Origin of the sequence: Streptomyces sp. NPDC059866 (genome assembly GCF_042731325.1) — a bacterium.
GTDB classification, from domain to species: domain Bacteria; phylum Actinomycetota; class Actinomycetes; order Streptomycetales; family Streptomycetaceae; genus Streptomyces; species Streptomyces flavusporus.
In genome coordinates, this window is record NZ_JBHWJT010000024.1 from 1 (window position 1) to 57,671 (window position 57,671).

Annotated in this window: 44 protein-coding genes, 1 rRNA gene, 1 other RNA gene and 1 pseudogene (1 of these 47 running past the window's edge); 26 read left to right on the top strand and 21 right to left on the bottom strand. The window is 70.6% G+C overall.

Going from position 1 to position 57,671, the window contains the following annotated elements; translation table 11 throughout:
* Positions 1–91, top strand: a 5S ribosomal RNA gene (gene rrf / locus ACFV7R_RS32075); the annotation flags it as partial.
* A 57-nt stretch (positions 92–148) separates the two neighbouring features.
* Here rrf and ACFV7R_RS32080 read toward each other — a convergent pair.
* Genes ACFV7R_RS32080 through ACFV7R_RS32100 form a run of 5 tightly spaced genes read right to left on the bottom strand, consistent with a single transcriptional unit; the run spans position 149 to position 5,798 of the window.
* Positions 149–1,459 carry a DUF58 domain-containing protein gene (locus ACFV7R_RS32080; protein WP_385269719.1) on the bottom strand — a complete coding sequence of 437 codons (1,311 nt, stop codon included), beginning with the start codon at positions 1,457–1,459 and terminating at the stop codon, positions 149–151.
* Positions 1,459–2,448 carry an AAA family ATPase gene (locus ACFV7R_RS32085; RefSeq protein ID WP_385269970.1) on the bottom strand — a complete coding sequence of 330 codons (990 nt, stop codon included), beginning with the start codon at positions 2,446–2,448 and terminating at the stop codon, positions 1,459–1,461. Before ACFV7R_RS32085 ends, ACFV7R_RS32080 begins: the two co-directional genes overlap by 1 nt.
* Entirely contained in the window at positions 2,448–3,644 is a 1,197-nt protein-coding gene (locus tag ACFV7R_RS32090) for a DUF4350 domain-containing protein (protein ID WP_385269721.1), read from the bottom strand. The genes ACFV7R_RS32085 and ACFV7R_RS32090 overlap by 1 nt, the downstream gene beginning before the upstream one ends.
* Positions 3,641–4,459, bottom strand: coding sequence for a DUF4129 domain-containing protein (locus ACFV7R_RS32095; RefSeq protein WP_385269723.1), 819 nt, complete (start codon positions 4,457–4,459; stop codon positions 3,641–3,643). The genes ACFV7R_RS32090 and ACFV7R_RS32095 overlap by 4 nt, the downstream gene beginning before the upstream one ends.
* Positions 4,460–4,463: 4 nt before the next feature.
* Entirely contained in the window at positions 4,464–5,798 is a 1,335-nt protein-coding gene (locus ACFV7R_RS32100; RefSeq protein WP_385269725.1) for a hypothetical protein, read from the bottom strand.
* Positions 5,799–5,938: 140 nt separating this feature from the next.
* On the opposite strand from ACFV7R_RS32100, the gene mtnA reads away from it, so the two are divergent.
* The 7 genes from mtnA to ACFV7R_RS32135 all read left to right on the top strand — a co-directional run bounded on the left by mtnA (position 5,939) and on the right by ACFV7R_RS32135 (position 15,039).
* Complete coding sequence (gene mtnA, locus ACFV7R_RS32105; protein WP_385269727.1) at positions 5,939–7,081, top strand: S-methyl-5-thioribose-1-phosphate isomerase; 1,143 nt, start codon at positions 5,939–5,941, stop codon at positions 7,079–7,081.
* A 188-nt stretch (positions 7,082–7,269) separates the two neighbouring features.
* Positions 7,270–7,959 carry a two-component system response regulator MtrA gene (gene mtrA / locus ACFV7R_RS32110; RefSeq protein ID WP_187283109.1) on the top strand — a complete coding sequence of 230 codons (690 nt, stop codon included), beginning with the start codon at positions 7,270–7,272 and terminating at the stop codon, positions 7,957–7,959.
* Position 7,960: 1 nt separating this feature from the next.
* Positions 7,961–10,036, top strand: coding sequence for an MtrAB system histidine kinase MtrB (gene mtrB / locus ACFV7R_RS32115; RefSeq protein ID WP_385269729.1), 2,076 nt, complete (start codon positions 7,961–7,963; stop codon positions 10,034–10,036).
* Complete coding sequence (locus tag ACFV7R_RS32120; protein WP_385269731.1) at positions 10,026–11,876, top strand: LpqB family beta-propeller domain-containing protein; 1,851 nt, start codon at positions 10,026–10,028, stop codon at positions 11,874–11,876. The genes mtrB and ACFV7R_RS32120 overlap by 11 nt, the downstream gene beginning before the upstream one ends.
* Positions 11,877–12,141: 265 nt before the next feature.
* On the top strand, positions 12,142–13,077 hold the full coding sequence (locus tag ACFV7R_RS32125; RefSeq protein WP_385269733.1) for a ComF family protein: 936 nt from the start codon (positions 12,142–12,144) through the stop codon (positions 13,075–13,077).
* Positions 13,078–13,393: 316 nt separating this feature from the next.
* On the top strand, positions 13,394–14,086 hold the full coding sequence (gene hpf / locus ACFV7R_RS32130; RefSeq protein WP_385269735.1) for a ribosome hibernation-promoting factor, HPF/YfiA family: 693 nt from the start codon (positions 13,394–13,396) through the stop codon (positions 14,084–14,086).
* Between the two features lie 206 nt (positions 14,087–14,292).
* Positions 14,293–15,039: a response regulator gene (locus ACFV7R_RS32135; RefSeq protein ID WP_385269737.1), complete on the top strand. Its 747-nt coding sequence runs from the start codon at positions 14,293–14,295 to the stop codon at positions 15,037–15,039.
* 12 nt (positions 15,040–15,051) lie between these two features.
* On the opposite strand, the gene ACFV7R_RS32140 is transcribed toward ACFV7R_RS32135, so the two are convergent.
* Both ACFV7R_RS32140 and ACFV7R_RS32145 read right to left on the bottom strand, forming a co-directional pair.
* A complete protein-coding gene (locus tag ACFV7R_RS32140) occupies positions 15,052–16,248 on the bottom strand; it encodes a winged helix-turn-helix domain-containing protein (RefSeq protein ID WP_385269739.1) in 1,197 nt (398 codons plus the stop codon).
* 176 nt (positions 16,249–16,424) lie between these two features.
* Complete coding sequence (locus tag ACFV7R_RS32145) at positions 16,425–16,994, bottom strand: GNAT family N-acetyltransferase (protein WP_385269741.1); 570 nt, start codon at positions 16,992–16,994, stop codon at positions 16,425–16,427.
* Positions 16,995–17,298: 304 nt separating this feature from the next.
* Between ACFV7R_RS32145 and secA the strand changes: the two genes are divergently transcribed.
* On the top strand, positions 17,299–20,106 hold the full coding sequence (secA, locus tag ACFV7R_RS32150) for a preprotein translocase subunit SecA (RefSeq protein ID WP_385269743.1): 2,808 nt from the start codon (positions 17,299–17,301) through the stop codon (positions 20,104–20,106).
* 84 nt (positions 20,107–20,190) lie between these two features.
* Here the strand turns inward: secA and ACFV7R_RS32155 are convergent, their stop codons facing one another.
* Positions 20,191–20,895, bottom strand: coding sequence for an Rv3235 family protein (locus tag ACFV7R_RS32155; protein WP_385269745.1), 705 nt, complete (start codon positions 20,893–20,895; stop codon positions 20,191–20,193).
* A 313-nt stretch (positions 20,896–21,208) separates the two neighbouring features.
* Between ACFV7R_RS32155 and ACFV7R_RS32160 the strand changes: the two genes are divergently transcribed.
* Positions 21,209–21,724, top strand: a complete 516-nt coding sequence (locus ACFV7R_RS32160; protein WP_385269747.1) for a DUF6912 family protein — start codon at positions 21,209–21,211, stop codon at positions 21,722–21,724.
* A 93-nt stretch (positions 21,725–21,817) separates the two neighbouring features.
* Positions 21,818–22,483: an HAD family hydrolase gene (locus ACFV7R_RS32165; protein ID WP_129799806.1), complete on the top strand. Its 666-nt coding sequence runs from the start codon at positions 21,818–21,820 to the stop codon at positions 22,481–22,483.
* A 191-nt stretch (positions 22,484–22,674) separates the two neighbouring features.
* Here ACFV7R_RS32165 and ACFV7R_RS32170 read toward each other — a convergent pair whose 3' ends face one another.
* Entirely contained in the window at positions 22,675–23,241 is a 567-nt protein-coding gene (locus ACFV7R_RS32170) for a DJ-1/PfpI family protein (protein WP_385269749.1), read from the bottom strand.
* Positions 23,242–23,823: 582 nt separating this feature from the next.
* Here ACFV7R_RS32170 and ACFV7R_RS32175 point away from each other — a divergent pair.
* Positions 23,824–28,749 carry an NAD-glutamate dehydrogenase gene (locus tag ACFV7R_RS32175; protein WP_385269751.1) on the top strand — a complete coding sequence of 1,642 codons (4,926 nt, stop codon included), beginning with the start codon at positions 23,824–23,826 and terminating at the stop codon, positions 28,747–28,749.
* A 111-nt stretch (positions 28,750–28,860) separates the two neighbouring features.
* Here ACFV7R_RS32175 and ACFV7R_RS32180 read toward each other — a convergent pair whose 3' ends face one another.
* The gene (locus tag ACFV7R_RS32180; RefSeq protein WP_385269753.1) at positions 28,861–29,736 is read right to left on the bottom strand and encodes an ABC transporter ATP-binding protein; all 876 of its coding nucleotides are present in this window, start codon (positions 29,734–29,736) and stop codon (positions 28,861–28,863) included.
* Positions 29,729–30,661, bottom strand: coding sequence for an ABC transporter permease (locus ACFV7R_RS32185; RefSeq protein WP_385269755.1), 933 nt, complete (start codon positions 30,659–30,661; stop codon positions 29,729–29,731). Before ACFV7R_RS32185 ends, ACFV7R_RS32180 begins: the two co-directional genes overlap by 8 nt.
* Positions 30,662–30,832: 171 nt before the next feature.
* On the opposite strand from ACFV7R_RS32185, the gene ACFV7R_RS32190 reads away from it, so the two are divergent.
* Positions 30,833–31,471, top strand: coding sequence for a TetR/AcrR family transcriptional regulator (locus ACFV7R_RS32190; RefSeq protein WP_129799801.1), 639 nt, complete (start codon positions 30,833–30,835; stop codon positions 31,469–31,471).
* 12 nt (positions 31,472–31,483) lie between these two features.
* Here the strand turns inward: ACFV7R_RS32190 and galE are convergent, their stop codons facing one another.
* A complete protein-coding gene (galE, locus tag ACFV7R_RS32195; protein WP_385269757.1) occupies positions 31,484–32,464 on the bottom strand; it encodes a UDP-glucose 4-epimerase GalE in 981 nt (326 codons plus the stop codon).
* Positions 32,465–32,564: 100 nt separating this feature from the next.
* Entirely contained in the window at positions 32,565–33,038 is a 474-nt protein-coding gene (locus tag ACFV7R_RS32200; protein WP_385269759.1) for a MarR family winged helix-turn-helix transcriptional regulator, read from the bottom strand.
* A 119-nt stretch (positions 33,039–33,157) separates the two neighbouring features.
* Here ACFV7R_RS32200 and ACFV7R_RS32205 point away from each other — a divergent pair, with 119 nt between their 5' ends.
* The gene (locus ACFV7R_RS32205) at positions 33,158–33,571 is read left to right on the top strand and encodes an organic hydroperoxide resistance protein (RefSeq protein WP_385269761.1); all 414 of its coding nucleotides are present in this window, start codon (positions 33,158–33,160) and stop codon (positions 33,569–33,571) included.
* A gap of 49 nt (positions 33,572–33,620) precedes the next feature.
* On the opposite strand, the pseudogene ACFV7R_RS32210 reads toward ACFV7R_RS32205, so the two are convergent.
* From ACFV7R_RS32210 to ACFV7R_RS32230, 5 genes and pseudogenes are all read right to left on the bottom strand, one after another.
* Positions 33,621–34,619, bottom strand: a pseudogene (locus ACFV7R_RS32210) (glycosyltransferase family 2 protein); the annotation flags it as partial.
* 200 nt (positions 34,620–34,819) lie between these two features.
* On the bottom strand, positions 34,820–35,710 hold the full coding sequence (locus ACFV7R_RS32215; protein ID WP_129799796.1) for a carbohydrate ABC transporter permease: 891 nt from the start codon (positions 35,708–35,710) through the stop codon (positions 34,820–34,822).
* Positions 35,707–36,990, bottom strand: coding sequence for a carbohydrate ABC transporter permease (locus ACFV7R_RS32220; protein ID WP_385269763.1), 1,284 nt, complete (start codon positions 36,988–36,990; stop codon positions 35,707–35,709). The genes ACFV7R_RS32215 and ACFV7R_RS32220 overlap by 4 nt, the downstream gene beginning before the upstream one ends.
* An 82-nt stretch (positions 36,991–37,072) precedes the next feature.
* Positions 37,073–38,461 carry an ABC transporter substrate-binding protein gene (locus ACFV7R_RS32225; RefSeq protein WP_385269765.1) on the bottom strand — a complete coding sequence of 463 codons (1,389 nt, stop codon included), beginning with the start codon at positions 38,459–38,461 and terminating at the stop codon, positions 37,073–37,075.
* Positions 38,462–38,614: 153 nt separating this feature from the next.
* Entirely contained in the window at positions 38,615–42,199 is a 3,585-nt protein-coding gene (locus tag ACFV7R_RS32230) for an FHA domain-containing protein (RefSeq protein ID WP_385269972.1), read from the bottom strand.
* Positions 42,200–42,693: 494 nt separating this feature from the next.
* Here ACFV7R_RS32230 and ACFV7R_RS32235 point away from each other — a divergent pair, with 494 nt between their 5' ends.
* The 4 genes from ACFV7R_RS32235 (at position 42,694) to ACFV7R_RS32250 (ending at position 48,002) form a co-directional block, all read left to right on the top strand.
* A complete protein-coding gene (locus ACFV7R_RS32235) occupies positions 42,694–44,415 on the top strand; it encodes a serine/threonine-protein kinase (protein WP_385269767.1) in 1,722 nt (573 codons plus the stop codon).
* A gap of 150 nt (positions 44,416–44,565) precedes the next feature.
* Positions 44,566–45,807 carry a serine/threonine-protein kinase gene (locus ACFV7R_RS32240; protein WP_385269769.1) on the top strand — a complete coding sequence of 414 codons (1,242 nt, stop codon included), beginning with the start codon at positions 44,566–44,568 and terminating at the stop codon, positions 45,805–45,807.
* Between the two features lie 177 nt (positions 45,808–45,984).
* Complete coding sequence (prfB, locus tag ACFV7R_RS32245) at positions 45,985–47,091, top strand: peptide chain release factor 2 (protein WP_129799792.1); 1,107 nt, start codon at positions 45,985–45,987, stop codon at positions 47,089–47,091.
* A 296-nt stretch (positions 47,092–47,387) separates the two neighbouring features.
* The gene (locus ACFV7R_RS32250) at positions 47,388–48,002 is read left to right on the top strand and encodes a hypothetical protein (RefSeq protein WP_385269771.1); all 615 of its coding nucleotides are present in this window, start codon (positions 47,388–47,390) and stop codon (positions 48,000–48,002) included.
* A gap of 131 nt (positions 48,003–48,133) precedes the next feature.
* Here the strand turns inward: ACFV7R_RS32250 and ACFV7R_RS32255 are convergent, their stop codons facing one another.
* Positions 48,134–48,325: a hypothetical protein gene (locus ACFV7R_RS32255; RefSeq protein ID WP_129799790.1), complete on the bottom strand. Its 192-nt coding sequence runs from the start codon at positions 48,323–48,325 to the stop codon at positions 48,134–48,136.
* 311 nt (positions 48,326–48,636) lie between these two features.
* On the opposite strand from ACFV7R_RS32255, the gene ftsE reads away from it, so the two are divergent.
* From ftsE to ACFV7R_RS32295, 8 genes are all read left to right on the top strand, one after another.
* Entirely contained in the window at positions 48,637–49,326 is a 690-nt protein-coding gene (ftsE, locus tag ACFV7R_RS32260; protein ID WP_129799789.1) for a cell division ATP-binding protein FtsE, read from the top strand.
* Between the two features lie 55 nt (positions 49,327–49,381).
* Positions 49,382–50,299 (top strand): permease-like cell division protein FtsX, encoded by a 918-nt coding sequence (ftsX, locus tag ACFV7R_RS32265; protein WP_129799788.1) that lies wholly within the window; start codon positions 49,382–49,384, stop codon positions 50,297–50,299.
* A gap of 67 nt (positions 50,300–50,366) precedes the next feature.
* A complete protein-coding gene (locus ACFV7R_RS32270) occupies positions 50,367–51,530 on the top strand; it encodes a S41 family peptidase (RefSeq protein WP_385269774.1) in 1,164 nt (387 codons plus the stop codon).
* Between the two features lie 74 nt (positions 51,531–51,604).
* Positions 51,605–52,150, top strand: a complete 546-nt coding sequence (smpB, locus tag ACFV7R_RS32275) for an SsrA-binding protein SmpB (RefSeq protein WP_385269974.1) — start codon at positions 51,605–51,607, stop codon at positions 52,148–52,150.
* Positions 52,151–52,241: 91 nt separating this feature from the next.
* Positions 52,242–52,610: a transfer-messenger RNA gene (ssrA, locus tag ACFV7R_RS32280) on the top strand.
* A 173-nt stretch (positions 52,611–52,783) separates the two neighbouring features.
* Entirely contained in the window at positions 52,784–53,860 is a 1,077-nt protein-coding gene (locus ACFV7R_RS32285; RefSeq protein ID WP_385269776.1) for a DUF4232 domain-containing protein, read from the top strand.
* Positions 53,861–53,971: 111 nt separating this feature from the next.
* Complete coding sequence (locus tag ACFV7R_RS32290; RefSeq protein ID WP_385269778.1) at positions 53,972–54,301, top strand: hypothetical protein; 330 nt, start codon at positions 53,972–53,974, stop codon at positions 54,299–54,301.
* 77 nt (positions 54,302–54,378) lie between these two features.
* Positions 54,379–55,362: an alpha/beta hydrolase family esterase gene (locus tag ACFV7R_RS32295; RefSeq protein ID WP_385269780.1), complete on the top strand. Its 984-nt coding sequence runs from the start codon at positions 54,379–54,381 to the stop codon at positions 55,360–55,362.
* A gap of 63 nt (positions 55,363–55,425) precedes the next feature.
* Here ACFV7R_RS32295 and ACFV7R_RS32300 read toward each other — a convergent pair whose 3' ends face one another.
* Together ACFV7R_RS32300 and ACFV7R_RS32305 are read right to left on the bottom strand one after the other, a co-directional pair.
* Positions 55,426–56,436: a LacI family DNA-binding transcriptional regulator gene (locus tag ACFV7R_RS32300; RefSeq protein ID WP_385269782.1), complete on the bottom strand. Its 1,011-nt coding sequence runs from the start codon at positions 56,434–56,436 to the stop codon at positions 55,426–55,428.
* A gap of 70 nt (positions 56,437–56,506) precedes the next feature.
* Positions 56,507–57,671: the 3' portion of an MFS transporter gene (locus tag ACFV7R_RS32305; protein WP_385269784.1), read on the bottom strand. 203 nt of this gene lie beyond the right edge of the window; only the last 1,165 of its 1,368 coding nucleotides appear in the window; the start codon falls outside the window, past its right edge — the gene reads right to left on this strand; the stop codon is at positions 56,507–56,509.

Here is a 57,671-nt window from a genome sequence, read left to right on the forward strand (position 1 = left end):
GCCCGGTTACATTCCGAACCCGGAAGCTAAGCCTTACAGCGCCGATGGTACTGCAGGGGGGACCCTGTGGGAGAGTAGGACACCGCCGAACAATCATTGAGAAAACCCCCGGCCGGGGATACCGGTTCGGGGGTTTTCTGCGTTTCCCTCACAGTCGGCCCGCCGTCTTCAGAGACAGATACGCATCGGCCAGGGCCGGGGCCAATTCGTCAGGGGTCGCGTCGACGACCGTAACGCCATGTCGGCGGAGTTGTTCGGCGGTGCGATGGCGTTCGGATTGGGCCTGGGCAGCGGCTGCGGCATCGTAGACGGATTCGGCGTCGCCGCGAGACGTTGCCATGCGGGCGATATGGGGATCTGCCACTGATGCCACCAGGACTGTGTGGCGCTGGGTGAGCCGAGGGAGGACGGGCAGCAGGCCTTCCTCGACGGGGGCCGCGTCGAGGGTGGTGAGCAGCACGATCAGGGAGCGGCGAGGGGCTGCCCGGAGTGCTGTGGCCGTGAGGCCCCGGGCGTCCGTTTCGATCAGCTCGGGCTCGAGGGTCGCCATGGCGTTGACCAGGGAAGGGAGGACGTCGCCTGCTGTGCGGCCCTGGACGAGGGCGCGCACTCGGCGGTCGTATGCGAGCAGGTCGACGCGGTCGCCGGCACGGGACGCGAGGGCCGCCAGGAGCAGGGCCGAGTCCATCGAGGCGTCGAGCCGTGGGGCGTCGCCCACGCGGCCGGCGGAGGTGCGGCCGGTGTCGAGGACGAGGAGGATGTGGCGGTCGCGCTCGGGGCGCCAGGTGCGTACGGCGACCGTGGACTGGCGGGCTGTGGCGCGCCAGTCGATCGAGCGGGTGTCATCGCCGGGGACGTATTCGCGAAGGCTGTCGAATTCCGTGCCCTCACCGCGCTGCAGCACGCTCGTGCGGCCGTCGAGTTCGCGTAGGCGGGCAAGTTTGGAGGGGAGGTGCTTGCGGCTGGTGAAGGGGGGCAGGACGCGTACCGTCCAGGGGACGATGTGAATGCCCTGGCGGGTGAACAGGCGCAGGGGGCCGTATGAGCGGATGGTCACGCGGTCGGCTTGGCGGTCGCCGCGGCGGGTGGGGCGTAGGCGGGTCGTGATGCGACGGCGTTCACCGGCGGGGACCGTGAGGTGGTGGCGGGAGGCAGCCACCTCGGAGCCGGAGGGCCAGCTGCTGGGGGGCCAGGCGTCGCGGAGGTCGGCGCGGAGTGGTCGGCGGGACGGGTTGCTGACCGTGAGAGTGACGTCGACTGTTTCGCCCAGGCGTACCGAGGTGTCGCCGGAGCGGTTCAGGCGCAGGCGTCGTACGGGTGCTGCGAGGGCGAAGTCGCAGGCGCAAGCGATCGCCAAGGGCGCGTTCACGGCGAGGATGCCCGTCCAGCTGGGTTCCCACAGGCCGACGGGGAGGGAGCCGAGGGCCGCGAGGAGGGCGGCGCGTCCGGTGAGTGCCATCAGCGGGGTACGGGGACGTGGGCGAGGACGGCGTTGATGACGGAGTCGGCTGTCACGCCTTCCATCTCGGCCTCCGGGCGGAGTTGGACGCGATGACGGAGCGTGGGAAGGGCCAGGGCTTTCACATCGTCCGGGATGACGTAGTCGCGGCCGGTCAGCCAGGCCCACGCGCGGGAGGTGGCGAGCAGGGCGGTGGCTCCGCGGGGGGAGACGCCGAGAGTGAGTGACGGCGATTCGCGGGTGGCTCGGCAGATGTCGACCACATAGGCCGTGACCTCCGGGGACACCGTGGTCTTGGCGACTGCTGCGCGGGCGGCCTCCAGGACGGCTGGGCCCGCTACGGGGCGTACGCCGGCTGCGCGCAGGTCGCGAGGGTTGAAGCCCTCGGCGTGGCGGGTGAGGACGTGGATCTCGTCCTGGCGGGAGGGGAGGGGGATGGTGAGCTTGAGGAGGAAGCGGTCCAGCTGGGCTTCGGGGAGTGGATACGTGCCCTCGTACTCGACGGGGTTCTGGGTCGCGGCGACCAGGAACGGCTCGGGGAGGGGACGTGGGATGCCGTCGACCGTGACCTGGCGTTCCTCCATGGCTTCGAGGAGGGACGACTGGGTCTTGGGCGGGGTGCGGTTGATCTCGTCGGCGAGGAGGAGGTTGGTGAAGACCGGGCCGGGCTGGAAGGAGAACTCGGCGGTGCGGGTGTCGTAGATCAGGGAGCCGGTCACGTCGCTGGGCATGAGGTCGGGGGTGAACTGGACTCGCTTGGTGTCGAGTTCGAGTGCCGAGGCGAGGGCGCGGACGAGCAACGTTTTGGCGACCCCGGGGACTCCTTCCAGGAGAACGTGTCCACGGCAGAGGAGTGCGACGACGAGGCCGGTCACGGCGGGGTCCTGGCCGACCACAGCCTTGGCGATCTCGGCGCGCAGGGCCTCCAGGGCGGCTCGGGCGTTGCCCGGGTCCCCGGTCTGCCCGGCGTTGTCAGTGGTCGGGTCCATCATGGACGGCGTACCTCTCTTTCGAGGGCGTCGAGTTGGTCGGCGAGAGCGATGAGGGCCGCGTCGTCGCTGGGCGGTGGGCCGAAGAGGAGGGTGTGCAGGGACTGTCGGTCACCGTGGAGGTGGGCGGACAGGGCGGGGAGCAGGGCTTCGGGCGCGTGCGCCTGGGCTACGGGGACGCCTACGAGGGGAGCGAGGCGAGTGCGAGTGGTGGAGCGGAGAGCCGCGGCCGCGCGGTCGTGGGCGTTGGCCTTGCGGTAGAGGCGGGCGCGGCCTTCGACGGTTTCGGAGGCGCGGATCGCCACGGGGAGTTTTTCGGGCACCAGAGGGCCGAGTCGGCGTGCTCGCCACAGGGCGGCGAGGGCTGCGGCGACGAAGAGCTGCAGGGTGCCCCAGAGCCAGCCCGAGGGGAGCAGTTCGAAGAGGGTCTGCTCGTCGTCCTGGTCGGCGGCCGAGGCGTCGGAGAGCGAGGGGAGGTACCAGACCAGATGGGGGCGCGAGCCGAGGAGTTGGAGGGCGAGCGAGGCGTTGCCCTGCTCGTCGAGGCGGTCGTTGAAGAGAATGTCGGGCGCACCGAGGACGACGGTGTCTCCGTCCCCGGATGCATCCGGGACGCGGATCAGGGTGGCCAGGCGTTCGCTGGGGTAGCACTGGTCGGCGTCGAGGTGGGTGGTGGTGTAGCGCAGGCCGCCCGTGTCGGCGGTGCCGGCGCGCTGCGCGGCGGGGAAGTCACAGTTGGGGACGAGTGTCGACTCGAGGCTGGTGGCGGGGTCCGCGGTGACGCCAGGGGCGAGCTGCTCGACGGAGGAGCTGCCGGCGGCAACGAGGACGGTACGTCCGCCGGATTCGGCGATCGTGGAACGCAGCACGGTTTTTTGACGGTCCGTCAGCAAGTCTGGGACCGCGACCAGGAGGGTGGTGTCCGGGGCGGCTGCGGCGCGTGCCGCGTCCAGGGTGGTGACCACGCGGGTGGACACGCCGCGTTCGGCGAGGAGTTCGGCGACGGCGCGGCTGCCCTGGGGGTCTGCGGAGCGCGGGTCGAGGCTGCCGCGGTGGGTGTCGGAGCGGAGCAGGGCGATCGCGACGGCGGCCGCCAGGAGGAGGGCGAGGGCGAGTGCGACGCCTCGCGTGCGGGTCCACACCTGGCGGGGGGTGGGCGAGGTCGAGGTGGACGGGAGCGTGGCCTCGGCGGTCATCCGGCGGCTCCCTGGCGGGTGGTGTGGTCGGCGCTGTGGGCGCTGGTGCTGGTGAGCTGTGGTTTGGTGCGTTCCAGGTCGCGGTCGAGTTCGGCGATGCGGCGGTACGACTGCTCGGTCGCCGCGCGTCCGCCGTATGTCACGTCGTCGAAGTCCCGGGCGGCGGCGCGCAGTCGGGCCGTGTGGGCGGGCAAGGCGCGGCCTGCTTCCGCGGCCGCCTCGTCGGCGGTGCGGCCGGGGCGGGCGTCGAGGAGGGCGCGTTCCTCCAGAGAGCGGACGATGGCCCGCATGCGTTCCTGGAGGGCTCGGTTCCAGTGGTGCTGGGCGGCGTGGGCCTCGGCGGCCGCGCGGTGTTCGGCTGCACTGCGGGGGCGGTCGTCGAACAGGGTGGCGGAAGAGGCCGGTTGGCGGCGCGGGGTGCCCAGGCGCCACCACAGGGCGGCCAGGACGGTGACGACGGCGATGATGACGACGACGAGGCCGAGTGCGCCTCCGGGTGTGGCAGCGGACGCGGCGCCCAACAGGTCGTCGACCCAGCCCCAGAAGGCGTCGAGGGCCCGTTGGAAGAGGCCGGGGTCGTCCTCGTGGTACAGCCGCTTGGACAGCTCGCGCCGGGCCGCCTCCCGCGCCGGGTCCCGCGGGATCGTCAGCGGCGGCTCGTCGCTCGAGCCGGCGAGGGCCGACACAGTCGTGCCGCCGCCGTGGTGCGACGGGCGCACGGCATGGTCGCCGACGCGGAGCCAGGCACGTACGGCCGTGTCGGCGGCGCGCGGCAGGGCCGGCGCGGCTGTGAGGACGTCCCCGGCCAGGCTCACCGCATCAGCTCCCGGGCGTGGAGCCGACAGGGCCGGAGCCGTAGCTCTGGACACCGGCGGCGCGGGCGAGTTCGAGGTCGAGGGCCTCGCGGCGGATGCGCTGGTCGATGTAGAGGAGCACGGTCACGCCTGCCGTGATCGGGAACGTGATCATGGAACCGATCACCGAGCCGATCCCGCTGATGATCAGGAACGTCCAGCCGAAGTCGCCGGTGCCCTCCAGGAAGCCGCTGACGCCGTCACCGCTGAGCGCTGCGGCGAGGAACCCGAAGGGGATGACGACGATCGCAGCGACGATGTTCGCGATGATCGTGGCGAGCAGTTGGATGCCGAAGACCCGCCACCAGGAGCCGCGCACGAGCTTCGCGGAGCGGCTCATCGCCTTCATGATGCCCTGCTTCTCCAGCATCAGTGCCGCGGAGGCCAGGGAGAAGCGGATCATCAGCCACAGGGCGACGACACCGGTGCACAGGCTGCCCAGGACGATGAGTCCCGCGCCGGCGGCGCCCCCTCCCGCCAGTGCCACGAGGATGCCGGGGACGGCACCCACGAAGGCGACTCCAACGGCGATGAGGAGCAACAGGAAGATCAGGCCGAACAGTTTCACCACCCGCGGACGGGCGTCGCCCCAGGCCTCGGCTGTGGTCACGGGCTTGCCGAGGACCGCACGGCTGGTCACGGTGGTGAGCAGCGCGGTCGCCGCGACGGTGCCGATCAGGGAGATCAGGAAGACGACTCCGGAACTGAGCAGCGCGTCGCTCAGGGCGCGGGTCAGTTCGCCGAGGGTGGCGCTCGGGTCGTTGAGGGCCTCCGTGCTGGTCCTGTCGTTCAGGACGAGGCCCTGGAGCAGGATGACGACGATCTCCGTGACGACCGCGACCGTCAGCGAGATGCCGAGCACGGTGCGCCAGTAGGTGCGCATCGTGGAGACGGCGCCGTCGAGGATCTCGCCGACGCCGAGCGGACGCAGGGGGATCACGCCAGGCTTGGCCGCGGGTGGGGGACCGCCCCACTGGCCGCCCCAGCCGCCGTGTCCTGCGGGGCCTTGCCAGTTGCCGTGGCCGCCGCCGTACCCGCCGGGGGGCCGGCTGCCCCAGCCGGGGCCGGGCGGTGGGGGCGGCGGTGCCTGGCCCGGGGAGCCGCCGGGGGCAGACCACTGGGCGGGTGGCGGCTGCTCCTTGGACCACTTCGAGCCGGGATTCTGCGGCTGCGGGCCCGGCTGGTCCGCGGGCTGTGCGGGGGTCGGCTGGTCGGGCTGTTCGGCGGGGCCGGACGTGCCGGGTTCCTGCCCGTCGGACGGGGCGGATCCGGGCGAGGCCCAGCCCGGCGTGTCTTTCATCGTCGCTCCTTCACGGTGCCCGTCCGCTGTCGCGGCGGCAGGTTGGCAGACATCGTGCCATGGGGTGGTGACCCAGGGACCGGCCGCGGTATGGGCTGCACACCTTCAATTGTCCGCCGTACTACGGGCAGACTGACCGCATGGCTGATCAGTACGCGCAATCCGGCGAGGAAAAACCGCCGACCGGGATACCGGCGATCCGGTGGGAAGAGCCCCCCGAGGGTCCGGTCGTGGTCCTGCTCGACCAGACAAGGCTGCCGGCCGAAGAGGTCGAGCTGGTCTGTACGGACGCACCCGCGCTGGTGGAGGCGATCCGCTCGCTCGCCGTGCGCGGGGCGCCATTGCTCGGCATCGCGGGCGCGTACGGCGTCGCGCTCGCCGCCGCGCGCGGGTTCGACGTGGACGAGGCCGCAAACGCGCTGGCGGGCGCCCGGCCCACCGCGGTGAACCTCTCCGTCGGCGTGCGCCGGGCCCGGTCCGCATACTTGGCGGCGCTCGCCCGGGGCGGGAGTGCCGGGTCGGCCGCCGAGGCGGCGCTGGCGGCGGCGCGGCAGCTGCACCAGGAGGACACGGAGGCCAGCGCCCGGATGGCTGTGCACGGGCTGGCGCTGCTGGACGAGCTGCTGCCCGGCGGCGGTCACCGGATCCTCACGCACTGCAACACCGGGTCACTGGTGTCGGGCGGCTCGGGGACGGCGTTCGCGGTGGCGCTCGCCGCACATCGGCAGGGACAGCTCAGGCGGCTGTGGGTGGACGAAACGCGTCCCTTGCTGCAGGGGGCCCGCCTGACGGCGTACGAGGCGGCGCGCAGCGGCATGGCCTACACCCTGCTCACCGACAACGCGGCGGGTTCGTTGTTCGCGGCCAGGGAGGTGGACGCCGTGCTGATCGGGGCGGATCGCATCGCGGCCGACGGTTCGGTGGCGAACAAGGTCGGGAGCTATCCCCTCGCGGTGCTCGCGCGGTACCACCATGTGCCGTTCATCGTGGTGGCGCCGGTGACGACGGTGGATCCGGACACGCCGGACGGGGCGTCCATCGAGGTCGAGCAGCGGCCGGGATACGAGGTGACCGAGGTCGCGGCCCCCAACGTGCCGGTGACGGGAGCGGGCGGCGGAGTGCCGGTGGCGCCGCTGGGGACGCAGGCGTACAACCCGGCGTTCGACGTCACACCACCCGAGCTGGTGACAGCGATCGTGACCGAGGAGGGAGCCGTGTCGCCGGTGACCGCTGAGGCCCTGGCCGAGATGTGTGCCAGGTCGCGCCAGGCCGTGATCGGCTGACGAGCACCGTCCTTGTGGCCCCTGAGCGGGAGGGCGGGGCCGATTGCTGTGCGCACGAGGCGCGGCCCGGCATCCCCCGCTGAGATCAACGGCGACGGGCGAGGGCAGACAGTAGCGACCTCGTACGACTATCGTCACGGGCCAGTGACCTCCCTCACCAGCGGCCCGGTCACCGTTACGAGAATGGGATGATGTCGTTTATGAAGGGACGAGTCCTTGTCGTCGACGACGACACCGCACTGGCCGAGATGCTCGGCATCGTGCTGCGTGGTGAAGGTTTTGAGCCGTCTTTTGTAGCCGACGGCGACAAGGCGCTGGCCGCTTTCCGGGAGGCCAAACCCGATCTGGTACTGCTCGACCTGATGCTGCCCGGCCGGGACGGCATCGAGGTGTGCCGCCTGATCCGGGCAGAGTCCGGGGTGCCGATCGTGATGCTCACGGCCAAGAGCGACACCGTCGACGTGGTGGTGGGTCTGGAGTCGGGCGCCGACGACTACATCGTGAAGCCGTTCAAGCCGAAGGAGCTCGTCGCCCGGATCCGGGCGCGGCTCAGGAGGTCCGAGGAGCCCGCTCCCGAGCAGCTCGCCATCGGTGACCTGGTCATCGATGTGGCCGGGCACTCCGTGAAGCGGGACGGGCAGTCCATTGCGCTGACGCCGCTGGAGTTCGATCTGCTGGTCGCGCTGGCCCGTAAGCCGTGGCAGGTGTTCACGCGCGAGGTGCTCCTGGAGCAGGTGTGGGGCTACCGGCACGCGGCGGACACGCGGCTGGTCAACGTCCATGTGCAGCGGCTGCGCTCCAAGGTCGAGAAGGACCCGGAGCGGCCGGAAATCGTGGTGACCGTGCGTGGTGTCGGTTACAAGGCGGGGCCGAGCTGACATGTCCGGGGACAGTGCCGCTTCGGCGCCCGGCAGGTCCGGGGGCGGTGCGGGGCGGCCTGTCGGCCGGAAGGCGGCGGGCTCCCGCTGGGGACGTTTTCTCGAGAGCGGGCTGCTGCAGGGCGGGGTCCAGGGCAGCCCGGTCCTGCGTCTGTTCATGCGCTGGGTGCGTCGGCCGTTGCTGCCCGTCATGCGGTTGTGGCGGCGCAACATCCAGCTCAAGGTCGTCGTCACGACGCTGCTGATGTCGCTGGGTGTCGTCCTGCTGCTCGGCTTCGTCGTCATCGGGCAGGTGCGCAACGGACTGCTGGACGCCAAGGTGAAGGCGTCGCAGAGCCAGGCCACGGGCGGATTCGCGGTGGCCAAGCAGAAGGCCGACGAGGCGGCGAGCGGAACCGGTGACGGGGCGGCCCAGGTCGACGGCCGCCCCTCCCAGAACGTGATCCAGTGGATGAGTGATCTCGTCTCCTCGCTCTCCAGCGGTGGTCAGGGCGCCTTCGACGTGGTGACGCTTCCGGCCGGAGACGACAGCGGCGGTGGGCGTGGCCCGCGTGCCTCCGGCGGTGTGGATCCCAACGAGAGCGTGCCGGAGGCCCTGCGCGCGCGGGTCACCAGCAGTACGGCGGCCGCCCAGAGCTACACCCGCATCGTCTACAGCGGTGAGAAGGAATCCCAGCCGGCGCTGGTCATCGGCAAGGAGGTCGACGATCCGAACGGCGACCCGTACCAGCTCTACTACCTCTTCCCGCTCACGCAGGAGGAGAAGTCACTGAGCCTGGTCAAGGGGACGCTCGCGACGGCCGGCGTCTTTGTCGTCGTACTCCTCGGGGCGATCGCCTGGCTCGTGGTGCGCCAGGTCGTCACGCCGGTGCGGATGGCGGCTGGTATCGCCGAGCGGCTGTCCGCGGGTCGGCTGCAGGAGCGGATGAAGGTCACCGGCGAGGACGACATCGCACGTCTCGGCGAGGCCTTCAACAAGATGGCGCAGAACCTGCAGCTGAAGATCCAGCAGCTGGAGGACCTGTCACGGATGCAGCGACGGTTCGTGTCGGACGTGTCCCATGAGCTGCGAACGCCGCTGACGACAGTGCGGATGGCTGCCGATGTCATCCACGAGGCGCGGGAAGACTTCGACCCGGTGACCGCGCGGTCGGCGGAGCTGCTCGCCGACCAGCTGGACCGGTTCGAGTCGCTTCTGTCGGACCTGCTGGAGATCAGCCGCTTCGACGCGGGCGCAGCGGCGCTGGAGGCCGATGCGATAGACCTCAGGGAGGTCGTACGGCGGGTCGTCAGCGGTGCCGAGCCGCTCGCCGAGCGCAAGGGCACGCGGATCCGGATCGTGGGCGATCAGCAGCCCGTCGTCGCCGAGGCCGACGCCCGGCGAGTGGAGCGGGTGCTGCGCAACCTCGTCGTGAATGCCGTGGAGCACGGCGAGGGCAAGGACGTCGTCGTCAAGCTCGCCGCGGCGGGCGGGGCGGTGGCGGTCGCGGTGCGCGACTACGGCGTCGGGCTCAAGCCCGGCGAGGCGACCCGGGTCTTCAACCGCTTCTGGCGTGCCGACCCGGCACGCGCGCGTACGACGGGCGGTACGGGTCTGGGTCTGTCGATCGCCCTGGAGGATGCGCGGCTGCACGGCGGCTGGCTGCAGGCATGGGGTGAGCCGGGCGGTGGATCGCAGTTCCGCCTGACGCTGCCGCGGACCGCGGACGAGCCGCTGCGGGGCTCGCCGATACCGCTGGAGCCCAAGGACTCGCGCCGAAATCGTGGACTCAATGACGCGGGTCTGCCGCGCGGCGGCGGGACGAAGACCGCCACGGTGCCCGCACAGACGACGGGCAGCGGACCGCTGGCGCCGCGGGATCCGATCACGCCCAGGCTGGCCGCCGTTGCCCCCACGGCCGATCCGACGGCGCTGCCCGGCAACGGCGCGCGGGTGGTGCCGCGGCCCGCGGGGGGCACACGACGGCAGGACGACCAGCCCGCCGTGGAGGCGGCACGCAGCGCGGCCCTGAACCGTTCGGCGGAGGCAGGGCCGGACGAGGCGAACGATCAAGGGGAGGCATTTCGTGGGCGCTGACCGCGAGGGGGGCGCCCGGCGGACGTCGGCGCGCGCGGTGGCGTACATCGCCTGTGGTGCCGTACTTCTGACGGGGTGTGCCTCGATGCCGGACAACGGGGACCTGCGGGGCGTCGAGTCGACCCCGCGCCAGGACACCCAGGTGCGGGTCTTCGCCATGCCGCCCCGGGAGGACGCCCCGCCCTCCGAGATCGTGCAGGGCTTCCTCGAGGCGCTGACCAGTGACGATCCGCACTATGCGACGGCGAAGCAGTATCTGACCGCGCAGGCGGCGAAGACCTGGCGGCCGGAGCTGTCCACGATGGTGCTTGCGGACGGGCCGGCCACCGAGGCCGGTCCTGCGGGAGGCCGGGAGGACGGCGACAACGTCTCCTTCACGCTCACCGGCACCAAGGTCGCTCTGGTGGACGTGGAGCAGTCGTATGCGCCGGCCGAGGGTGCCTACAGCAGGCAGGTGTACCTCACGCGCGACAAGAAGAACGAACAGTGGCGCATCGACGGGCTGCCGCCGGGCGTCGTCATGGGGCAGTCGGACTTCCAGCGCAACTACATGTCCGTCAACAAGTACTACTTCGCCTCGAACTCAGCGGTCGGGGCGGCCTCACAGCCGGCCGCCGTCGCCGATCCCGTGTACGTGCGCCGGCGCGTGGATCCGATGACGCACATGGTGCGCTCGCTCCTCAACGGGCCCACGGCCTGGCTGGGGCCCGTGGTCCGGTCGAGCTTCCCGACCGGTACGGCCCTGGAGAAGGGCGCCGGCTCGCTGACGCCCGACGATCAGAACAAGCTGACGGTGCCTCTGAACGGGAAGGCCACCCGCGTGGGGCTGGCCAAGTGCAACGAGATGGCAGCCCAGTTGCTGTTCACGCTGCAGAGCCTCACTCCCGCGGTGGACGAGGTCGAAGTGCAGGCCGACGGAGCGCAGTTGTGCGCGCTCGACGAGGACGGGGCAGCGACCGTCGCCGCGCGCGGTTCGGCCGAGAGCCCCGAGTACCTGTACTTCATCGACGGTGAGCACCGCCTGGTACGGATTTCGGGCAGCAGCAGGGGATCGAACGCCGAACCGGTGCCGGGCGAACTGGGCGAGGGTGCACAGGCGTTGCGGTCGGTGGCGGTGTCGCGTGACGAGGACACCGCGGCCGGGGTCGCCATCGACGGCAAGGAGCTGTACGTCGGCTCGCTCGTGTCGGGCGGTTCGCTCGGGGAGCCGGTGGTGAGCAGTACGGGCAGGACGGAGGAGGACCGGCTGACCGCGCCCAGTTGGGACGCGCGGGGCGACCTGTGGGTGGCCGACCGCAACCCCGAGAAGCCGCGCTTGCTCATGCTCCAGGAAGGCAAGGGCGAACCGGTGGAGGTGGAAGTCCCGGGGCTGGACGGGCGGATCAAGTCCGTGCGAGTGGCGGCCGACGGGGTGCGGATCGCGCTGGTCGTGGAGAACGACGGTAAGCAGTCCCTGCTGGTCGGGCGGATCGAGCGGGCGGCGAAGGACGAGGCGCACGAGAAGGACGGCGAACAGCCCGGAGTCTCTGTTTTCGAACTGCGGCCCGCCGCACCGGCGTTGGAGGAGGTCACCACCATGTCGTGGGCCGGTGACGGCCGGCTCGTGGTGGTCGGACGCGAGGAGGGTGGCGTGCAGCAGATGCAGTACGTCCAGGTCGACGGCTCCACGCCGGAGGGGCCGGCGCCCGACGCTCTGACCGGGGTGAAGGCGATTGCCGCCGCCGAGGACGACCAGCTGCCGCTGGTGGCGTACTCGGAGGACGGGATCGTACGGCTGCCGGACGGGGCGCAGTGGCAGACGGTGGTCAAGGACGGCTCTGCGCCGGTTTATCCGGGGTGACTCCTGTCCGGGTGAGGCTTTGGCGCGGCGCTGAGCCGGCGTCAGGGTGGTGGATCGGCGCCCGGCGCGGTGCGGTTGTTGCGCCGTGCTTGTGGTGGTTCCGGTCAGGGATTGTGTTGTGACGCATTGAAGGGCGGCCGTCTTCGTCGAGGAGAGACTCGGCGGAGACGGCCGTTTCTGCTGGTGGCGGGGCGACGGGGAGTTATCCACAGGCAGTTGTCCACAGGGGTGGCCGCTCGGCGCGGGCGTTGGCACAGTGGTGGGCATGCGGGGGTGGTGGCAGGACCTCAGCGACCTGGTGCTGCCGGCCGAGTGCGGAGGCTGCGGAAGGCCTCGTACGGTGCTCTGCCCGGAGTGCCGTGCCGCCCTGAGTGGGGCCGCACCGCGCCGGGTGCGACCGGCGCCGGAGCCGCCCGGGCTGCCGGTGGTGTACGCGGCCGCGCGGTACGCGGACGAGGTACGGGCGGTGTTGTTGGCCCACAAGGAGCGGGGCGCACTGACCCTCGCCGGACCGCTCGGCGTCGCTCTGGCCGGGGCGGTGCGGACGGGGCTTCGGGACGCGCGGGAGGGCTGGACGGTGGTGGGCGGTGCGGCGGGCTCGGCCGGGATGCGGCGCGGTGCTGTCGATGGGACGGTGTTGCTCGTTCCCGTACCGTCCGGCCGTGGGGCCGTGCGGAAGCGAGGGCATGATCCGGCGCGCCGGATCGCGCTCGCGGCGGCTGCCGAGCTGCGGCAAACGGGGACACCCACACGGGTGCTCGCCGTACTGCGGCAACGGCGGGCCGTCGCTGACCAGTCCGAGCTCACCTCCCGGCAGCGGCTGGAGAACCTTGCCGGTGCTCTCCAGGTGGCGGCCGGTGGTGCAGGGCTGCTGGACGGCGGTCCGGTGGTACTGGTGGACGACTTGATGACCACCGGGTCCTCCCTCGCGGAGGCTGCGCGTGCCGTGCGGGCGGCGGTGGCGGACAGGGCGGTCGCTCACGGAGGTGTGGCGTCCGTGGTACGCGCAGATGTGGAGAAGGCCGTGTATGGGAGAGGCAATCGGGAAAGGACAGGGGAACAGATGACGGGATCAATGGACGGGAGTACGGACCTGGGCCGTGTCGTCCCGGGAATGGCGGGGCCGGCCGGTGCCGGCGAGGTGATCTGCGCGGCTGTGGTCGCGGCAACGCCGGATTCTTTCGAAAAGAACCGGAACTGACTGCGATCTTGCATCGTTGCAGGTAGTGAGAGGGTGTATTCACCTGAACGGAGGTACGTGGCAGTAGAGGGTGACGACATCCGTCCGGGCGAGATATGTTCGGTTGTGAGGGAAAGCCGCAGGCCACACCCTCGCAAATCTGAATGCCGTGCCGTGGGTATTCCGCAATCATCCGGGCCGGCTGGGTGGAGATCTTGCCCATGGGGGAGGAGGAGGTGGACGTCACCGAGTCCGAGGTTCCGGGGTTCCCCGGGGCCGGGTGCACAAGGGAGATGCTCCGCCACTGAAGCGGAGCGATCCGGGAACGGAGTTCTGCGTGGACATCGTCGTCAAGGGCCGCAAGACCGAGGTGCCCGAGCGGTTCCGCAAGCACGTGGCCGAGAAGCTGAAGCTGGACAAGATCCAGAAGCTCGATGGCAAGGTGATCAGCCTCGACGTCGAGGTGTCCAAGGAGCCCAACCCCCGACAGGCGGACCGCAGCGACCGAGTGGAGATCACGCTCCGCTCCCGCGGTCCGGTGATCCGGGCGGAGGCAGCGGCCAGTGATCCGTACGCGGCACTCGACATGGCGGCAGAGAAGCTGGAAGCCCGGCTGCGCAGGCAGCACGACAAGCGTCACACGCGCCGGGGTGTGCGCCGGCTCACGGCAGCCGAGGTCCCCGACCACGTTCCGGGCGTGGCAACGCTCAACGGCAACGGCGGCGCCTTCCAGGTGGAGGAGCCGGGCGGGGTACCCACCAAGAAGATCGGCTCGCTGGAGGTGCAGGGTGAAGGCCCCCTGGTGGTCCGCGAGAAGACCCACGTCGCCGCCCCCATGACCCTTGACCAGGCTCTCTACGAGATGGAGCTGGTGGGGCACGACTTCTATCTGTTCGTCGACTCCGAGACCAAGGCACCCAGCGTTGTCTACCGGCGGCATGCGTACGACTACGGCGTGATCCACCTCGAGACGGACACGATGGTCACCCAGGCGCCCGCACCTGAAGCGGGTGGCCCGCTGGGCGGCTGACCGTAACCGGACGACAGCTGATCCGGTGCCCCTGGAGTGTGGGTACGCCCCCAGGGGCACCGGTGCGCGACCACTTCGTCCGCCGCTCGGTCACCGGAGTGTCGTCCGGGCATGAAATCATGGCGGCAACGGCCCAACCGGTGGGCCGTTGCCTTGGGTTGGTGATGGCACAGGACCACGGGCCACAGCCTTCAGGGGGAGGAACGATGGCGGACAGGTTCGGACCGATGCAGGACGGGGACGCCGACGACGGTGTCGTCGGCATGGGCCCGGACGCGGGCTCTCCACGCAAGGAGCCGATCCGGGTTCTGGTCGTGGACGACCATGCCCTGTTCCGCCGTGGCCTGGAGATCGTGCTCGCGGCCGAGGAGGACATCCAGGTCGTGGGGGAGGCGGGCGACGGGGCCGAGGCGGTGGAGAAAGCCGCCGACCTGCTGCCCGACATCGTTCTGATGGACGTAAGGATGCCGAAGCGGGGCGGAATCGAGGCGTGCACCTCCATCAAGGAGGTGGCACCCAGCGCCAAGATCATCATGCTGACGATCAGCGACGAGGAAGCAGATCTCTACGACGCCATCAAGGCGGGCGCGACGGGTTATCTCCTCAAGGAGATCTCCACCGACGAGGTGGCCACGGCCATTCGCGCGGTGGCCGACGGGCAGTCGCAGATCAGCCCGTCCATGGCGTCGAAACTGCTCACCGAGTTCAAATCGATGATCCAGCGGACGGACGAACGCCGACTGGTGCCCGCGCCGCGGCTCACCGACCGGGAGCTGGAAGTGCTCAAGCTCGTCGCCACGGGTATGAACAACCGGGACATCGCCAAGGAACTGTTCATCTCCGAGAACACCGTGAAGAACCATGTGCGCAACATCCTGGAGAAGCTGCAGCTGCACTCCAGGATGGAAGCGGTGGTGTACGCGATGCGGGAGAAGATTCTCGAAATCCGGTGACCGGACCGGGCTTCAGGCCAGGGCGCGGGCGAGTTCCGTGGTGAGAGGGGCGTGCAGTTCCGGGGCGTCCACCCGTTCCACGCGGACGTTTGTGCAGTCCACCCAGCTCGCCGCCTCGATCAGGGCCTGGGCCACCGCCGGAACAGCCTTGGGGCCGTCCAGTGTGACCTGCTTGGCCACCAGGGTGCGGCCTTCGCGGGCGGGGTCCACACGGCCGACGAGACGGCCGCCGGCCAGCACCGGCATCGCGAAGTAGCCGTACACCCGCTTCTGCTTGGGGACGTAGGCCTCCAGACGGTGAGTGAAGCCGAAGATCCGCTCCGTGCGCGCCCGTTCCCAGATCAGCGAATCGAAGGGGGACAGGAGCGTGGTGCGGTGGCGGCCGCGTGGGGGTGTCTCCAGGGCCGCCGGGTCCGCCCAGGCAGGCTTTCCCCAGCCCTCGACCGTGACCGGCACCAGGCCCGAATCGGCGATCACCGCGTCGACCTGCTCGCCCTTGAGACGGTGGTAGTCGGCGATGTCCGCGCGGGTGCCGACACCGAGGGACTGGCCGGCGAGGCGGACCAGACGGCGCAGGCATTCGGTGTCGTCGAACTCGTCGTGCAGCAGGGCGTCGGGGACCGCGCGTTCGGCGAGGTCGTAGAGCCGTTTCCAGCCGCGGCGCTCGACGCAGACCACCTCGCCGTACATCAGGGCCCGTTCGACGGCGACCTTGGCGCCGGACCAGTCCCACCAATCACTGGTGCGCTTCGCGCCGCCCAGCTGCGTGGCCGTGAGGGGGCCCTCCGCGCGGAGTTGCTTGATGACCTGGTCGTAGGCGCCGTCCGGGAGTTCGTGGTTCCAGTGGGGGCGGTTGCGGTAGGCGCGGCGGCGGAAGGCGAAGTGGGGCCACTCCTCGATGGGGAGGATGCAGGCGGCGTGGGACCAGTACTCGAAGGCGTGCGGTCGTGCCGAAGGGGCGCCGATGGATGCAGTCGTCCAGTAGGCGTTCTCGACGGTTCTGCGGCCCACGGCGCCGAGGCGGGCGTACGGGATGAGCTCGTGGGAGCGGGCGAGAACGGAGATGGTGTCGAGTTGGACTGCGCCGAGGTGACGGAGTATGCCGCGGACGCCGGCCTTGCGGTTGGGGGTTCCGAGGAGGCCCTGGGCGCGCAGGGCGATGCGGCGGGCTTCGTCTGCGGTGAGGTCCGTGGGGCGCGGGGTCGTCATGCCGTCGAACGATAGGCGGTGGGTCTGACAATGCGGGGTGAGTTGGGGATTCGTGAACCGGGGTCCTGTGCGGCTGAGCGAGGGGGCGCGCAGCCCGGCACGACGGGGTGCCGTCGGCGCCCATCCCTGCCGCCCTGGGGGTCCCCCCTCTGGGGGAGGCACGAATGTCCATGGACTTACTGGCGGGGCGGCAGATAGGGCGCCGTCGACGGCAACCCCAGGTCCGATGGCAGGAGGGAACCCACCCAGCAGTCCCGTCGTACCCCGTTGTTGTTGAGCGCGGCGCGCAGCGTGCCCTCGATGGTGAAGCCGGTGCGTTCGGCGACGGCGCGGGAGGCGGTGTTGCCCACTTCGGCGCGCCATTCCAGGCGGTCGATCGACTGGTGGGTGAAGGCCCAGCGGGCGGCGGCGAGGGTGGCCTCGGTCATGTAGCCGTTGCCGCGGTGGCGTTCGGTCGCCCAGAAGCCGAGCTCGCCCACGCCGAGGGAACGCATGGTGATGCCGAGCATTCCTGCCAGTTCCCCCTGGCTGAGGAAGACGCCGAAAGTGAACATCGAGCCGGTCGCCCAGCCGTCGGGGACCAGGTGCTCCGTGAAGCTCTGGGCATGTTCATGGAGGTAGGGCGACGGGATCGTGGTCCAGCGCTGGATGACGGGATCCTGACAGGCGGCGTAGACGGTGTCCGTGTCGTCCTGGCCGACCGTGCGCAGGAGGAGGCGGGCGGTGGGGATGGTGACGGGCTCCATCGGCCGATTCTGCTCGGGAAGGCGTGACGATGCCATGCATTTCGCTGCGTGTGACCGCGTGATCACGATTCGCGCAATTCGTGGGAGGACCGCGGCACTATCCAGGACTCCCGGCCGTTGTTCCGTGTGAAGACAGAATTGAAGGCAGGTCTGACGTCGGATACGACGTCGATGTGCTGCAGTGGACTGTCGTCGCCCGGCAGGCCTCCCGGCGCGGCCGGGTCCTCGCATACGATGGCCGTTGCTCAGTACGTCGAAGGAAAACCGACCGTCCCAGGCCCGACCGGCAAGGAGACCAAACCCCGTGTCCGTCCTCTCGAAGATCATGCGTGCAGGCGAAGGCAAGATCCTGCGCAAGCTGCACCGTATCGCGGACCAGGTCAACTCCATCGAAGAGGACTTCGTCGACCTCTCCGACGCCGAGCTGCGGGCCCTCACCGATGAGTACAAGCAGCGCTATGCCGACGGTGAGAGCCTGGACGACCTGCTGCCCGAGGCATTCGCCACTGTGCGCGAGGCCGCCAAGCGCGTCCTCGGCCAGCGGCACTACGACGTGCAGATGATGGGCGGCGCCGCCCTCCACCTCGGCTACGTCGCCGAGATGAAGACCGGTGAGGGCAAGACCCTGGTGGGTACGCTGCCCGCGTATCTGAACGCCCTGTCCGGTGACGGCGTCCACCTCATCACGGTCAACGACTACCTGGCCGAGCGCGACTCCGAGATGATGGGCCGCGTCCACAAGTTCCTGGGACTGAGCGTCGGCTGCATCCTGGCCAACATGACGCCGGCCCAGCGCCGCGAGCAGTACGCGTGCGACATCACCTACGGCACGAACAACGAGTTCGGCTTCGACTACCTGCGCGACAACATGGCGTGGTCGAAGGAGGAGCTCGTCCAGCGCGGGCACAACTTCGCCATCGTCGACGAGGTCGACTCCATCCTCATCGACGAGGCCCGTACACCGCTGATCATCTCGGGCCCGGCCGACCAGGCCACCAAGTGGTACGGCGACTTCGCCAAGCTCGTCACCCGGCTCAAGCGCGGTGAGGCCGGCCAGCCGCTCAAGGGCATCGAGGAGACCGGCGACTACGACGTCGACGAGAAGAAGCGCACGGTCGCCATCCACGAGACCGGTGTCAGCAAGGTCGAGGACTGGCTGGGCATCGACAACCTCTACGAGTCGGTGAACACGCCGCTGGTGGGCTACCTGAACAACGCCATCAAGGCCAAGGAGCTCTTCAAGAAGGACAAGGACTACGTCGTCATCGACGGCGAGGTCATGATCGTCGACGAGCACACCGGTCGTATCCTCGCCGGCCGTCGCTACAACGAGGGCATGCACCAGGCGATCGAGGCGAAGGAAGGGGTGCCGATCAAGGACGAGAACCAGACGCTCGCCACGATCACCCTGCAGAACTTCTTCCGCCTCTACAACAAGCTCTCCGGCATGACCGGTACGGCGATGACCGAGGCCGCCGAGTTCCACCAGATCTACAAGCTCGGTGTGGTGCCGATCCCGACCAACAAGCCGATGATCCGTAAGGACCAGTCGGACCTGATCTACCGCACCGAGGTCGCGAAGTTCGACGCGGTCGTCGACGACATCTCCGAGAAGCACGAGAAGGGCCAGCCGATCCTGGTCGGCACCACCTCGGTCGAGAAGTCCGAGTACCTCTCGCAGCAGCTCAGCAAGCGCGGCATCCAGCACGAGGTGCTCAACGCCAAGCAGCACGACCGTGAGGCGCAGATCGTCGCCCAGGCCGGCCGCAAGGGCGCCGTGACCGTGGCGACGAACATGGCCGGCCGTGGTACGGACATCAAGCTCGGCGGCAACCCCGACGACCTCGCGGAGGCCGAGCTGCGCCAGCGTGGCCTCGACCCCGAGGAGCACATCGAGGAGTGGGCCGCCGCGCTTCCCGCCGCCCTGGAGCGGGCCGAGAAGGCGGTGCAGGCGGAGTTCGAGGAGGTCAAGGGCCTCGGCGGCCTCTACGTGCTGGGCACCGAGCGGCACGAGTCGCGGCGTATCGACAACCAGCTGCGCGGTCGTTCCGGCCGTCAGGGCGACCCCGGCGAGTCCCGCTTCTACCTCTCCCTCGGCGACGACCTGATGCGGCTGTTCAAGGCGCAGATGGTTGAGCGCGTGATGGCGATGGCGAACGTCCCGGACGATGTGCCGATCGAGAACAAGATGGTCACGCGCGCGATCGCGTCCGCCCAGTCGCAGGTCGAGCAGCAGAACTTCGAGACCCGTAAGAACGTCCTGAAGTACGACGAGGTCCTCAACCGGCAGCGTGAGGTCATCTACGGCGAGCGGCGCCGTGTCCTGGAGGGCGAGGACCTGCACGAGCAGGTGCAGCACTTCATGGACGACACGATCGACGCCTATGTCGCCGCGGAGACCGCCGAGGGCTTCGCCGAGGAGTGGGACCTGGACCGGCTGTGGGGCGCCTTCAAGCAGCTCTACCCGGTGAAGATCACCGTCGAGGAGCTGGAGGAGGCGGCCGGCGACCGGGCCGGACTCACCGCCGACTTCATCGCCGAGTCCATCAAGGACGACATCCACGAGCAGTACGAGGCCCGTGAGGCGCAGCTCGGCTCCGAGATCATGCGTGAGCTGGAGCGCCGGGTCGTGCTGTCGGTCCTGGACCGCAAGTGGCGCGAGCACCTCTACGAGATGGACTACCTCCAGGAGGGCATCGGCCTGCGCGCGATGGCGCAGAAGGACCCGCTGGTCGAGTACCAGCGCGAGGGCTTCGACATGTTCACCGCCATGATGGAGGGCATCAAGGAGGAGTCCGTCGGCTACCTGTTCAACCTGGAGGTCCAGGTCGAGCAGCAGGTCGAGGAGGTGCCCGTCGAGGACGCCAAGCCGACCCTGGAGAAGCAGGACGCGGTGCCCGCGCAGGCGGGGGCGCGCCCCGAGATCCGCGCCAAGGGCCTGGAGGCACCGCAGCGGCGGAACCTGCACTTCACCGCTCCGACCGTGGACGGCGAGGGCGGCACCATCGAGGGCGACTTCAGCGAGGAGGAGCCGGTGCGGTCTGCGGCCGACGGCCTCACGCGCGCGGAGCGTCGCAAGCAGGCCAAGGGCGGGCGGCGCCGCAAGAAGTGACGGCGCCTGAGGCGTCGTAGCAGCGGAAGGGCCGGGTCACCTGAGGGTGCCCGGCCCTTCGGCGTGAGTGGGGTGCGTAGTGGGTCAGTCACCGACGGCGGTACGCGTGCGAGGGCCGCCCAGTTCCACGGCCGTGCAGCGCCAGCGGTGGTCTCGGCCCAGCTCCAGGCGGAACGCCATGGCACGCAGGCGGTCGCCCGCGCCGATGCGGGCGAAGGCCTCGATGGCGCCCGGGCGGGGTTCGTAGTAGCCGACGTCGCGGACGACGGGGCGCGGGCCGCGGGTGCGCAGGGGGCCGCGTTCAGCGAGGCGGGCCAGCTCGTCGTAGGCGGGGCCGGCGGTGTGCCGGAGCATGGCGTGGACGGGGCGTTGCCCACTCAGGACGAGCAGCAGCCGGTCGGCGAAGAGGTCAGTGGGGCGGGGCTGCGGGACGACCGGCCTTCGGGTGTGGGAGGCGCTGCGGGGTGGGGCGGGGGCTTGGGGCGTCGATGGGGTGCGGAGGGGCCGTGGGGCGGCAGGACTTGGGGCGGGGGCGGTGAGGGGGTGTTGGGCGGCTGGGGACGGGGTGGATGGGGTGGCGGGGCGTGCGGCTGCTGGGGGCGTGGTGGCGGATCGCGCCGCCGTAGGGGTCGTCGTAGAGGTGGTGGCGGGGCGTGTGGCCGCTGGGCTTGTGCGGGAGGGGCCCGCGCCTGGAGTGCGGGGTGGGTTGCTGCCGGGGCGGCGGGTGTCGCGGCGGGTCGGGGGACGGGTGCCGGGGTGCTGTGGCGTCCTGGTCATGACCTTGTTCATGGGGATCCCCGTTCGGTGGGCCCGGCACGCGGTGCGTACCGGGCGGTAACTTGCTGTTGGGGATCTTGTACGGGCCCGGGTCGAGGGCGGGCAAACAAGTGGGGGCGGGGAGGCCGGTGGCCGGAATGTTCACCTATCCGGGTGAGGAGCGAGGGCAGGAGCCCGTGGGGAACGGGGTACACCGGGTGACTTTCCGGCGTCGAGTGGACGCCCTGCGAGGCGCGGGCAGGGACTCGAAAGGGGACCCCGCACGTATCCTGAAGGCCCTCACCGGGGCCTTGCGGAGGCCCTCCGACCACGAAAGCGGCCAACCATGCGCGTCTACGTCCCCCTGACCCTCTCCGGTCTCGCCGAGGCGTACAAGACGGGCGAGGTCGGCGCGGGGCCGCTCGTCGCCTACGCCGTCACGCCGGCCTTGCGTGAGTGGTACCTCTCCGACGACATCGAGGAGTTGGAGTACGCGGCGCTGAGCCGGGCCGCGCTGGCCTCGCTGCGGCTGCTCGCCGCGGACCCGGGGGCACCCCGGCGGCGGGTGGTGGTCGCCATCGACGTCCCTGACGGACAGGCGGCCGCCGACCCAGGACGGGGGCCCGACCCGGCCGCGCTCGGCGAGGTGCGGATCGCCGGCGCCGTACCGCTGGCCAAGGCGGCCTCGGTGCATGTCGACTCGGGTGAGGCGGAGCCGGATGTCGGCGCAGCCGCCGAGGCGCTTCAGGCGGCGGACGGCGGGGACGACGACGCGCAGTTCGTCGTGGACGGAGCCGAGGACCACGAGTTGCTGTGGTACGCGACGCAGGAGATCCCCAACCTGGTCGGCTCGCAGGACTGACGCTCACCGTGGCACGACTGCTCACGGCTGCTTGATGCCAGGCTGACCTGGGGATCTCTTGATTGTCAGTGGTGGTGGGTAACGTTTTTGGGCATGGGGAAGCACGGAGCTGAGCACATTGTCTGGGACTGGAACGGCACGCTGTTCCACGACAATGACGCGATCATCGGGGCGACGAACGCGGCGTTCGCCGAGCTGGGGCTGGAACCGATCACGATGGAGCAGTACCGGGCGCTGTACTGCGTGCCGGTGCCGAAGTTCTACGAGCGGCTGCTGGGGCGGCTGCCCACCGATGCCGAGTGGGAGGTCATGGATGCGACCTTCCACCGGTACTACTCGGAGCACCGGGTTCGGTGCGGGCTGACCGAGGGGGCGATCGAGCTGCTGGCGGAGTGGCAGTCGGCAGGGCGCAGCCAGTCGATCCTGAGCATGTACGTCCATGACGAACTCGTCCCGCTGGTACGGGGGTTCGGGATCGAGACGCACTTCATACGCGTCGACGGGCGGACCGGGCCCTCCGGGGGCAGCAAGGCCGAGCACATGGTGCGGCACCTTGCGGCGCTCGCCGGGGTGGAGCCCGGTCGGACCGTGGTGATCGGCGATGCCGCGGATGACGCGGTGGCCGCGCGGCACGTGGGAGCGCGGGCCGTGCTCTACACCGGCGGCTCGCACAGCCGGGCCAGCCTGGAGGAAGCGGGCGTGCCGGTGGTGGACTCGCTCGGGGAGGCGGTCGCGGTGGCGGAGGAGCTGGCGGCCTGAGGGGGCGGGCGTTGGTGCCGGTAGGGCGGTTCGCGCAGCCCGGCGCTGCGGGGTGCCTCCCCCACTCTCGGCTTCGCGCGAGCGGGAGGACCCCTATCGCCCTGGGTCCCCCAGGCCCTTGAGGCGCTGGGGGAGGCACGACTGCCCGCAGCTCGGCGGCGCGGCGCCGGGGCGTTGCTGGTGTGCGGGGCTCAGGTTGCCGGAGCCTTGGCGCGCAGCACCTTGAGGAACTCGCGCATCCAGGCGGAGTGGTCCGGCCAGGCGCGCGAGGAGACCAGGGTGCCGTCGATCACTGCCTCGGCGTCCTGGAAGGTGGCGCCGGCGGCCTGCATGTCGAGTTCCAGCGCGGGGTACGCCGTGACGCGGCGGCCGCGGAGGCCGTCGATCGCGGCGGTGAGCAGGGGGCCGTGGCAGATCTGGGCGACGGGTTTGTCGGCGTCGAAGAAGGACTTGAGGATCTTGCGGAGTTCGGGATCGTTGCGGAGGTACTCCGGGGCGCGGCCGCCGGGGATGACCACGGCGGCGTACTGGCCGGGGTCGACCTCCGAGAAGGCGAGGTCGGCGGGCCAGGTGTAGCCGGGCTTTTCGGTGTAGGTGTCGAAGCCGGGCTCGAAGTCGTGGACGACGAATTGCAGTTTCTTGCGGGTGGGGGCTGCGATGTGGACGTCGTAGCCCTCTTCGCGGAGGCGTTGGTAGGGGTAGAGGACTTCGAGGGACTCTGCTGCGTCGCCGGTGACGATAAGGATCTTGGTGGCCATGGCGGTGGGCTGCCCTTCGTGGGTGGCTTCCGGCTGCGTGGGGCGTTCAGGGGCAAGGTGCCTCCGGGGGCGGGGGGTTGCCAAGGGTACGCGCCGGTTTCCGGGCGAGGCAGGGTTGTGGGGCGCGCAGTCCGGCGCGCCGCAGCGCGCTTGTCCCTGTGCAGACTGTCAAAGTTCCGGTCCCGGTTTTGTACACATACGGCTCATGACGGACCCCCGGTAATGAGCGATAGCCTTGTGGCGTGATCAGCGCGATAGTTCGCGGGGGCCTTGGTGTCCCTGCTCTGCGCCCGGAGAGCACGGACGACATCCGTGTCCGGGCGGTGGTCGCTGGTCTTCGCGGGCGGGTCGGGGCCCCGAAGGGCTCCACGGTGACGCGCACACTGGGGGCGCAGACGTTGTGGAGAGCAGCGTCACATGCCCCGGTCGCGTTGGAAATGGCTGATAACCCACCGCTCATCTCACCTTGCGGCATAGCGTCGGAACGGACCGGACACCCCGCGTCACGGCGTCGCGTCGGAAGGGCAGAGACCGTACTTCCTTCTACGTCACGCAACGGCGCGCGACAGGAGCCAGAGGACAATGCAGACCAAGCTGGACGAAGCCAAGGCCGAGCTGCTCGATCGGGCTGCCCGGGTAGCTGAGCACAGCCCGGTCGGGGGGCACCTACCGACTGGGACGACGGAACACGGCATCCCCGACCGGGCGGCCGTGCTCGCGTTCCTCCAGCGCTACTACCTGCACACCGCCCCGGAGGACCTCACCGACCGCGACCCGGTCGACATCTTCGGAGCCGCCTACTCCCACTACCGACTGGCCGAAAACCGCCCCCAGGGCACGGCCAACGTGCGTGTGCACACCCCGACGGTCGAGGAGAACGGCTGGACGTGCAGCCACTCCGTCGTCGAGGTCGTCACCGACGACATGCCGTTCCTGGTCGACACCGTCACCAACGAGCTGACCCGCCAGGGACGCGGCATCCACGTCGTCATCCACCCGCAGACGGTGGTCCGCCGCGATGTCACCGGCCAGCTCATCGAGGTGCTCACCGCCCCGCCCACCGGCGACCTCCCGCACGACGCGCACATCGAGTCCTGGATCCACGTCGAGATCGACCGCGAGACCGACCGCTCCGACCTGAAGCAGATCACCGCCGACCTGCTGCGTGTCCTGTCCGACGTCCGCGAGGCCGTCGAGGACTGGGGCAAGATGCGGGACGGGGCGCTGCGGATCGCCGAGGGCCTGCCCGAGGAGCCCATCGCCGGTGACCTGCCCGAGCAGGAGATCGAGGAGGCCCGTGAGCTGCTGCGCTGGCTGGCCGCCGATCACTTCACGTTCCTCGGCTACCGCGAGTACGAGCTGCGCGACGACGACTCCCTCGCCGCGGTGCCCGGCACCGGTCTCGGCATACTGCGGGCCGACCCGCACCACGAGACCGGCGAGGCCCACCCGGTCAGCCCGTCCTTCGAGCGGCTTCCGGCCGATGCCCGCGCCAAGGCCCGTGAGCACAAGCTCCTCGTGCTGACCAAGGCGAACAGCCGGGCCACCGTGCACCGGCCGTCGTACCTGGACTACATCGGCGTCAAGAAGTTCGACGAGCAGGGCAATGTCGTCGGTGAGCGGCGCTTCCTGGGACTGTTCTCCTCCGCCGCCTACACCGAGTCCGTCCGCCGGGTTCCCGTCATCCGGCGCAAGGTCGACGAGGTGCTCAAGCGTGCCGGGTTCTCGCCCAACAGTCACGACGGACGTGATCTGCTCCAGATCCTCGAGACGTATCCGCGTGACGAGCTGTTCCAGACCCCGGTCGACGAGCTGCAGTCCATCGTCACCTCGGTCCTCTACCTCCAGGAGCGGCGGCGGCTGCGGCTCTACCTGCGCCAGGACGAGTACGGCCGCTACTACTCGGCCCTGGTCTATCTGCCCCGCGACCGCTACACCACCGGCGTCCGGCTCAGGATCATCGACATCCTGAAGGAGGAACTCGGCGGCACCAGCGTCGACTTCACCGCCTGGAACACCGAGTCGATCCTCTCCCGGCTGCACTTTGTGGTCCGGGTCCCCCAGGGCACCGAGCTGCCGGAGCTGTCCGACGCCGACAAGGAACGTATCGAGGCCCGCCTCGTCGAGGCCGCGCGCTCCTGGGCGGACGGATTCGCCGATGCGCTGAACGCCGAGTTCGGCGAGGAGCGCGCCGCCGAACTGCTGCGCCGCTACGGCGACGCCTTCCCGGAGGGCTACAAGGCCGACCACAACCCGCGCGCTGCGGTCGCCGACCTCGGCCAGATCGAACGGCTCGAGGAGGACAACGACTTCGCGCTCAGCCTGTACGAGCCGGTGGGCGCCGCCCTCGACGAGCGACGCTTCAAGATCTACCGCAAGGGCGAGGCCGTCTCCCTGTCCGCCGTCCTGCCGGTCCTCAACCGGCTCGGCGTCGAGGTGGTGGACGAGCGGCCGTACGAACTGCGCGGCTCCGACCGCAGCGTCTCCTGGATCTACGACTTCGGCCTGCGTATGCCCAAGGCGCAGAACGGCGACTACTCCGGCGACGACGCCCGCGAGCGGTTCCAGGAGGCCTTCGCCGCGACCTGGACCGGCAAGGCGGAGAACGACAGCTTCAACGCCCTCGTGCTGAGGGCCGGGCTGAACTGGCGGCAGGCGATGGTGCTGCGGGCGTACGCCAAGTACCTGCGCCAGGCGGGCTCGACGTTCAGCCAGGACTACATGGAGGACACCCTCCGAAACAATGTCCACACCACCCGGCTGCTCGTCTCCCTGTTCGAGGCGCGGATGTCGCCGGACCGGCAGCGCGCCGGGCGCGAGATCGTCGACGCCCTGCTCGAGGAGCTCGACGCGGCCCTGGACCAGGTGGCCTCGCTCGACGAGGACCGGATCCTGCGGTCCTTCCTCACGGTCATCAAGGCGACCCTGCGCACGAACTTCTTCCAGGAGGCGTGGGGCGGCCGGCCGCACGAGTACGTGTCCATGAAGTTCGACCCGCAGGCCATCCCGGACCTGCCGGCGCCGCGTCCGGCGTACGAGATCTGGGTGTACTCGCCGCGCGTCGAAGGTGTGCACCTCAGGTTCGGCAAGGTCGCGCGTGGTGGTCTGCGCTGGTCGGACCGCCGGGAGGACTTCCGTACGGAGATCCTCGGCCTGGTCAAGGCGCAGATGGTGAAGAACACCGTCATCGTGCCGGTCGGCGCCAAGGGCGGCTTCGTCGCCAAGCAGCTGCCGGATCCGTCCGTGGACCGGGACGCGTGGATGGCGGAGGGCATCGCCAGCTACAAGACGTTCATCTCGGCGCTGCTCGACATCACCGACAACATGGTGGCCGGTGAGGTCGTCCCGCCCGCCGAGGTCGTACGGCACGACGAGGACGACACGTACCTCGTGGTCGCGGCCGACAAGGGCACCGCCACCTTCTCCGACATCGCCAACGGTGTCGCGGAGCAGTACAACTTCTGGCTCGGCGACGCCTTCGCCTCCGGCGGCTCCGCGGGCTACGACCACAAGGCGATGGGCATCACCGCCCGCGGCGCCTGGGAGTCCGTCAAGCGGCACTTCCGGGAGCTGGGCGTGAACACCCAGGTCGAGGACTTCACGGTGGTCGGCATCGGTGACATGTCCGGTGACGTGTTCGGCAACGGCATGCTGCTCAGCGAGCACATCCGCCTGGTCGCGGCCTTCGACCACCGGCACATCTTCATCGACCCCCACCCGGACGCGGCCACCTCCTACGCCGAGCGACGCCGGCTGTTCGAGCTGCCGCGCTCCAGCTGGGAGGACTACAACACCGAGCTGCTGTCGGCCGGTGGCGGTGTCTTTCCCCGTAGCGCCAAAGCGATCCCGGTCAACGCGCACATCCGCGACGCCCTCGGCATCGAGGGCAAGGTCACCAAGATGACCCCGGCCGAGCTGATGAAGGCCATCCTCAAGGCGCCGGTGGACCTGCTGTGGAACGGCGGCATCGGTACGTACGTGAAGGCCTCGACCGAGTCTCACGCGGACGTCGGTGACAAGGCCAACGACCCGATCCGCGTCGACGGCGCCGACCTGCGCGTCAAGGTCGTCGGCGAGGGCGGCAACCTGGGCCTGACCCAGCTCGGCCGGATCGAGTTCGCCCTGCACGGCGGCAAGATCAACACGGATGCGATCGACAACAGTGCGGGCGTGGACACCTCCGACCACGAGGTGAACATCAAGATCCTGCTCAACAGCCTGGTCACGGACGGCGACATGACCGTCAAGCAGCGCAACAGGCTGCTCGCCGACATGACCGACGAGGTCGGCCGTCTGGTCCTGCGCAACAACTACGCGCAGAACACGGCCATCGCCAACGCGCTCGCCCAGTCCAAGGACATGCTCCACGCCCAGCAGCGCTTCATGCGCCACCTGGTGCGCGAGGGCCACCTCGACCGGGCGCTGGAGTTCCTGCCCACCGACCGCCAGATCCGCGAGCGGCTCGGCCAGGGCCAGGGGCTGACCGGTCCGGAGACGGCCGTCCTGCTGGCGTACACGAAGATCACGGTCGCCGAGGAGCTGCTGCACACCTCGCTGCCCGACGACCCGTACCTGCGCGGGCTGCTCTACGCGTACTTCCCGACCGCGCTGCGCGAGAAGTTCCCCGAGCACATCGACAGCCACCCGCTGCGCCGCGAGATCACCACGACCGTGCTGGTCAACGACACGGTCAACACCGGTGGTACGACGTACCTGCACCGCCTGCGCGAGGAAACCGGCGCGTCGCTGGAGGAGATCGTCCGGGCGCAGACCGCGGCCCGCACGATCTTCCGCTCGGGGGCGGTGTGGGACGCCGTCGAGGCGCTGGACAACAAGGTCGAGGCCGCCGTCCAGACCCGGATCCGGCTGCACTCGCGCCGACTGGTGGAGCGCGGCACCCGCTGGCTGCTCAACAACCGGCCGCAGCCGCTCCAGCTCGCCGAGACCGTCACCTTCTTCGCCGACCGCGTCGAGCAGGTCTGGTCGCAGCTGCCCAAGCTGTTGCGCGGCGCGGACCTGGAGTGGTGGCAGAAGATCTACGAGGAGCTGACCGGCTCCGGCGTGCCGGACGAACTCGCCACCCGGGTGGCCGGGTTCTCCTCCGCCTTCCCGGCGCTGGACATCGTGCTGGTGGCCGACCGTATGGGCCGGGACCCGATGGACGTCGCGGATGTCTACTACGACCTCGCCGACCGCCTCGGCATCACCCAGCTCATGGACCGCATCATCGAGCTGCCCCGCGCCGACCGCTGGCAGTCCATGGCCCGCGCGGCCATCCGCGAAGACCTGTACGCGGCCCATGCAGCCGTCACGGCCGACGTCCTCGCGGTGGGCAACGGGGCCTCGACCCCCGAGCAGCGCTTCAAGGTCTGGGAGCAGAAGAACGCGGCGATCCTCGGCCGCGCCCGGGCCACCCTGGAGGAGATCCAGAGTTCGGAGTCCTTCGACCTGGCGAACCTGTCGGTGGCGATGCGCACGATGCGGACGCTGCTGCGGAGTCACTCGTAGTCGGCAGTCGCGGTACGCATCCGACGTCCGGCGTCGGTACGTACGACAGTGGGGCGCCCCGAGCCGTTCAGGCCCGGGGCGCCCCGTCGTCCGTCGGTGGCCGTCGCGACGTCAGGAAGGCTGGGCGACCGTCGGCTCCGCCGGCTTGGCTGCGGCCTTCGGCTTCGGTTTCGGTTTCGGCTTCGGCTTGGCGTCCCCGGTGAAGGCCTCGTACTCCTTCATGACGTCCTCGGTGGGGCCGTCCATGCGCAGCTCGCCGCGTTCCAGCCACAGGACACGGTCGCAGGTGTCGCGGATGGACTTGTTGCTGTGGCTGACCAGAAACACCGTGCCGGCTTCCTTGCGCAGTTCACGGATGCGTTCCTCGGAGCGCTTCTGGAACTTGCGGTCGCCGGTGGCGAGGGCCTCGTCGATGAGCAGGACGTCGTGGTCCTTGGCGGCGGCGATGGAGAAGCGCAGGCGGGCGGCCATGCCGGAGGAGTAGGTGCGCATCGGGAGGGTGATGAAGTCGCCCTTCTCGTTGATGCCGGAGAAGTCGACGATCTCCTGGTAGCGCTCCTTGACCTGCTCGCGGGACATGCCCATGGCGAGGCCGCCGAGGTGGACGTTGCGCTCACCCGTCAGGTCGTTCATCAGGGCCGCGTTGACGCCGAGGAGGGAGGGCTGGCCGCCCGTGTAGATCCGGCCGTTCTCCACGGGGAGGAGGCCGGCGACTGCCTTGAGCAGGGTCGACTTGCCGGAGCCGTTGGTCCCGATCAGGCCGATCGCCTCGCCCTTGTACGCGACGAAGGAGACGTCCCGGACCGCGTGCACCGTGCGCACGCCCGCCGCCTTCTCGGCCTTCTTGCGGCGCAGGATGCGGTTGAGGGCGGCGGTCGCGGAGCCCCGGCCGGCGCCCGTGCCGTTGACGCGGTACACGATGTCGACGTGGTCGGCGATGACGGTGGGGGTCAGGTCGGGTGTGTTCCCGTTGGTGTGCTCAGCCACGGCCGTAGGTCTCCTCAGCCTTCCAGAAGTAGATGAAGCCGCCGACTCCGGCGAGCAGCGCCCAGCCTGTCGCAAGCGCCCAGACGTGCGGGGGCAGCTGGCTCGCGTGGAAGCTGTCGATCAGCGCGAACCGCATCAGGTCGATGTAGACGGCGGCGGGGTTGGCCTGGAGTACGGTGCCCACCCAGGACGGAAGATCGGTGTGGCGGCTGAGGATGTGGTCGATGCTGAACATCACGCCGGAGGCGTACATCCACGTCCGCAGCACGAACGGCATCAACTGTGCCAGGTCCGGCGTCTTCGCCCCCAGTCTGGCCAGGATCATCGAGACGCCCGCGTTGAAGGTGAACTGCAGGACCAGGGCCGGGATCGCCAGCACCCAGGAGGCGGCGACCGGCACGCCGAAGAAGAGCAGGATGACGATCAGGGCGGCCATCGAGAACAGCAGCTGCTGAAGCTGCTGGAGGCAGAAGGAGATCGGCAGCGCGGCGCGCGGGAAGTGCAGGGCGCGGACGAGGCCGAGGTTGCCGGAGATCGCGCGGGTGCCGGCGAGGATCGAGCTCTGGGTGAACGTCCAGATGAACACGCCCGTGACCAGGAACGGCACGTAGTCCGGCACGCCCCTCTTGGTCTGCAGCAGCACGCCGAAGATCAGGTAGTAGACGGCCGCGTTCAGCAGCGGGGTCATCACCTGCCAGACCTGGCCCAGCTTCGCCTGGCTGTACTGGGCGGTGAGCTTGGCCGTCGAGAACGCCGTGATGAAGTGGCGGCGGGCCCACAGCTGGCGGACGTACTGGGGCAGGGACGGGCGGGCGCCGCTGACCGAGAGGCCGTGGCGGGCGGCGAGGGCCGCGAGGTCGTCGTCGGCCGGGGCCGCCGGGGTGGGGGCCGTCTTCAGGGGCGGTGTGTCGAGGACCTGGCTCACATCCGCTGCTTTCGGTCGGGGGTGGGGGGTGCGTGCGGTCGGGGTGTGCGTCTTCCGGCGTTTTCTTACGCGTCTCTGCACGTTTACTTACGTCGGGACGGGACCGTATCGTCGCAACGTGAGCGTATGGCCAGTGAACGTCAGAACGCAACCGTTTCGTCGTAACGCCCTATGCTGGTCCGTATGACGACGAACGCCGACGGGCCCCAGACGCGTCCGCGCCGCCGGACCCCCGCAGGAGCGGCCGTACTCCGCGAGGACGTGACGGAAGCCATCCGGGCGGCCGTGTTCGAGGAGCTCGCCGCCGTCGGCTATGCGCGGATGTCGATCGAGGGGATCGCCCGCCGGGCCGGCGTCGGCAAGACCGCGGTGTACCGCCGGTGGCGCTCCAAGCTGCACCTGGTGCTCGATGTCGTCTCGGCGATAGCGGTGCAGGGCCTGCCCGCGCCGGACACGGGCTCGCTGGAGGGCGATCTGCGGCTGCTGTACGAGGTGACGTCCCGTGCGCTGCGGCACCCGGTGGCCTCGCAGATCATCCCCGACCTCCAGGCGGAGGCGGCCCGCAACCCGGAGATCGCCGAGGCCCTGCAGAAGGCCCTGCGGGAGGGGCAGGAGGGGGTTGCCAGCAAGATCGTGGCGGCGGCGGAGCAGCGCGGCGAGCTCCGCGACGGCGTCGACGAGGAGCTTGCTCTCGACCTGATCTCGGGGCCGCTGTACTGGCGATCGGTGGTGATCCGCAGCCCGAAGCTGCCCAAGGGATACCTGGCGTCCCTGGCCCGGGCGACCGCGGCGGCGGTCAAGGCGCTGTGACCGGAGACAGCCCTAGTCCCGCACCGCCCCCGGATATTGCCGTACCCAGCCGTCCCACGCCGATGTGATCATGTCCTGGACGTCGTACCGGGCCTTCCAGCCCAGTTCGGCGGTGATGCGGTCGGCGGAGGCGACGACGCGGGCCGGGTCGCCCGGGCGGCGTGGAGTGACCGTCGGCGGGCGGTGGTGGCCGGTGACGGCGTTGATGCGGTCGATCATCTCGCGTACCGAAACGCCTTCCCCGCGGCCGATGTTGAGCGTGAGGTCGCGGCCGGGGGAGGCCTGCAGAGCGCGGGCGACCGCCACGTGGGCCTCGGCCAGGTCCACCACGTGGATGTAGTCCCGGATGCAGGTCCCGTCGGGGGTGGGGTAGTCGTCGCCGAAGATGCGCGGGGGCGCCCCTTCCGTGAGCTTCTCGAAGACCATCGGGATGAGGTTGAAGACGCCGACGTCCGCCAGCTCGGGGCTCGCGGCACCCGCCACGTTGAAGTAACGCAGGGACGCCGTGGACAGGCCGGTGGCGCGTCCCGTCGCACGGACCAGCCACTCACCGGCCAGCTTCGTCTCGCCGTACGGCGACATGGGCGCACACGGCGTCTCCTCCGTGACGAGGTGCACGTCCGGCATGCCGTACACGGCCGCCGACGACGAGAACACGAAGGAGGGCACGCCGGCCGCCGTGACCGCCTCCAGCAGGACGCGCAGGCCCTCGATGTTCTCCCGGTAGTAGTGCAGCGGCAGGTCCACCGACTCGCCGACCTGCTTCTTCGCCGCCAGGTGGACGACCCCGGTGACGGAGTGCTCGGTGAGCACGCGCCCCAGCAGCTCACCGTCCAGCGTCGAGCCGACCACGAGCGGCACGCCGTCCGGCACGCGCTCGGCGATGCCGGTCGACAGGTCGTCGTACACGACCGCCTGCTCGCCCGCCTCGGTCATCGCGCGTACGACGTGCGCCCCGATATAGCCGGCGCCGCCGGTGATCAGCCAGGTCATGTACGGCCGTCCCCTCGTCAGTTGGCCCGTGTGGTGTCCGCCTCACGGCGAAGCACCCGCGTGATGTCCGCTTCAGTCAAGCAGGTGACGCGGTGTGCGCTCAGCCGGCGCCCGATGCCTCCGCCCGGGCCGCCGTGTCGAGCGCCGTCGTGAGCTGGTCGAGGCGGGTGCGCAGCTCGCGGATCTCGTCGATGTCGAAGCCGGTCGCCGCGGCGATACGGCGCGGTACCTGAAGCGCCCGCTCGCGCAGGGCGGCGCCGTCCTCGGTCAGGTGGACCTCGACCGAGCGCTCGTCGTGGGCGCTGCGCTCCCGGCGCACCAGTCCGGCACCCTCCAGCCGCTTCAGGAGCGGTGACAGGGTGCCGGAGTCGAGGCGCAGGTGTTCGCCCAGCTTCTTGACCGGCAGGTCGCCGTGCTCCCACAGCACGAGCATCACCAAGTACTGCGGGTAGGTGAGCCCGAGGTCCTTGAGGATCACGCGGTAGACACCGCCGAAGGCGCGCGACGCCGCGTTCAGGGAGAAGCAGATCTGCTGGTCGAGGCGGAGCCAGTCCGCTGTGGGCGTGGTCGTCATGGCTCCAGAGTAGCTCTTGCCCGCCATTTAGTTGTGCGCAATTGAATTGTGTGCTCTACTTAATGCGTCAGGTCGGCCGGACAGGCCGCCGGAAGACGACTTGAGAGGGATGTTTCTCCATGGACGCGCTCTACACCGCTGTCGCCACCGCCACCCACGGCCGCGAGGGCCGCGCCGTCTCCTCCGACGGCAAGCTGGACCTGCAGCTGGGCATCCCGGCCGAAATGGGCGGCAATGGCCAGGGCACCAACCCCGAGCAGCTCTTCGCCGCCGGTTACGCCGCCTGTTTCGCCAGCGCCCTCGGCCTGGTCGGCCGGCAGGCCAAGGTGGACGTGAGCGATGCCGCCGTCACCGGCGAGGTGAGCATCGGCAAGCAGGGCGAGGGCTTCGGGCTGGCCGTCACCCTGCGCGTCGAGCTGCCCGCAGGCGTGGACGAGACGACCGGGCGCAAGCTGGTCGAGCAGGCCCACCAGGTCTGCCCGTACTCCAACGCCACCCGCGGCAACATCCCGGTCGAGCTCGTCATCGAGTAACCCCGCGGATCCCGGCCCGCAGCCAGGCCGCACCGCCGCTGCGCCACCCCGGTGACGAGATGCCGTCACGGACCCTCGACGCCGACCGGTGGGCATGACGCAGGGCGTGGAACGCCGTGTAGGACCCGAGCGCCAGCAGCCGGTGCTGTACGCCGACGCTGCCGCCGGGTGCGCGGTGGCCGGCCCGAAGATGGCGGCGGTAGAGCACGCCCGCCCGGCGGAAGAAGACGCGGCGATGGCGTGCGGGCAGCCGGCGGGGATCGGCTGCCGTCCTCAGGGCCACGGCGAAGAGCTGGTCGAACAGGGCGTCGTGCCGTGCGGCGGACAGACGTTGCTCGGCAGCCTGGAACAGCACCAGTTCGACCTGGTCGAGCAGATCGAGCTGGTGCGCGCCCGGAAGGTCGAGCCGGCTGCCCTGCGGGCGCAGCAGATGCCGTACGACGGCCGAGCGGAGCACCGCCATCCGCTCGGCCGTCACCGTCACCACCCCGCCCCAGCCGAGGTCCGTGAAGTGCCCGTAGGGGAAGACGAGCTGGTGGGCGGTGAGGAATCCGCGGCGATAGGCCGCGCTCCAGGCGGGGCGGTCCACCGAGGTCAGCCGCGGTGCCGCGTCGGGAGTGAAGGTTCCCGCGGGGGTCGGCGGGAGCGGGGGAGTGTGCGTGGGGCCGCTCCGCCAGTGCACGCGCTCGTGCTCGAAGTGCAGTACGTCCACCGGGCCCGTCTCCCGCAGCCGTGCGTCCAGTGCGGCCAGCGCGCCCGGTACGAGGGTGTCGTCGCCGTCGAGGAACAGCAGATAGGTGCCGGTGGCCTCGCGCAGGCCGGTGGTGCGCGCCGCGCTCAGGCCGGCGGACGGCGGTGAGTAGGCGGGCGTCACCCTGCCGTCCTGGTCGGCGTACTCGGCGGTGATGTCCGCTGCGGGGGTCTCCGGCTCGTCGCACACCGTGATCAGCTCGAAGTCGCCGTAGGACTGGGCGAGGACCGAGTCAAGGGTCCGGGGCAGCAGGCCCTCCACCCCGTGCGAGGGGACGATGATGCTGAAACGGGGCATGTCGTTCTTTCGAGGTGGGTTGCGTCGAACTACGGGACATACGGGCTCCTGTCAGGTGAAACGGCGATCAGTGGCTTTCGGTGACGGTGAAGTGACCAGAAGGTTGCCGAACGGTGGCTACCAGGAGGGCGTCACGGGGATTCGCCGGGAACGCGAAGGGGCGGGCCGGTCGGCCCGCCCCCACGGTGTTGCTTCCGCGGTTACTTCACCGCGCCTGCCATCACACCGGACACGAACTGCCGCTGGAACGCGAAGAACACGGCCAGCGGGATCACCATGGAGATGAACGCGCCGGGCGCCAGGACGTCGATGTTGTTGCCGAACTGCCGTACCTGCGTCTGCAGCGCGACCGTGATCGGCTGGCTGCCGGAGTCGGAGAACACCAGCGCGACCAGCATGTCGTTCCACACCCACAGGAACTGGAAGATGCCCAGGCTCGCGATCGCCGGCCCGCCCAGCGGCATCACCACCCGTGCGAACAGACGCAGTTCACCGGCCCCGTCCAGCCGGGCCGCCTCCAGCAGCTCGCGTGGGATCTCCGCGAAGAAGTTCCGCAGCAGGAACACCGCGAACGGCAGACCGAAGCCGACATGGAACAGGATCACGCCGAGCATCGAGCCGAACAGGCCGATGTTGCCGAAGAGCTCCGCGATCGGGATCAGCGCGACCTGCACGGGCACGACCAGCAGGCCGACCACCGCCAGGAACCACCAGTCGCGGCCCGGGAACTCCATCCATGCGAAGGCGTAGCCCGCGAGCGAGCCGATGACCACGACCAGCACGGTCGCCGGCACCGTGATCAGGATCGTGTTCACCAGCGAGTCGGTGATGTCGCTGTTCTGGAGCAGCTTGTCGTAGCTCTCGAAGGTGAGTTGGGCGGGCTCGGTGAACACCGTCCACCAGCCGCTCTCGTTCATGTCCGCCGGAGTGCGCAGCGAGGAGAGCAGCAGACCGATCGTCGGCACCAGCCAGAACAGTCCGACGACGATCAGGAAGACGCGTACCAGACCGCCGCTGACGCCTTCGGCGAGGCGGGAGCCGAGGGACGCCTTGGCCTTGCCGGACTCCTTGGTCACGGCCTGCGTGGTCATCGCCGCACCTCCCGCCTGAGCCTGCGGACGTTGAACCACATCACCGGGATCACCAGAAGCAGCAGGAACACCGCGATCGCGCTGGCGATGCCCGGCTGGTCCTCGGAGAAGCCCTTGCGGTACAGCTCCAGGGCGAGCACGTTCGCGTCGTCCTGGGAGGAGCCGGGGGCGATGATGAAGACCAGGTCGAAGATCTTCAGGACATTGATCATCAACGTGACGGTGACGACCGCGAGGACAGGTGCGAGGAGCGGGACCGTGACCCGTCTGAACACCTGCCATTCGTTGGCGCCGTCGACGCGGGCCGCTTCGAGCAGTTCACGCGGGACACCGGCCAGACCCGCCGCGATCAGCACCATTGCGAAGCCCGCCCACATCCAGATGTACGAGCCGATGATGGCCGGCGTGACCAGGGACGGGCCGAGCCAGTCCAGGCCGTTGTACGGCTCCTTGAAGTTGTCGGCGGGCAGCCGCAGTTGGGCTCCCTCGGCGGCGGCCGGGAGCGTGAACGTGCCGTCGTCGGCGGCCGTGGTCGACGCGACCACCCTGCCGTCCTTGACGGCCTCGATCCTCATGCCGGGATAGCCCAGCTCGGAGGCGTCCGGGGCGCCGAGGGTGCCGACGCCCTTGCCGCGCGTGAAGTCCTGCCAGGTCGTGCCGGTGACCTTGCCCGGGTCGGCCTTCGCCGCTACGGCCCTGGTGGCGTCGTCGGGCATCTGGTCGGGGGCGACGCCGACCAGGGGCAGGGTGACCGGCTCGCCCAGGCGGACCGGCTCCTTGGTGACGAAGGCGCCGCCGCCGGCCGCTTCGAGCGGCGACTCACGGCCCGGATGCGCCTTCGGGAACGCCGACGACTGGGCGAACGTGTCGTGCACACCCACCCACACCGCGTTCGCGATGCCCTTGTCCGGATCCTGGTCGTACACCAGGCGGAAGATGATGCCCGCCGCGAGCATCGAGATCGCCATCGGCATGAAGACGACCAGCTTGAACGCCGTGCCCCAGCGCACCCGTTCGGTCAGCACCGCGAAGATCAGCCCCAGCGCGGTCGCGACCGTCGGGGCGAACACCACCCAGATGATGTTGTTCTTCAGCGCGGTGCGGATGCCGTCGTCGGTGAACAGGGCCTCGTAGTTGTCGAATCCGGCGAAGCCGTCGCCGGACTGGTCGTAGAAGCTGCGGACGACCGAGTACCCGATCGGGTAGACCACGAGCGCGCCGAGCAGCACCAGGGCGGGCAGCAGGAAGAGGGCTGCCACGGTCCTGCGGGTGCCGGTCACGCTCTTGTGCTTACGGGGAGGGGCCCCGGGAATCTTCGGTTCCGGGACCCCTGCCGTCGGCGCCGACGACATCATCGTCGGCTCAGTTCCCGTACGCCGCGGCCGCGTCGGCCTCCAGCTGTTCCTGGGTGCCCTTGACGTCCTTCGGGTTCTTCAGGAAGTCCTGCAGCGCCTTCCACTCGCCCTTGCCGGGCGTGCCGCCGAACGCCTGCGGGGCCTGGTCGGACATGTCGAAGCGGAAGTCGTCGCCGGCCGCGACCAGCGACTTGGCCATCTCCTGCTGCACCGCGTTCGGATACGCCGACGGGTCCACGTTCTTGTTCGGCGACAGATAGCCGCCGAGCTCCGCCTGGATGGTCGCCGCGTCCGGCGAGGCCAGGAAGGTGGCCAGCGCCTGCGCCGCCTTCGAGTCCTCCAGGATGACGGCCGCGTCACCGCCGGAGACCACCGGCGCGGTGTCGCCGACCGCCGGGAACGCGAACACCTTCGCGTCCGTCCCCACCTCGGCGTCCGTCTCCGCGATGTTGACCTGCACGAAGTCGCCCTCGAAGACCATGCCCGCCTTCGGCTGGTCGCCGCCGGTGAAGGTCTGGGTCACCGAGGCCGGGAACTCCGTCTGCAGGGCGCCGTCCGCGCCGCCCGCGATGTAGTCCTTCTTGCCCCAGATCTCCGCGAGCGTCGTCAGCGCCTCGGTCACGGAGGGGTCCGTCCACTTGATCTCGTGCTGCGCGAGCTGGTCGTACTTCTCCGGGCCCGCCTGCGAGAGGTAGACGTTCTCGAACCAGTCGGTCAGCGTCCAGCCGTCGGCACCACCGATCGAGAACGGGGTGACACCGGAGTCGTAGACCGTCTGCGCGGTGGTGAGCAGGTCGTCCCAGGTCTTGGGCTCCTCGGCGCCCGCGTTCTCGAGGACCTGTGTGTTGTACCAGATCAGGGACTTGTTGGCGGCCTTGTAGTACACGCCGTACTGCTTGCCGTCGACCTTGCCGAGGTCCTGCCAGCCCTGCGAGTAGTTCTTGGCCAGCTGCTCCTGGGCTTCCGCCCCGACCGGCTTCGCCCAGCCCTTGTCCACGGCCTGCTTGATCGCCCCGACCTGGGGGAGCATCGCGACGTCCGGCGGTGCGCCGCCCGCGATCTTCGAGCCGAGGAAGTTGATGATCGGGTCCTGCGCGGGGACGAAGGTGACCTTGGCGCCCGTGCGCTTCTCGAACTCCTGAAGGACCTTCTTGAAGTTGGCCTGCTCCGGGCCGGTCCAGACGGCGGCGACCTCCAGGGTCTCGCCGTTCAGCTTGGGGAGGGTGACGGTGCTGGCGGTCTCGTTCGCGCCGCCGTCGGTTTCGTTGCCGCCGTCGCCGTCGTCGCCCCCGCAGGCGGTGAGCGAGAACGCGAGCGCTCCCGCCAGTGCGGCTGCGGCGGCCCGAGCGGCCCTGCGTGTCGGTGTCCGGCTGGTGGTGCTGCTCCTGCTGTGCATCACGGCCCCGTTCTTCGTTCCTCGTCGAACGTTCGAGCGCTGTCCCGTGCGCTCTGGTCTACGCCGGGGAGATGGGGTCGGCAAGAGCGCATACGGTGTCAAGAGGGTGATCGTGACCGCGTCGTGACTCGCCCGGCTGTCAAGTCGGGGCAGCTACAGGAGTGACGGCACCTCCGGCGCCGCAACCTCCCGCGCCGCCCGTTCCAACGCGCTCGCCAGCAGTGCCAGGTCCGTCGGCCCGTTCCCCAACTCCCGTACGGGACGGCGCGTCGGCGGGTCGCCCATCCGCTGCCACTCCAGGGGAACGACCGTCGGCCGCAGCGTCGCCGTGCGCGGGATGCGGCCGGTGACCCGGCCGCCCTGGAAGGGCGTGACCCGTCCGTCGGGCCGGGTCAGCCGGCCTCGTCCCGGCGCCGGTTCGTCCGGTCCCGCGGTGGGTGCGTCGAGGGCGACGCGGAGGGAGGCCCTCCGCGCGGGTTCCGTCTCCGCCGTACGGCCCCCGGGGCCCGCCGCGGCCACGAGGTGGACGCCGAGCCGCTCGCCCTCCCGGGCCACCGCCTCCAGCGCACGCATCACGGACCCGGCCGCGGGCCGTCCCGGCGAGCCCAGCGGGGGCGACACCAGGGCGTCCAGATCGTCGACGACCACGACGAGCCGGGGCAGCGGCGGCGTCGCCTCCGCCTCTCTGCGAGCCGCGGGCCGCAGCCGCAGGGTGGCACTGGGCGGGGTGTCGAGATCCCCGGCACCGGCCGTGCTCGCCGAGCGCTGGGCGACCATCCGGCCCGACACCACACGCCCGGTGTGCCATTCCGCGAAGTCCGACCGGCCGAGCAGCTCGCCGCGCCGCTTCAGCTCGGCCGACAGGGACTGCGCGAACTCCCGCATACGGACCGGGTCGTTGGCGAGGAGATGGGTGGTGACATGCGGGATGTCCATACAGACGCGCAGTCCGTCGCCGGGCCCGCGGCCCGTGCTCACACCGTCCCGGCCGTCCATCAGGACCACGCTGAGCCGGTCCGGCCGCTCGGCCGCGGCGAGCGAGGCGACGATCGCCCGCAGCAGTTCCGTACGTCCGCTGCCCGGTGGTCCCTCGACCAGCAGGTGCGGGCCCTCGGCGACGAGGTCCACGCCGACCGGCCCGCGCGGCCCGGCGCCGAGCACGGCGCACGCCCGGCCGCCGAGCGCCTCGGTGTCGTCGGCCGCGTCCGCCCAGCGCGCCATCAACGACGCCGGCGTGGCCCGGGCCAGCCCCAGCTCGTCCAGCAGCCGCGCCGCCTGCGGCAACGGTGCCGACACACGCGCGTGCCGCCCGTCGGCGGCGGCATCCGTACGCAGCGGCGCCAGCGCCCGGGCGAACCGCTCGGCCCACGCGGGGGAGACGGCGTCCACGGCGGCCACCGTGCCGTGCCCGACGGGGCCCGGCCGGTCGCCCTGCGCTGTCCCCGCCCGTGCGACCCGCAGCAGCCGCAGCGCCGTCGCCACGTCACCGCTGAGCAGCGCGACGGCCCCGCACTCCCGGAACGCCGGCGCCACCGCGCAGGCCGCCTCGTAGGTCTCGGTGACGGGCGACGCGGGCGAGGCGGGGTCCGTCTCGGCCAGACACACCACGTGGATGCCGGCGCGGGGCCCCTCCACGACCAGCCGCGTCACCGCGTCCCGCAGTCCCGCACCGCCGGGATCGCCGTCCACGACGACCACGGTGTACGGCCCTGCGAAGCCGCCGCCCGGCTCCTCGTCCTCCGGTCCGTCGTCCCGGGCCCAGGAGGGGCGTCGAGGGGGAGTGGCGGGGGCGGTGCCGGCGGGTGGTGTGCTGTTCGGCCGCTCGGGGAGGTGGTCCGCCGGGCGGGGGGCCGAGTGGGCGGTGCCGCGGGGCCGGGTGGCGCTCGGCCGGTCCGCGAGGTGGTCCTCCAGGCGGCGCAGGAGTTCGTCGGTGCGGGCCGCGGCCTGTTCGCGGTCGTGGGCGAGGAGGAGGCGGCAGTCCTGGCCGTGCGCCGGGCGGAGATGCGGAAGCCAGCCGAGCCAGGACCACTCGGCGGTGCGCTCCTCGACGGAGCGCGAGCGGTCCGTGCTGATCAGGACGATTTCCAGGGCATCGGGCGCGTGCAGGGCGGCGAGCTGGGCCAGCACCGCGCGCGCCAGCCCGGCCAGTCGGGGGCGCGGCCCGGCCAGGCCCAGCGCCCCGGCCTCGCGCAGGTCGGCGGTCACCGGCACCGCGGGCAGCAGTCCGGAACCGTCGGGCGCGGTCCGGTCGGCCGTGCCGAGCCGCACGGTGAGCGCCTCCGGATGGCCCGGCCCGCGCTCCCACAGCCGCGGCCCCGGCCCCAGGGCCGTCAGCAGCAGAGCCGCCGGGTCCGGCCATGTCTCCGGTGCCGTGGCCCCGGCGGCGGACCCCGCCGCTCCACCGGCCGCTTCGGCGTCGTACACCCCGCGTCGTCCGGTCGCCCCCTGCTCGGTCCGCCCACCCGCCAGCCGCCGCGCCCACGCCGTGAGCCCTCCGCGCCTGCGCACGCCCTGCGGTACGTCCATGCCCCGCAGCGGGGTGCCCTTGCGGCGGCCCTCGCCGGCCGGCACGCCGTCGAGGTGTCCTACGCCGAATCCGGCGTGCGTCTCGCCGCCGGGGGGCGCCGCCGGGCCGGAGCCCGGGTGTGGGCGCGGGTGCAGATCCTGTCGGGTCTCGATCCGTGGAGCGCCGCCCTGCTCCGGAACGAGGGGCGCCTCGAGGGGCCCGTGCTCCGAGCCGCCGGGCGCTGCGGGGGACGTGGGGAGGGGGTGGCGGCCGTCCTGGGGCGCACCGGCCGGGGGTGTCCGCCGGCTCTCGGGGGGTACGGCTGCCGGGGTGCTCCGGCGGCTGTCCTGAGCCGTGGCTGCGTGATCCGACCGCGGGTTGTCCTGCGCCGCCCCCGCAAAGCCGCCCCCCGCCTCGCCACCACGTCCCTCGCTGCGCCCCCCGCCCGCCGAACCGTCGTCCCCCCGCTCGCCCGGCGCCTCCAGGTCCGCCGCCGGGCCGTAGGCGTGCCGGGTCCCGTCGGTCGGGGTGTTCGCGCGCGCGTGGGTCTCGTCCGGCGTCGGAGACACCCGAACGTGTCCCTCTCCGTCAGGGGCCGTCCGCATCCGCGCACCCGGCCCTCCGGCGGGGGCGAGCCGCAGGGTCGACTCGCCGATCCGCAGCAGCACGCCCGGTGTGAAGCGGATCGGGCGGGCACCCACGCGCGTGCCGTCCAGGGTGGTGCCGTTCGTGGAGCCGAGGTCGGCGACCGAGATGCGGCCCTCGGCGTCGAGGGTCACCGCACAGTGCAGCCGGGAGACGTCCGGGTCGTCGAGCGGGACGTCGGCGTCGGCGGAGCGGCCGATGCGGACCTGGCCGCCGTGCAGCAGATGGACGCCGCCGGCGTCGGGGCCGGCGATCACGTCGAGGCGGGCCGGGGCGTCGTCCACCTCCGGGTGGGGCTCGGGCTCGGCCGGAGCGCCCACGGACAGGACGGCGCCGTCGAGCAGCGGGGGCTCACCCAGCGTGCAGCGCTGTGGGTCGAGACGCTCCGCACCGGCGTACAGCACCACGGCTCCGGACAGCGGGGCGCCGCCGTCTCCGGAGACCGCCGAGGCCAGCGCGGAGGCCACCGCCGACAGAGCCGTGCCGGCCGGGGCCGTGACCAGCACGTCGCGGCTCGCGGCGTGGCCCTGCGCGTCGGCGGGGGCGGGCGGGCCCAGCGGGTCTACGACGGTCAGCCGGATCTGCATCGCCGTCAGCGGTCCCTTCTGCGCGGGCGCCCGCGGAACGGGGCCGAGGCCGCCCCGCGGTCCCCCACCGCGGACTTCCCCCACCACCACACGAGCACGTCGGCCAGTACTGGAGGCATCCTCGCACCTGCCACTGACAACGCGCCCGCCGCCCGCCGCCAAGTGATCTTGATTGGTCGGCTCTGCCCGCAAAAGTGACTGACCAGGGCCGTGCGGATGACCGCTTGAGATCGGTCACGTCCGGGTTCGGCAACCAACGGATCGGGTCGAGCGTCTTTCCTTCGAACATGTACCGGAGCGACGTGCCGGACCAAGTACCGGAACAGGTAGGGGAACAAGTACCGGAACAAGTACGGAGCGTGTACCGGAACCAGAGGGGAACCAGTCCGTAGGCCGTATGGACAGACGGCAGCCCGGTACCGAGGACGGCGGCACTACAGTGGGTCGGAAACAGTGGGTCGGAACACGCAAGCAAGCAGCAGGGAGCGCATGACGTGCGGCCGGTAGGCAGCAAGTACCTGCTCGAGGAGCCGCTCGGACGCGGCGCCACGGGCACCGTCTGGCGAGCCCGCCAGCGGGAGACCGCGGGTGCCGAGGCGGCCGTGCCCGGACAGCCCGGTGAGACCGTCGCGATCAAGGTCCTCAAGGAGGAGCTCGCGAGCGATCCCGATGTCGTGATGCGGTTCCTGCGGGAGCGGTCCGTCCTGCTCCGCCTGACCCACCCGAACATCGTCCGGGTCCGCGACCTGGTCGTCGAGGGCGATCTGCTGGCCCTGGTCATGGACCTCGTCGACGGCCCCGACCTGCACCGCTACCTGCGTGAGAACGGTCCCTTCACGCCCGTCGCGGCCGCCCTGCTCACCGCGCAGATCGCCGACGCGCTGGCCGCCAGCCACGCCGACGGCGTCGTCCACCGCGACCTGAAGCCGGCGAACGTCCTGCTCCAGCAGCACGGCGGCCAGATGCACCCGCTGCTGACCGACTTCGGCATCGCCCGGCTCGCCGACTCGCCCGGCCTCACCCGCACCCAGGAGTTCGTGGGCACGCCCGCGTACGTGGCGCCGGAGTCCGCCGAGGGCCGCCCGCAGACCTCGGCCGTCGACATCTACGGCGCCGGCATCCTGCTGTACGAGCTGGTCACCGGCCGACCGCCGTTCTCCGGCAGCTCGGCCCTGGAGGTGCTGCACCAGCACCTGAGCGCCGAACCGCGCCGCCCCTCCACCGTCCCCGAACCGCTGTGGACGGTCATCGAGCGCTGCCTGCGCAAGAACCCCGACGAACGCCCCAGCGCCGAGAACCTCGCGCGCGGCCTGCGGGTCGTCGCCGACGGCGTCGGTGTGCACGCGAACTCCGCGCAGATCGCCGCGGCCGAGGGCGTCGCCGCCCTCCTCGCACCTGACCCGGCGCCCGCGCCCGTGCCCGGAACTCCAGGTGCCGCCGACCCGACGCAGGTGCTGCCGCACGGATCGGCCGGGGCGGGGGCGTACGACCCGAACGGCGCAACCAGCGTGCTGCCGCACACCGGAGGCCCGGCGGGCGCCGCCGACCCCACCGCCGTACTGCCGAACACCGGGGCCGCCGACCCGACCGCGGTGATGCCGCCGGTACCGCCGAACCAGCCCGGCGGGCAGCAGCAGGGGCAGCAGCCCGATCAGCCGCACCCGTGGCAGTCGCAGCTGCGTGCCGCGCGCGACCGCAACGAGCAGACGCAGGTCCAGTACCTCGACCCCGGCGAGGACCCGCTGCGCCGCCGCCCGCAGCGGCAGGTCGCCCGGCCGCAGCAGCCGCGGCCGGCGCAGCAGCCCCAGCGGCGTCCGCAGCAGGGGCCGCCGCCCGGGTACGGCCATCCGCAGCAGCAACAGCCGCAGCAGTACGCCCCGCCGCCGCACCAGCAGCCCCAGCGGTATGCCCCTGCGCCCACGCCCGAGCCGCAGCGGCCGGCGCGTGAGCCGCGGCCGCCGCGGCAGCGCAGCGCCAATCCGATGCGGATTCCCGGGCTGGGCTGCCTGAAGGGGTGCCTGTTCACGATCGTCATCCTGTTTGTCGCAGGCTGGCTGATCTGGGAGCTGAGCCCGCTGCAGGAGTGGATCGGCACGGGCAAGGGCTACTGGGAGCAGCTCACGGACTGGTTCACCACGGTGACGGGGTGGATCGGGGATCTGGGCGGGGACTCCGGGACCTCCGAGGAGGGGCCCGGAGGTACGTCCACGCAGTAGCGAGTGAGTTGATTTGTCGACACCTGGCGGGTGATTTCCCTCTCCGCGGTGAAGGTAACGGCTCCGGGCGCGTAGTTTTGTCGGCTGGAGGTCCGGGGGTCGGCCCCCGGGACGGCGCAGCAGCGACAACACGCGTCTGTAGGAGCAGCCTTGGCACGGAAGATCGGCAGCCGGTACACCGCGAACCAGATCCTGGGACGTGGCAGCGCCGGCACGGTGTGGCTGGGCGAGGGACCCGACGGTCCCGTCGCCATCAAGCTGCTGCGCGAGGACCTCGCGTCCGACCAGGAGCTCGTCGGACGCTTCGTGCAGGAGCGCACCGCCCTGCTCGGCCTCGAGCACCCCAACGTCGTCTCGGTCCGCGACCTGGTGGTGGACGGCAACGACCTCGCGCTCGTCATGGACCTGGTCCGGGGCACGGACCTGCGCACCCGGCTGGAACGTGAGCGGCGGCTGTCCCCCGAGGCGGCCGTCGCGATCGTGGCCGACGTGGCGGAGGGGCTGGCGGCGGCGCACGCGGCAGGGGTCGTCCACCGGGACGTGAAGCCGGAGAACGTCCTGCTGGACATGCAGGGCCCGCTGGGCCCCGGGGGCTCGCATCGAGCGCTGCTCACGGACTTCGGCGTGGCCAAGCTGATCGATTCTCCACGGCGGACACGTGCCACGAAGATCATCGGTACGCCGGACTACCTGGCGCCCGAGATCGTGGAGGGGCTGCCGCCGCGGGCCGCGGTCGACATCTATGCGTTGGCGACCGTGCTGTACGAGCTGCTGGCCGGGTTCACGCCGTTCGGCGGCGGCCATCCGGGCGCGGTGCTGCGCCGGCATGTGACGGAGACGGTCGTCCCCCTCCCCGGCATCCCCGACGAGCTGTGGCAGCTGATCGTGCAGTGCCTGGCGAAGGGACCGGCGTCCCGGCTGCGGGCGTCGGAGCTGGCGGCACGGCTGCGGGAGCAGCTGCCGGCGCTTGCGGGCATGCCGCCACTGGATGTGGACGAGCCGGACGTGGAGGACGGCGACGTCCCGGCCGAGGCGGCGCCGGTGGCGGGGGAGCCGGAGATGCCGGTACGGGTGCGGCGGGGGGCTGTGCCCCTGGTACCCGGCGCGAAGCCCGACTCCAACCGTGACACGCATACGTCGATGAGGGTGCCGGCCCCGGACGAGCTGGCGGGCGGTGCACGGGGGACGGCACGGGCACCGCGCGCGACGGGCGCCCCGCGCCCCGGTTCGGCCCGGCACCGGGCGACCACCCGACGTCGACGCCTGACCCTGGGCGTGGCGGCGGCTGTGCTGGTGGCGGCGGCCGGGGCCGGTACATGGCTGGCCACGTCGGGTGACGACGCGGGGGCAACACCACAGGACACGAAGGATTCGGCTCCGGCATCTCCCTGAACCTTGGGACGGCGGTCGGCGACAACCAGCCGGTCCGGCGCTTGAGGACGAGGCCGTTCAGGCCGAATCGGGGGTCTGGGGGCGCAGCCCCCAGCGGGGCCGGCACCAGCGCCGGGTGCCCGCACAAGCCACACTCACCCGGCGCTGGTCACCCGGCGGAGCCGTTACGCTGGGAGCGTGGCAGTCGTCGATGTATCCGAAGAGCTCAAGTCCCTCTCCTCGACCATGGAGTCGATCGAGGCCGTTCTGGACCTCGAGAAGCTGAGGGCAGACATCGCCGTGCTCGAGGAGCAGGCAGCCGCGCCGTCCCTGTGGGACAACCCGGACGAGGCGCAGAAGATCACCAGCAAGCTCTCCCATCTCCAGGCCGAGGTCAGGAAGGCGGAGGCGCTGCGCGGGCGGATTGACGATCTTGCCGTGCTGTTCGAGATGGCCGAGGAGGAGGACGACCCGGACACCCGTGCCGAGGCGGAGTCCGAGCTCGCCGCCGTCAGGAAGGCGCTGGACGAGATGGAAGTGCGGACGCTGCTCAGCGGGGAGTACGACGCCCGTGAGGCGCTCGTCAACATCCGTGCCGAGGCCGGTGGCGTCGACGCCGCCGACTTCGCCGAGCGGCTCCAGCGCATGTACCTGCGGTGGGCCGAGCAGCACGGCTACAAGACCGAGGTCTACGAGACGTCGTACGCCGAAGAGGCCGGCATCAAGTCGACCACCTTCGCCGTCCAGGTGCCGTACGCCTACGGCACCCTCTCCGTCGAGCAGGGCACCCACCGTCTCGTGCGCATCTCGCCCTTCGACAACCAGGGGCGCCGGCAGACCTCCTTCGCCGGTGTGGAAGTGCTTCCCGTCGTCGAGCAGTCCGACCACGTCGAGATCGACGAGTCCGAGCTGCGTATCGACGTCTACCGGTCCTCCGGGCCGGGTGGTCAGGGCGTCAACACCACCGACTCCGCGGTGCGCATCACGCACCTGCCGACCGGCATCGTCGTCTCCTGCCAGAACGAGCGGTCGCAGATCCAGAACAAGGCCACGGCCATGAACGTCCTTCAGGCCAAGCTGCTGGAGCGGCGCCGCCAGGAGGAGCAGGCCAAGATGGACGCCCTCAAGGGTGACGGTGGCAACTCCTGGGGCAACCAGATGCGTTCGTACGTGCTGCACCCGTACCAGATGGTCAAGGACCTGCGCACCGAGCACGAAGTCGGTAACCCCGAGGCCGTGTTCAACGGCGAGATCGACGGGTTCCTGGAGGCTGGAATTCGCTGGCGCAAGCAGCAGGAGAAGTAAGCGAAGCGTTTTGTCGACAAGGCAACTGCCGCCCTTCCGGCGGCAGTTGCCTTTTCTGTTCCTGCATGTCTGGGTTTTACATCACACTCACACGCTTCAACGCCCGGCAAAGAAGGCGTAACTGGACATCGCGCGCGCAACGGCCTTGACGTTGCTTTGAAAAATGGGAAGGGTGAAGCGTGGCATGCGTATCTCTGGGGCGCATGTGAACCGGGGGGCTTCACCACAGCTGTCTCCGTCGATCACGGCCCCGAGCGCCGCCTCACTGACGATCAGCTACTGGGGGTAGCAACCACATGACCAACAAGACGCGGATCCGTATCGCGCGGCTCGCTGCTGGTGCGGTGATCGCCGCCGGCGCTTCGCTGACCGCCGCGGGTGCCGCTTCCGCGGACGACTGCGGCTTCCTGGGTATCGGGTGCGCCACGCCGTCCCCGACTCCGACCGAGCTTCCCACGGACCCGCCGACGGACGTCCCGACGGACCTGCCGACGGACCTGCCGACGGACCCCACGGATGAGCCCACCGAGCCCACCGAGGAGCCGACGGAGGAGCCCACCGAGGAGCCGACGGAAGAGCCCACCGAGGAGCCGACCGACGGCCCGGGCAACGGGAACGGCAACGGCAACGGCAATGGCAACGGCAACGGCAACGGTGCTGGCGGCAACAACGCCGACCCCGACGGCGGCTCCGGCGACGCCGCCCAGGGTGAGGGCGACTCGGCCCTCACCGACACCGGTACGGAGCCCTCGGCCGACACCTCGGCCCAGGGCGGCGGCGAGGAGCTCGCCGAGACGGGTGCCGCACAGACCACGTTCCTGGTCATCGGTGCCGCCACGATGATCGCCGGTGGTGTCGGCTTCCGCGTGCTGCCGCGTCTCGTGGGCGGCCGTGGTGGTGCGGCTGCCTGAAGGTAGCCGTCAGTAGCCTGCGTCGTACGGAACGTACGCACGGCGTACCGCGAAGGGCCCGGAGCGCACGCTCCGGGCCCTTCGTATGTCTCTGACGGCCGCTGTCTCCGACGGCCGCGCGGATTACCGGATCACGCGGTCTGGTGCGCCAGCAGCGCCACCGCCGCGATCAGCACCGCGAGCAGCGCGATCAGCGTCATCGGGTTCAGCGCGGCGAACGGGTTCTCCTGCTGCAGCCGCTCGCGGTTGGCCCGGCACACGGGGCAGCGGCCCTCGCTGACGGGCGACGCACAATTCGCGCACACCAGCCGGTCGTACGTCATGCGCTCGCCCTCCTAGCGGCCGTACCGGTTCACTTCTCCAACGCTTGGGGGAACGCGAACGTTCCCCCTCCACTGTGCCAGGTTCCTCCGGAGGGTGCGTCGGGTCGCTCCGAGAGGGGTGGCTTGTCATGTTTCGCGGCTGCGGGTCGTCGGTGGTTTCTCGCGCAGTGCCCCGCGCCCCTTCACGTAGGTGACCTCGCCGTCGGGACAAATGCGCACAAGCCTTACGCAACCCCTACCGGTGCCTGCGCTTGCGTCCCCGGGTCGCGTATGGTCACGCACATCTACCCCCGGCGACCCGTGGTGCATCCGTGATCCGATTCGACAATGTCTCCAAGGTCTACCCCAAGCAGACCCGCCCCGCACTCAGGGATGTCTCCCTGGAAGTGGAGAAGGGCGAGTTCGTGTTCCTCGTGGGGTCCTCCGGCTCCGGAAAGTCCACCTTCCTGCGGCTGGTCCTCCGCGAGGAGCGGGCCAGTCACGGACAGGTGCACGTCCTGGGCAAGGATCTCGCCCGTCTGTCCAACTGGAAGGTGCCGCACATGCGGCGGCAGTTGGGGACGGTGTTCCAGGACTTCCGGCTGCTGCCGAACAAGACGGTCGGCGAGAACGTCGCGTTCGCGCAGGAGGTCATCGGCAAGTCGCGCGGCGAGATCCGCAAGTCAGTGCCGCAGGTGCTCGAACTGGTCGGGCTCGGCGGCAAGGAGGACCGGATGCCGGGCGAGCTGTCCGGTGGTGAACAGCAGCGCGTCGCCATCGCGCGGGCCTTCGTCAACCGGCCCAAGCTGCTGATCGCCGACGAGCCCACGGGCAACCTCGACCCGCAGACCTCCGTCGGCATCATGAAGCTGCTCGACCGCATCAACCGGACGGGCACCACTGTGGTGATGGCGACGCACGACCAGAACATCGTGGACCAGATGCGCAAGCGCGTCATCGAGCTGGAGAAGGGCCGCCTCGTCCGCGACCAGGCCCGCGGCGTCTACGGCTACCAGCACTGAGACAGCAACCGCAGACCCCTCGCAGACGTCCACGGAAAGGCTTGAAGCAGACGCCATGCGCGCCCAGTTCGTTCTGTCGGAGATCGGTGTCGGTCTCCGCCGCAATCTGACGATGACCTTCGCGGTCATCGTCTCGGTCGCCCTGTCCCTGGCCCTGTTCGGCGGTTCGCTGCTGATGAGCGACCAGGTGAACACCATGAAGGGGTACTGGTACGACAAGGTCAACGTCTCGATCTTCCTCTGCAACAAGAGCGACGCCGAGTCCGACCCCAACTGCGCCAAGGGTGCGGTCACCGGGGAGCAGAAGGAGCAGATCCTCACCGACCTCAAGAAGATGTCGGTCGTCGACACGGTGACGCACGAGTCGCAGGACCGGGCGTACAAGCACTACAAGGAGCAGTTCGGTGACTCCCCGCTGGCCAGCTCCCTCACGCCGGACCAGATGCAGGAGTCGTACCGCATCAAGCTGAAGGACCCGGAGAAGTACCAGGTCATCGCGACCGCCTTCAACGGGCGGGACGGTGTGCAGTCCGTGCAGGACCAAAAGGGCATTCTGGACAATCTGTTCGGGCTGCTCAACGGCATGAACTGGGCCGCGCGCGCGGTGATGGCGCTGATGCTGGTCGTCGCGCTGATGCTGATCGTCAACACGGTGCGCGTCTCGGCGTTCAGTCGACGGCGTGAGACCGGGATCATGCGCCTGGTCGGTGCCTCCGGCTTCTACATCCAGGCGCCGTTCATCATGGAGGCCGCGGTCGCCGGACTCATCGGCGGCGGTGTCGCCTGCGCGTTCCTGGTGATCGCGCGGTACTTCATCATCGATCACGGGCTCGCACTGTCCGAGAAGCTGAATCTGATCAACTTCATTGGCTGGGACGCCGTTCTGACGAAGCTCCCACTCATTCTCGCGACAAGTCTGCTGATGCCTGCCTTGGCCGCCTTCTTCGCGTTGCGCAAGTACCTGAAGGTGTGACGCATGCCAAGAGGGCCGTACGGTCAACCCGCCGTGCGGCCCTTCGCGTTGTCCTAGACTCACCGGCATGTCAGGTCCCGACCCGTTCTGTCAGCCCCGCCGCCTGCGCCGTGGGGCCGCCCTGACATTGGTGTTCGCGAGCGTGCTCGTCGCCGGTGCGGCCACGGGCTCGCTGCCGACGTCGGACCGCAAGCCCACCCCCGGCGCCACCCGTACCGCCGCTTCCGCCGCCCGGCACGACGAGGTCACCGAGGCCGCCGCCGAGGCCCTGGCCGAGGGAAAGTCCCCGATGGAGGCCGCGCAGCGCGCCGTCAGCCGTAGCGGGGACCGCTGGGACGCCGTCTACTCCCAGGGCGAGTACGAGGAGTTCGAGGAGGCCCTCGACGGCGAGTACACCGGCGTCGGACTGTCGGCGCGGCGTGAGCGGGACGGCCGGATCAAGGTGACCGAGGTGGCCGCCGGTTCACCCGCGGCCGCTGCCGGCATCCGCGCGGGCGACCGGCTGCACAGCATCGACGGCACGAAGGTCGACGGGCGTCCCGTCACCGAGGTCGTCTCCTTACTGCGCGGTGACGCCACCGACGCGGCCGCCGGGACGTCCGTCCGCCTCGGTCTGGAGCGCGGTACGCGCGCGTGGACCCAGGCCCTGCACCGGGCCCGCCTCTCCACCGACTCCGTGACCTCCCAGAAGCTGTCCGACGACGTCACCGCCATCAGGATCGGCGCCTTCACCAAGGGCTCCGGCGACATCGTCCGCAATGCCGTACGACAGGCCCCGGCCGCCTCCGGGATCATCCTCGACCTGCGCGGCAACTCCGGCGGCCTGGTCACCGAGGCCGTCACCGCCGCCTCCGCCTTCCTCGACGGCGGCCTGGTCGCCACCTACGACGTCGACGGCGAGCAGCGCGCCCTGCATGCCGAACCCGGCGGCGACACCGCCAGACCCCTGGTCGCGCTCGTCGACGGCGGCACGATGAGCGCGGCCGAGCTGCTCACCGGCGCCCTGCAGGACCGCGGCCGCGCGGTCGTCGTGGGCTCCCGCACCTTCGGCAAGGGCTCGGTCCAGATGCCGAGCCGGCTGCCCGACGGCTCCGTCGCCGAGCTGACCGTCGGCCACTACCGCACGCCCGCCGGCCGCAGCGTCGACGGCCACGGCATCACCCCTGACCTGGAGGCCGACCGGCAGGCGCTGCAGCGGGCGGAGACGGTCCTGACAGGTCTCGGTCAGTAGCCGCCCGCACCGTAAATCGGCTTCCCCCGGACCCCCTCCGTAGTGCGAAAATGGACGGCACTATGAGCAAGGGAATGTACGTACCGAAGGAGTCCCAGCCCAAGCAGGGCGGGGCGGCGGCCGCGAAGGCCAGGGACGGCGAGAAGGGCGGCAAGCGCAAGATCGTCGCCCAGAACAAGAAGGCCCGGCACGACTACGCCATCATCGACACCTATGAGGCCGGCCTCGTCCTCATGGGCACCGAGGTCAAGTCGCTGCGCGAGGGGCGGACATCGCTGACGGACGGCTTCGTCCAGATCGACCGGGGCGAGGCGTGGCTGCACAACGCCCACATCCCCGAGTACCACCAGGGCAGCTGGACCAACCACTCCGCGCGCCGCAAGCGCAAGCTCCTCCTGCACCGCGAGGAGATCGACAAGCTGGAGGCCAAGTCCCAGGAGACGGGTCACACGATCGTGCCCCTCGCCCTGTACTTCAAGGACGGTCGCGCGAAGGCCGAGATCGCCCTGGCGCGAGGCAAGAAGGAGTACGACAAGCGCCAGACCCTGCGGGAGAAGCAGGACCGGCGGGAGTCGGACCGGGCGATCGCGGCGGCAAAGCGGCGACAGCGGAGCGCCTGACGGGCGGGAATACAGTGGCATCGTCGTGCGTTGGTCACGTACGATGGCACCAACACCGGCCGGCCCGGTGGGCGCATTGAAAAATCAACATGGGGATGATCGGTTTCGACAGCGGCTGTTGAAGCAGGGGAAGCGTGTCGAGGAAGCGGCAATGATCTCGTAAACCATATGTCGCAAAAAATAATCGCCAACACCAAGCGCGATTCCTTCGCCCTCGCTGCCTAAGTAGCGACTTGCGAAGTGTCAGCCCGGGGCTGTTCCCGACCCGGATCCTGGCATCAGCTAGGGAACTAAACCTTGATCCCGGTCACGGGGTGAAGAGGGAAACCAAACAGTGACTGGGCCCGTCGGCGACTTGTTCGCGTGATCGCCGGGGCCGAGAAAATCGCAGCGGACTGCACACGGAGAAGCCCTGATTCTGCACCGTTGGACGCGGGTTCGATTCCCGCCATCTCCACGATTCGGGAGGTTTCCGAACCTCCTTCCCCCATGTGGGCAAAGGCCTCGCCGCCTCCGGGCAGCGGGGCCTTTGCCATGCTGACCGCCTGAACCAGAGTGACCTGTGACACTGCTGTGACCGGAGGTGTGGGTTCCGCCACAGCCTGGGGGTGCGGACCCTGGTGAGGTGGGCGGATGCCTACCGCCTCGCGCACCGTTCCCGCCGCCCTCGCCGGTGCTCTGCTGCTTGCCGCGTGTGGTTCCCAGAGCGCCTCGCAGGGCGACGACGCAACCGGTGCCGGCGGCGACGTTCGGGTCCGAGCCGACGCGCTGTGCCCGGCCGACTTCTCGCAGTACGGCAGTCCGCCGCCGTCCTCCGAGCCGTCCGTCACCCCCTCCGGTACGCCGACGCCGCTTCCCCTGCCCTCCTCCGATGGTCCGGGCGAGGACGGGGTCAAGGTCACCGGCCTGTACGCCTGGGGTGCGGAAAGCGGATGCGCGGCGGACTTCTCCGCCGAGTTCGAGGTCACCAACCGAGGGACGAAGGCGGCCACTTATACGGTGACCATCGGGTTCCTGACGAGTTCCGGAGGCGCGGTCGACAACGTCGAGAAGACCGTCGAGTCGGTCGGGCCGGGGCAGACCGTCAAGGGGACCGTCGCCATGACGGAGCCGGCCGGGGACGCACCCGAGGTGTCGGGCGTGGAGGTGATCAAGGTACGCAGCGTTCCCGCCGACGAGGCGCCGTCCGCCTCGGGGCCGTGCCCCGCGTCCGGCGTGCACGTCTACGCGGACAAGGGGGACGCCGCCATGGGGCTGCGTGTCGTCGGGCTGCATCTCGTCAACTGCGGCACCGAGACCTACCGGCTCAACGGCTACCCGGAGCTCGAACTCCTCGACGAGGACCACGACAAAGTCGACGGCGTGCGGATCCTCGAGGGGACCGACCGGATCAGCACCGCCACCGGTGGGAGCGGCAGCCCGCAACCCGTTGTTCTGCGGCCGGGTGAGGCCGCGCAGTCGACGTTGGCGTGGCGGAACACCACGGAGGCCGGCGTCGGCGACCCCGTCAACGCGCCGTACGCCCGCGTGCGGGCGAAGCCCGGTGCCGACCCTGTGGTGGTCGAGCCGGAACTGGACCTCGGGACGACGGGGCAGCTCGGCGTCGGGCCGTGGAAGACGGACGAGACGCACCGAGGGACCGACACCGACACCGCGCGGCCGATGCCGCCGTACCCGTCCGTCGTCCCGTCGTCCTTCCCGTCTCCCTGAGCCCTCGGTGATCGGTTTCTTGGTCCTCCTCGCGTGGGCGGGAGCGCTGTACCTGCTCGCCCTTCCGCGTGTCGCGCCCGGCGTCAAGGTCCTTGTCCTCACCACGCCCCGGTGGCCGTGGTGGTCCGGCTTCTGGACGCGGTCCTCGGAATGCCTTCCGCCGCCGCCCGGGTCGTCGCGGTGTTCGGCGTCGTACTGATCGCGCTGAACGGGCTCGTCATGCGCTACGGGGGCGTCGGCGTCTCCAAGGCGTTTCCCCCGCAGGCGTACTGCCTCCACGAGGGCGGCAGCACCGACAGTCCCGCGCCGGGTGCCCAGTTCGTGTTCCGGGTCTGTTCCGTCAGCAGCCTGCTGCTGCTCGCGGCCGGCCTGTGGCAGGTCGCGCGGGACCCGAAGACGCTTGCGCGGCAGTTCCGTACGGGCAGGTCGCTCACTCGGTGAACCACCATGGTGGACGCGTCCGTTATGGTGTCCCACTCCATATCGGCGGGTCGTTCACGCTTCTACGGTCCCTCCGCATGACACAGACCAGAGCCGCAAGTCGTCGCGTCGCCGTCCTGGCCACCCTTCTCATCGCCCTGATCGCAGCCTTCCTCACGCCGGGCAGAGCCACGGCCGCCTCGCTCCAGGAGGTGACCGGGTTCGGCTCCAACCCCGGCGCCCTGCGCATGTTCCGGTACGTCCCCGACGGGCTGCCCGCCGGCCGGCCCGTGGTCGTCGCGCTGCACGGGTGCACGCAGAACGCCTCCGGGTACGGCACCGGCAGCGGATGGATGCAACTCGCCGACCGCTGGGGTTTCTCCGTCGTGCTGCCGCAGCAGCAGACCGCCAACAACGCCTCGTCCTGCTTCAACTGGTTCCAGAGCGGCGACATCGCACGCGGCCAGGGCGAGGCCGCGTCCGTCGCGCAGATGGTCGACCGGCAGCTCGCCGACACCTCCGGCGACGCGTCGCGCGTCTACGTCACCGGGCTGTCCGCCGGGGGCGGGATGACCGCCGTGATGATGGCGGCGTATCCGGAGAAGTTCGCTTCGGGCGGGATCGTCGCCGGGCTGCCGTACGGGTGTGCGCAGGCCGCCGGGTCGCCGTATGTGTGCATGTACGTCGGTGCCACACAGACCCCGAAGCAGTGGGGTGACCGCGTGCGCGCCGCCCGGCCCGGGCACACCGGCCCCTGGCCCACACTGATCGCCTTCCAGGGCACGGCCGACTACACCGTGAAGCCCGTCAACATGACCGACCTGATGCGGCAGTGGACCGATGTGCACGGGGCCGATCAGGCCGCCGACGTCAGCGACACCGTCGCCGGCTACCCCCACCAGGTCTTCAAGGACGCGGGCGGGCGTGCGGTCGTGGAGACGTACAGCATCACCGGGATGGGACACGGGCAGCCCGTCGACCCCGGGAGCGGGAGCGAGCAGTGCGGGAGCGCCGGGGCGTATGTCCTCGACGTGAACCTGTGCGCAGCATTCCGGATGGGGCGGGCCTGGGGGCTGGGCTGAGCCGAAGTGTTCTGTCGTCGCGGGCGGTTGTCACGAGGAGCAGAAACCGAGATCAACGACTGTTCACGCAACCGCCCGCCGCGCCGTACTCCCCCGCTCCGTCATCCTCGGCGCCAGCAACGTCGCCTCCGGTACGGCCTTTCCGCCCAGCTTCTTCACCAGCAACTCCACCGCCCGCGCCCCCACCTCACCGGACGGCAGCGCGATCGACGTCACCGGCACCCGCAGCGACTCGGCCAGCTCGTCCGGGCAGATCGCGGTGACGGACAGGTCACCCGGCACCCGCAGCCCCAGCTCCTCGAAGGCGTCGATCAGCGGCTCCAGGATCGCCTCGTTGTGGACGACGACGCCCGTCAAAGCGGGCTGCTCCCGCAACAGTTGCTCGGCGACAGCGCGAGCCGCCGCGGGTGACGCCGCGCACGGGTGCACGGACGAGGCGAGCCGCCCCCGGTCGGCGGCGGCCGTGAAGCCCTGCACCACCCGCTGGGCGAACGCCGTCTGCCGTACGTACACCTCCGGCGGCGACCCCACCAGCGCCACCACCCGGTGCCCGAGCCCGGCCAGATGCTCCACGCAACGCTCGCCGGCCGCCTTGAAGTCGAGGTCGATGCAGGTCAGCCCGGCCGGCTCGGCGGGGAAGCCGATCAGTACCGACGGCCGGTCCAGCGAGCGCAGCAACGGCAGCCGGGGGTCGGCGAGTTGGACGTCCATCACGATCAGCGCGTCCACCAGCGCGGTGTCCGCGACCCGCCTCAGCCCCTCCTCGCCCTCCTCCTGCGTCAGCAGCAGCACGTCGTGGTCGTGTCCGCGTGCCGTGGTCACCACCGACACCGCGAACTGCATCACCACCGGCACATGGATCCCGGCCCGTAACGGCACCACCAGCGCCAGCACCTTCGATCTGCTGGTGGCCAGCGCGCGGGCGCCGGCGTGCGGGCGGTAGCCGAGGGCGCGGATGGACGCCTCGACGCGCTGCCGGGTCTCCTCGGAGATCGGGCGTTTGCCGCTGAGCGCGTAGGACACGGTGCTGGGGGAGACCCCGGCGTGCCGGGCCACGTCCGTGATCTTGACCATCAGTCCAGCTCCAGGGAGAGAAACGTCGAAGCGCTTCGACGGGGGAAGGTATGGGGGAGCTGTGAGGGCGTCAATGGGTTGCGCGGGAACTTGCGCGGGAACTTGCGCGGGAACTTGCGCGGGAACTTGCGCGGGAATCGGTGAGACGGTTCGGGCCGCCGAACGAACCGAGCGAGACCGCCAGCGCCAGGGTCACCGCTGCGAGGGGCACGCCGTACCCGGCCGTCACCGACAGCTGCTCCACCGCCCAGCCGCCGACGGCACTGCCGCAGGCGATGCCGCCGAGGAGGGCGGTCACGGCGAGGGTCATGCCCTCGTTGAGGCGGTCGGCGGGCGTGCGGTGCTGGAGAAGCGTCATGGCGGTGACCATCGTGGGAGCCGTTGCCATGCCGGCGAGGAGCAGCGCGGCCGCCAGGGCGACGAGGGAGGGCGCCAGGTTCGCGGCCAGGAGGGGGAGGGCCATGAGGGACGCCATCGCGGCCATGCACCACGGCAGCCGGCGTTCCGCCGGGCCCGTCGGCCGCAGCGTGCCGAACAGCAGCCCGGCCGCGCCCGAGGCCGCCGCCTGGAGGCCGAGCAGGACACCCGCCGCCGTGCGGCTGCCCTGCGCGTCGGCGAAGGCGATCGTGACCACCTCCATCGAGCCGAACACCGCGCCGGTGGCCAGGAAGGCGGTGAGCAGCCGGGGGATGCCGGGTGAGCGGAGCGGGGACCGGGTCTTCCGGAAGGGTCCGACGGGCGGCTGCGTCGAACGCTGTGCGGTGAACAGCAGCATGCCGGTGAGCAGCAGCACCGCGCCGACCAGCGTGCCCGCCTCCGGGAAGAGCGTCCCGCACAGCAGGGCCGCGAGCACCGGGCCCAGCATGAAACACAGCTCGTCCGCGGCCTGCTCGAAGGAGTTCGCGGTGTGCAGGGCCTCGGCGTCGCCGCGCAGCAGATGGGCCCAGCGGGCGCGGGACATGCCGCCGATGTTGGGGGTCGTCGCGGTGGCGGCGTAGGCGGCGAAGAGGGTCCAGTCGGGGGCGTCGTAGTGCACACAGAGCAGCAGGGCCAGGCTGCCGAGGACCGCCAGCAGCGTGGCCGGTACGGCGATCCGGGCCTGGCCGTGGCGGTCGACGAGCCGGGCGACCCACGGAGCGACCACCGCGGTCGCCGCGAGGCCGGTCGCGGTGACGGCGCCGGCGAGGGCGTACGAGCCCCGCGTGCCGGCGATCATCACGACCGCGCTCACGCTG

What these genes read in the sequence shown, in the direction of transcription:
- ACFV7R_RS32145 (WP_385269741.1), bottom strand. Translation starts at nt 16,994, where the DNA reads ATGGAGCCCGTCACCATCCCCACCGCCCGCCTCCTCCTGCGCACGGTC.
- ACFV7R_RS32160 (WP_385269747.1), top strand. Translation starts at nt 21,209, where the DNA reads ATGCGCGTCTACGTCCCCCTGACCCTCTCCGGTCTCGCCGAGGCGTAC.
- ACFV7R_RS32190 (WP_129799801.1), top strand. Translation starts at nt 30,833, where the DNA reads ATGCTGGTCCGTATGACGACGAACGCCGACGGGCCCCAGACGCGTCCG.
- ACFV7R_RS32100 (WP_385269725.1), bottom strand. Translation starts at nt 5,798, where the DNA reads ATGAAAGACACGCCGGGCTGGGCCTCGCCCGGATCCGCCCCGTCCGAC.
- ACFV7R_RS32205 (WP_385269761.1), top strand. Translation starts at nt 33,158, where the DNA reads ATGGACGCGCTCTACACCGCTGTCGCCACCGCCACCCACGGCCGCGAG.
- ACFV7R_RS32255 (WP_129799790.1), bottom strand. Translation starts at nt 48,325, where the DNA reads ATGACGTACGACCGGCTGGTGTGCGCGAATTGTGCGTCGCCCGTCAGC.
- ACFV7R_RS32295 (WP_385269780.1), top strand. Translation starts at nt 54,379, where the DNA reads ATGACACAGACCAGAGCCGCAAGTCGTCGCGTCGCCGTCCTGGCCACC.
- ACFV7R_RS32250 (WP_385269771.1), top strand. Translation starts at nt 47,388, where the DNA reads ATGACCAACAAGACGCGGATCCGTATCGCGCGGCTCGCTGCTGGTGCG.
- mtnA (WP_385269727.1), top strand. Translation starts at nt 5,939, where the DNA reads ATGGCTGATCAGTACGCGCAATCCGGCGAGGAAAAACCGCCGACCGGG.
- ACFV7R_RS32165 (WP_129799806.1), top strand. Translation starts at nt 21,818, where the DNA reads ATGGGGAAGCACGGAGCTGAGCACATTGTCTGGGACTGGAACGGCACG.
- smpB (WP_385269974.1), top strand. Translation starts at nt 51,605, where the DNA reads ATGTACGTACCGAAGGAGTCCCAGCCCAAGCAGGGCGGGGCGGCGGCC.
- ACFV7R_RS32230 (WP_385269972.1), bottom strand. Translation starts at nt 42,199, where the DNA reads ATGCAGATCCGGCTGACCGTCGTAGACCCGCTGGGCCCGCCCGCCCCC.
- ACFV7R_RS32215 (WP_129799796.1), bottom strand. Translation starts at nt 35,710, where the DNA reads ATGACCACGCAGGCCGTGACCAAGGAGTCCGGCAAGGCCAAGGCGTCC.
- mtrA (WP_187283109.1), top strand. Translation starts at nt 7,270, where the DNA reads ATGATGTCGTTTATGAAGGGACGAGTCCTTGTCGTCGACGACGACACC.
- ACFV7R_RS32090 (WP_385269721.1), bottom strand. Translation starts at nt 3,644, where the DNA reads ATGACCGCCGAGGCCACGCTCCCGTCCACCTCGACCTCGCCCACCCCC.
- ACFV7R_RS32285 (WP_385269776.1), top strand. Translation starts at nt 52,784, where the DNA reads ATGCCTACCGCCTCGCGCACCGTTCCCGCCGCCCTCGCCGGTGCTCTG.
- mtrB (WP_385269729.1), top strand. Translation starts at nt 7,961, where the DNA reads ATGTCCGGGGACAGTGCCGCTTCGGCGCCCGGCAGGTCCGGGGGCGGT.
- ACFV7R_RS32175 (WP_385269751.1), top strand. Translation starts at nt 23,824, where the DNA reads ATGCAGACCAAGCTGGACGAAGCCAAGGCCGAGCTGCTCGATCGGGCT.
- ACFV7R_RS32270 (WP_385269774.1), top strand. Translation starts at nt 50,367, where the DNA reads ATGTCAGGTCCCGACCCGTTCTGTCAGCCCCGCCGCCTGCGCCGTGGG.
- ACFV7R_RS32225 (WP_385269765.1), bottom strand. Translation starts at nt 38,461, where the DNA reads ATGCACAGCAGGAGCAGCACCACCAGCCGGACACCGACACGCAGGGCC.
- ACFV7R_RS32135 (WP_385269737.1), top strand. Translation starts at nt 14,293, where the DNA reads ATGGCGGACAGGTTCGGACCGATGCAGGACGGGGACGCCGACGACGGT.
- ACFV7R_RS32085 (WP_385269970.1), bottom strand. Translation starts at nt 2,448, where the DNA reads ATGGACCCGACCACTGACAACGCCGGGCAGACCGGGGACCCGGGCAAC.
- ACFV7R_RS32170 (WP_385269749.1), bottom strand. Translation starts at nt 23,241, where the DNA reads ATGGCCACCAAGATCCTTATCGTCACCGGCGACGCAGCAGAGTCCCTC.
- galE (WP_385269757.1), bottom strand. Translation starts at nt 32,464, where the DNA reads ATGACCTGGCTGATCACCGGCGGCGCCGGCTATATCGGGGCGCACGTC.
- ACFV7R_RS32300 (WP_385269782.1), bottom strand. Translation starts at nt 56,436, where the DNA reads ATGGTCAAGATCACGGACGTGGCCCGGCACGCCGGGGTCTCCCCCAGC.
- ftsX (WP_129799788.1), top strand. Translation starts at nt 49,382, where the DNA reads ATGCGCGCCCAGTTCGTTCTGTCGGAGATCGGTGTCGGTCTCCGCCGC.
- ACFV7R_RS32080 (WP_385269719.1), bottom strand. Translation starts at nt 1,459, where the DNA reads ATGGCACTCACCGGACGCGCCGCCCTCCTCGCGGCCCTCGGCTCCCTC.
- ACFV7R_RS32200 (WP_385269759.1), bottom strand. Translation starts at nt 33,038, where the DNA reads ATGACGACCACGCCCACAGCGGACTGGCTCCGCCTCGACCAGCAGATC.
- ACFV7R_RS32125 (WP_385269733.1), top strand. Translation starts at nt 12,142, where the DNA reads ATGCGGGGGTGGTGGCAGGACCTCAGCGACCTGGTGCTGCCGGCCGAG.
- ACFV7R_RS32140 (WP_385269739.1), bottom strand. Translation starts at nt 16,248, where the DNA reads ATGACGACCCCGCGCCCCACGGACCTCACCGCAGACGAAGCCCGCCGC.
- ACFV7R_RS32155 (WP_385269745.1), bottom strand. Translation starts at nt 20,895, where the DNA reads ATGAACAAGGTCATGACCAGGACGCCACAGCACCCCGGCACCCGTCCC.